The 55,092-nt window shown below is 73.4% G+C and carries 53 protein-coding genes and 1 pseudogene (2 of these 54 cut by a window edge); 24 read left to right on the forward strand and 30 right to left on the reverse strand.

Features of this window, described 5'->3' with window-relative positions; genetic code table 11:
• On the reverse strand, positions 1-73 hold the 5' end (the start) of the coding sequence (locus tag ACFWNV_RS04285) for a DEAD/DEAH box helicase (protein WP_383940246.1). It extends 2,957 nt beyond the left edge of the window; the window shows 73 of its 3,030 coding nt (coding positions 1-73); its start codon is at positions 71-73; its stop codon lies off the left edge, out of view.
• A 280-nt stretch (positions 74-353) separates the two neighbouring features.
• On the opposite strand from ACFWNV_RS04285, the gene ACFWNV_RS04290 reads away from it, so the two are divergent.
• Positions 354-536, forward strand: a complete 183-nt coding sequence (locus ACFWNV_RS04290) for a hypothetical protein (RefSeq protein ID WP_266875995.1) — start codon at positions 354-356, stop codon at positions 534-536.
• Between the two features lie 20 nt (positions 537-556).
• Positions 557-1,120 carry an MOSC domain-containing protein gene (locus tag ACFWNV_RS04295; protein WP_383940249.1) on the forward strand — a complete coding sequence of 188 codons (564 nt, stop codon included), beginning with the start codon at positions 557-559 and terminating at the stop codon, positions 1,118-1,120.
• A 45-nt stretch (positions 1,121-1,165) separates the two neighbouring features.
• On the opposite strand, the gene ACFWNV_RS04300 is transcribed toward ACFWNV_RS04295, so the two are convergent.
• The 4 genes and pseudogenes from ACFWNV_RS04300 to ACFWNV_RS04315 all read right to left on the reverse strand — a co-directional run.
• A complete protein-coding gene (locus ACFWNV_RS04300; RefSeq protein ID WP_383940251.1) occupies positions 1,166-1,552 on the reverse strand; it encodes a hypothetical protein in 387 nt (128 codons plus the stop codon).
• 143 nt (positions 1,553-1,695) lie between these two features.
• The gene (locus tag ACFWNV_RS04305; protein ID WP_383940254.1) at positions 1,696-2,175 is read right to left on the reverse strand and encodes an SAM-dependent methyltransferase; all 480 of its coding nucleotides are present in this window, start codon (positions 2,173-2,175) and stop codon (positions 1,696-1,698) included.
• A gap of 207 nt (positions 2,176-2,382) precedes the next feature.
• Positions 2,383-3,171, reverse strand: coding sequence for a hypothetical protein (locus tag ACFWNV_RS04310; RefSeq protein WP_383940257.1), 789 nt, complete (start codon positions 3,169-3,171; stop codon positions 2,383-2,385).
• A gap of 183 nt (positions 3,172-3,354) precedes the next feature.
• Positions 3,355-3,945 (reverse strand): annotated as a pseudogene (locus ACFWNV_RS04315) (methyltransferase domain-containing protein); the annotation flags it as partial.
• A 283-nt stretch (positions 3,946-4,228) separates the two neighbouring features.
• On the opposite strand from ACFWNV_RS04315, the gene ACFWNV_RS04320 reads away from it, so the two are divergent.
• The 5 genes from ACFWNV_RS04320 to ACFWNV_RS04340 all read left to right on the forward strand — a co-directional run bounded on the left by ACFWNV_RS04320 (position 4,229) and on the right by ACFWNV_RS04340 (position 9,314).
• Entirely contained in the window at positions 4,229-5,026 is a 798-nt protein-coding gene (locus tag ACFWNV_RS04320; RefSeq protein WP_383940260.1) for an MHYT domain-containing protein, read from the forward strand.
• Positions 5,027-5,144: 118 nt separating this feature from the next.
• On the forward strand, positions 5,145-7,826 hold the full coding sequence (locus tag ACFWNV_RS04325; protein ID WP_383940263.1) for a nitrate- and nitrite sensing domain-containing protein: 2,682 nt from the start codon (positions 5,145-5,147) through the stop codon (positions 7,824-7,826).
• Positions 7,826-8,269, forward strand: a complete 444-nt coding sequence (locus ACFWNV_RS04330; protein ID WP_112449851.1) for a roadblock/LC7 domain-containing protein — start codon at positions 7,826-7,828, stop codon at positions 8,267-8,269. The genes ACFWNV_RS04325 and ACFWNV_RS04330 overlap by 1 nt, the downstream gene beginning before the upstream one ends.
• An 11-nt stretch (positions 8,270-8,280) precedes the next feature.
• The gene (locus tag ACFWNV_RS04335; RefSeq protein ID WP_267757296.1) at positions 8,281-8,667 is read left to right on the forward strand and encodes a DUF742 domain-containing protein; all 387 of its coding nucleotides are present in this window, start codon (positions 8,281-8,283) and stop codon (positions 8,665-8,667) included.
• Entirely contained in the window at positions 8,667-9,314 is a 648-nt protein-coding gene (locus tag ACFWNV_RS04340; protein WP_383940268.1) for an ATP/GTP-binding protein, read from the forward strand. Before ACFWNV_RS04335 ends, ACFWNV_RS04340 begins: the two co-directional genes overlap by 1 nt.
• Before the next feature lie 59 nt (positions 9,315-9,373).
• On the opposite strand, the gene ACFWNV_RS04345 is transcribed toward ACFWNV_RS04340, so the two are convergent.
• Complete coding sequence (locus tag ACFWNV_RS04345; RefSeq protein WP_383940271.1) at positions 9,374-9,802, reverse strand: PPOX class F420-dependent oxidoreductase; 429 nt, start codon at positions 9,800-9,802, stop codon at positions 9,374-9,376.
• A 106-nt stretch (positions 9,803-9,908) separates the two neighbouring features.
• Between ACFWNV_RS04345 and ACFWNV_RS04350 the strand changes: the two genes are divergently transcribed.
• A complete protein-coding gene (locus tag ACFWNV_RS04350; protein ID WP_243340556.1) occupies positions 9,909-10,307 on the forward strand; it encodes a roadblock/LC7 domain-containing protein in 399 nt (132 codons plus the stop codon).
• A gap of 108 nt (positions 10,308-10,415) precedes the next feature.
• The gene (locus ACFWNV_RS04355; RefSeq protein ID WP_383940275.1) at positions 10,416-11,279 is read left to right on the forward strand and encodes a DUF6397 family protein; all 864 of its coding nucleotides are present in this window, start codon (positions 10,416-10,418) and stop codon (positions 11,277-11,279) included.
• Here ACFWNV_RS04355 and ACFWNV_RS04360 read toward each other — a convergent pair.
• From ACFWNV_RS04360 to ACFWNV_RS04370, 3 genes are all read right to left on the reverse strand, one after another.
• Positions 11,243-11,650 (reverse strand): YchJ family protein, encoded by a 408-nt coding sequence (locus tag ACFWNV_RS04360; protein WP_383940278.1) that lies wholly within the window; start codon positions 11,648-11,650, stop codon positions 11,243-11,245. The genes ACFWNV_RS04355 and ACFWNV_RS04360 overlap by 37 nt on opposite strands.
• A gap of 32 nt (positions 11,651-11,682) precedes the next feature.
• A complete protein-coding gene (locus ACFWNV_RS04365; protein ID WP_383940280.1) occupies positions 11,683-12,585 on the reverse strand; it encodes an acyl-CoA thioesterase in 903 nt (300 codons plus the stop codon).
• A gap of 106 nt (positions 12,586-12,691) precedes the next feature.
• Positions 12,692-15,214: a DEAD/DEAH box helicase gene (locus tag ACFWNV_RS04370; protein WP_383940282.1), complete on the reverse strand. Its 2,523-nt coding sequence runs from the start codon at positions 15,212-15,214 to the stop codon at positions 12,692-12,694.
• Between the two features lie 145 nt (positions 15,215-15,359).
• Here ACFWNV_RS04370 and ACFWNV_RS04375 point away from each other — a divergent pair, with 145 nt between their 5' ends.
• The gene (locus ACFWNV_RS04375) at positions 15,360-16,151 is read left to right on the forward strand and encodes a metal-dependent hydrolase (RefSeq protein WP_383940285.1); all 792 of its coding nucleotides are present in this window, start codon (positions 15,360-15,362) and stop codon (positions 16,149-16,151) included.
• Positions 16,152-16,239: 88 nt separating this feature from the next.
• Positions 16,240-16,935, forward strand: a complete 696-nt coding sequence (locus ACFWNV_RS04380; protein ID WP_383940287.1) for a hypothetical protein — start codon at positions 16,240-16,242, stop codon at positions 16,933-16,935.
• Between the two features lie 29 nt (positions 16,936-16,964).
• Here the strand turns inward: ACFWNV_RS04380 and ACFWNV_RS04385 are convergent, their stop codons facing one another.
• Both ACFWNV_RS04385 and ACFWNV_RS04390 read right to left on the reverse strand, forming a co-directional pair.
• Entirely contained in the window at positions 16,965-18,746 is a 1,782-nt protein-coding gene (locus ACFWNV_RS04385; RefSeq protein WP_383940290.1) for an ABC transporter ATP-binding protein, read from the reverse strand.
• Positions 18,743-20,641: an ABC transporter transmembrane domain-containing protein gene (locus ACFWNV_RS04390; RefSeq protein WP_383940293.1), complete on the reverse strand. Its 1,899-nt coding sequence runs from the start codon at positions 20,639-20,641 to the stop codon at positions 18,743-18,745. The genes ACFWNV_RS04385 and ACFWNV_RS04390 overlap by 4 nt, the downstream gene beginning before the upstream one ends.
• Positions 20,642-20,882: 241 nt before the next feature.
• On the opposite strand from ACFWNV_RS04390, the gene ACFWNV_RS04395 reads away from it, so the two are divergent.
• Positions 20,883-22,193, forward strand: a complete 1,311-nt coding sequence (locus tag ACFWNV_RS04395) for a sulfite oxidase (RefSeq protein ID WP_383940296.1) — start codon at positions 20,883-20,885, stop codon at positions 22,191-22,193.
• A gap of 33 nt (positions 22,194-22,226) precedes the next feature.
• Here ACFWNV_RS04395 and ACFWNV_RS04400 read toward each other — a convergent pair whose 3' ends face one another.
• Together ACFWNV_RS04400 and ACFWNV_RS04405 are read right to left on the reverse strand one after the other, a co-directional pair.
• On the reverse strand, positions 22,227-25,163 hold the full coding sequence (locus tag ACFWNV_RS04400; protein WP_383940298.1) for an FAD-binding and (Fe-S)-binding domain-containing protein: 2,937 nt from the start codon (positions 25,161-25,163) through the stop codon (positions 22,227-22,229).
• Between the two features lie 84 nt (positions 25,164-25,247).
• On the reverse strand, positions 25,248-25,721 hold the full coding sequence (locus tag ACFWNV_RS04405) for a MarR family winged helix-turn-helix transcriptional regulator (protein WP_383940300.1): 474 nt from the start codon (positions 25,719-25,721) through the stop codon (positions 25,248-25,250).
• Between the two features lie 107 nt (positions 25,722-25,828).
• Here ACFWNV_RS04405 and ACFWNV_RS04410 point away from each other — a divergent pair, with 107 nt between their 5' ends.
• Entirely contained in the window at positions 25,829-27,781 is a 1,953-nt protein-coding gene (locus tag ACFWNV_RS04410) for an ABC transporter ATP-binding protein (protein WP_383940303.1), read from the forward strand.
• A 63-nt stretch (positions 27,782-27,844) separates the two neighbouring features.
• The gene (mltG, locus tag ACFWNV_RS04415) at positions 27,845-28,684 is read left to right on the forward strand and encodes an endolytic transglycosylase MltG (protein ID WP_383940306.1); all 840 of its coding nucleotides are present in this window, start codon (positions 27,845-27,847) and stop codon (positions 28,682-28,684) included.
• A gap of 56 nt (positions 28,685-28,740) precedes the next feature.
• Here the strand turns inward: mltG and ACFWNV_RS04420 are convergent, their stop codons facing one another.
• The 13 genes from ACFWNV_RS04420 to ACFWNV_RS04480 form a co-directional block, all read right to left on the reverse strand.
• On the reverse strand, positions 28,741-29,814 hold the full coding sequence (locus tag ACFWNV_RS04420) for an NAD(P)-binding domain-containing protein (protein ID WP_383940308.1): 1,074 nt from the start codon (positions 29,812-29,814) through the stop codon (positions 28,741-28,743).
• Positions 29,815-29,885: 71 nt separating this feature from the next.
• Complete coding sequence (locus ACFWNV_RS04425; RefSeq protein ID WP_383940310.1) at positions 29,886-30,980, reverse strand: LLM class flavin-dependent oxidoreductase; 1,095 nt, start codon at positions 30,978-30,980, stop codon at positions 29,886-29,888.
• Positions 30,980-32,032, reverse strand: coding sequence for an ABC transporter substrate-binding protein (locus ACFWNV_RS04430; RefSeq protein WP_383940312.1), 1,053 nt, complete (start codon positions 32,030-32,032; stop codon positions 30,980-30,982). The genes ACFWNV_RS04425 and ACFWNV_RS04430 overlap by 1 nt, the downstream gene beginning before the upstream one ends.
• 65 nt (positions 32,033-32,097) lie before the next feature.
• A complete protein-coding gene (locus ACFWNV_RS04435) occupies positions 32,098-32,877 on the reverse strand; it encodes an ABC transporter ATP-binding protein (RefSeq protein ID WP_383940315.1) in 780 nt (259 codons plus the stop codon).
• Positions 32,850-33,734 carry an ABC transporter permease gene (locus tag ACFWNV_RS04440; RefSeq protein WP_383940318.1) on the reverse strand — a complete coding sequence of 295 codons (885 nt, stop codon included), beginning with the start codon at positions 33,732-33,734 and terminating at the stop codon, positions 32,850-32,852. The genes ACFWNV_RS04435 and ACFWNV_RS04440 overlap by 28 nt, the downstream gene beginning before the upstream one ends.
• Positions 33,735-34,026: 292 nt before the next feature.
• Positions 34,027-34,128, reverse strand: a complete 102-nt coding sequence (locus ACFWNV_RS04445; protein WP_383940320.1) for a putative leader peptide — start codon at positions 34,126-34,128, stop codon at positions 34,027-34,029.
• Positions 34,129-34,231: 103 nt separating this feature from the next.
• Entirely contained in the window at positions 34,232-35,599 is a 1,368-nt protein-coding gene (locus ACFWNV_RS04450) for a cytochrome P450 (RefSeq protein WP_383940323.1), read from the reverse strand.
• A gap of 120 nt (positions 35,600-35,719) precedes the next feature.
• On the reverse strand, positions 35,720-36,397 hold the full coding sequence (locus tag ACFWNV_RS04455; protein WP_383940326.1) for an HAD family hydrolase: 678 nt from the start codon (positions 36,395-36,397) through the stop codon (positions 35,720-35,722).
• A gap of 52 nt (positions 36,398-36,449) precedes the next feature.
• Positions 36,450-36,929, reverse strand: a complete 480-nt coding sequence (locus tag ACFWNV_RS04460; protein ID WP_215034290.1) for an Lrp/AsnC family transcriptional regulator — start codon at positions 36,927-36,929, stop codon at positions 36,450-36,452.
• 37 nt (positions 36,930-36,966) lie between these two features.
• Positions 36,967-37,722, reverse strand: coding sequence for a DUF1295 domain-containing protein (locus ACFWNV_RS04465; protein WP_383940379.1), 756 nt, complete (start codon positions 37,720-37,722; stop codon positions 36,967-36,969).
• 56 nt (positions 37,723-37,778) lie between these two features.
• A complete protein-coding gene (locus ACFWNV_RS04470; RefSeq protein ID WP_383940330.1) occupies positions 37,779-39,032 on the reverse strand; it encodes a class I SAM-dependent methyltransferase in 1,254 nt (417 codons plus the stop codon).
• Entirely contained in the window at positions 39,029-39,826 is a 798-nt protein-coding gene (locus ACFWNV_RS04475; RefSeq protein ID WP_383940333.1) for a DUF1365 domain-containing protein, read from the reverse strand. The genes ACFWNV_RS04470 and ACFWNV_RS04475 overlap by 4 nt, the downstream gene beginning before the upstream one ends.
• Positions 39,823-41,142, reverse strand: coding sequence for an NAD(P)/FAD-dependent oxidoreductase (locus ACFWNV_RS04480; RefSeq protein ID WP_383940335.1), 1,320 nt, complete (start codon positions 41,140-41,142; stop codon positions 39,823-39,825). The genes ACFWNV_RS04475 and ACFWNV_RS04480 overlap by 4 nt, the downstream gene beginning before the upstream one ends.
• A gap of 177 nt (positions 41,143-41,319) precedes the next feature.
• Between ACFWNV_RS04480 and ACFWNV_RS04485 the strand changes: the two genes are divergently transcribed.
• Positions 41,320-42,825 (forward strand): SDR family oxidoreductase, encoded by a 1,506-nt coding sequence (locus ACFWNV_RS04485; protein WP_383940338.1) that lies wholly within the window; start codon positions 41,320-41,322, stop codon positions 42,823-42,825.
• Between the two features lie 16 nt (positions 42,826-42,841).
• Here ACFWNV_RS04485 and ACFWNV_RS04490 read toward each other — a convergent pair whose 3' ends face one another.
• Positions 42,842-43,441 carry a hypothetical protein gene (locus ACFWNV_RS04490; protein ID WP_383940341.1) on the reverse strand — a complete coding sequence of 200 codons (600 nt, stop codon included), beginning with the start codon at positions 43,439-43,441 and terminating at the stop codon, positions 42,842-42,844.
• A gap of 437 nt (positions 43,442-43,878) precedes the next feature.
• Here ACFWNV_RS04490 and ACFWNV_RS04495 point away from each other — a divergent pair, with 437 nt between their 5' ends.
• Positions 43,879-45,303 (forward strand): cryptochrome/photolyase family protein, encoded by a 1,425-nt coding sequence (locus ACFWNV_RS04495; RefSeq protein ID WP_383940343.1) that lies wholly within the window; start codon positions 43,879-43,881, stop codon positions 45,301-45,303.
• Positions 45,304-45,338: 35 nt separating this feature from the next.
• Entirely contained in the window at positions 45,339-46,331 is a 993-nt protein-coding gene (locus ACFWNV_RS04500) for a MerR family transcriptional regulator (protein WP_383940346.1), read from the forward strand.
• Here the strand turns inward: ACFWNV_RS04500 and ACFWNV_RS04505 are convergent.
• Both ACFWNV_RS04505 and ACFWNV_RS04510 read right to left on the reverse strand, forming a co-directional pair.
• Complete coding sequence (locus tag ACFWNV_RS04505; RefSeq protein ID WP_383940382.1) at positions 46,273-46,788, reverse strand: RNA polymerase sigma factor; 516 nt, start codon at positions 46,786-46,788, stop codon at positions 46,273-46,275. The two genes, ACFWNV_RS04500 and ACFWNV_RS04505, sit on opposite strands and share 59 nt — an antisense overlap.
• Positions 46,701-47,456 (reverse strand): DUF1275 family protein, encoded by a 756-nt coding sequence (locus ACFWNV_RS04510; protein WP_383940349.1) that lies wholly within the window; start codon positions 47,454-47,456, stop codon positions 46,701-46,703. Before ACFWNV_RS04510 ends, ACFWNV_RS04505 begins: the two co-directional genes overlap by 88 nt.
• A gap of 24 nt (positions 47,457-47,480) precedes the next feature.
• Here ACFWNV_RS04510 and ACFWNV_RS04515 point away from each other — a divergent pair, with 24 nt between their 5' ends.
• The 4 genes from ACFWNV_RS04515 to ACFWNV_RS04530 all read left to right on the forward strand — a co-directional run bounded on the left by ACFWNV_RS04515 (position 47,481) and on the right by ACFWNV_RS04530 (position 52,164).
• On the forward strand, positions 47,481-48,143 hold the full coding sequence (locus tag ACFWNV_RS04515; RefSeq protein ID WP_383940352.1) for a histidine phosphatase family protein: 663 nt from the start codon (positions 47,481-47,483) through the stop codon (positions 48,141-48,143).
• A 109-nt stretch (positions 48,144-48,252) separates the two neighbouring features.
• Positions 48,253-49,827 (forward strand): APC family permease, encoded by a 1,575-nt coding sequence (locus ACFWNV_RS04520; RefSeq protein WP_383940354.1) that lies wholly within the window; start codon positions 48,253-48,255, stop codon positions 49,825-49,827.
• 70 nt (positions 49,828-49,897) lie between these two features.
• Positions 49,898-50,317 (forward strand): universal stress protein, encoded by a 420-nt coding sequence (locus ACFWNV_RS04525; protein ID WP_383940357.1) that lies wholly within the window; start codon positions 49,898-49,900, stop codon positions 50,315-50,317.
• 314 nt (positions 50,318-50,631) lie between these two features.
• Positions 50,632-52,164, forward strand: coding sequence for an FUSC family protein (locus tag ACFWNV_RS04530; RefSeq protein ID WP_383940385.1), 1,533 nt, complete (start codon positions 50,632-50,634; stop codon positions 52,162-52,164).
• Here ACFWNV_RS04530 and ACFWNV_RS04535 read toward each other — a convergent pair.
• Positions 52,138-53,163: a LuxR C-terminal-related transcriptional regulator gene (locus tag ACFWNV_RS04535; RefSeq protein ID WP_383940360.1), complete on the reverse strand. Its 1,026-nt coding sequence runs from the start codon at positions 53,161-53,163 to the stop codon at positions 52,138-52,140. The two genes, ACFWNV_RS04530 and ACFWNV_RS04535, sit on opposite strands and share 27 nt — an antisense overlap.
• A 136-nt stretch (positions 53,164-53,299) precedes the next feature.
• Between ACFWNV_RS04535 and ACFWNV_RS04540 the strand changes: the two genes are divergently transcribed.
• From ACFWNV_RS04540 to ACFWNV_RS04550, 3 genes are all read left to right on the forward strand, one after another.
• The gene (locus ACFWNV_RS04540) at positions 53,300-53,623 is read left to right on the forward strand and encodes a hypothetical protein (RefSeq protein WP_383940363.1); all 324 of its coding nucleotides are present in this window, start codon (positions 53,300-53,302) and stop codon (positions 53,621-53,623) included.
• 64 nt (positions 53,624-53,687) lie between these two features.
• Positions 53,688-54,092, forward strand: coding sequence for a hypothetical protein (locus ACFWNV_RS04545; protein WP_383940365.1), 405 nt, complete (start codon positions 53,688-53,690; stop codon positions 54,090-54,092).
• 164 nt (positions 54,093-54,256) lie between these two features.
• On the forward strand, positions 54,257-55,092 hold the 5' portion of the coding sequence (locus ACFWNV_RS04550; protein ID WP_383940368.1) for a tetratricopeptide repeat protein. The gene runs 1,552 nt beyond the window's last position; only the first 836 of its 2,388 coding nucleotides appear in the window; the start codon lies at positions 54,257-54,259; the stop codon falls past the right edge of the window.

The following is a 55,092-nucleotide window of genomic DNA, read 5'->3' on the forward strand; positions in this document are numbered from 1 at the left end:
GGCCGTCGCGGGCCGGGTCGGCGGGGAGGAAGACGGCGGAGCAGGGGATGAGGCCGGAGATCGTTGGGAGCACGCATTCCTCAAACTTGACTACCGAATACGGAGTGGCCGAGAGTAACCCACCGGCGGCCGCCCCGGCCCGAGGCGACACCGTGACCCGGGTCACGTTCCCGGGCGTTGGTGCGCGCGGGGAACGTGCGCGCGGAACGGAACGGAACGGAGAGGAGAGGGGCGGAACGGAGAGGAGGGGAACGGAGCGGAACGGAAACGAGGAGGCGGGCGGAGGCGGGAACGCGGGGGCCGGAGCGCGCGTTGTGTGGGGTAGTGGCCGACGGAGAAAGTGGGTACCGCAGATGTCCACGAGCGGAAAGATCGCGGTTGCCGGTGTAGTGGCAGCCATCGTGCTGTTCTGGGCGGTCGGGTTCTGGGCCGGACTGCTGGTCCTGATCGGTGTCCCCGTGGCCGCCTACCTGCTGTTGGACTCCTCCCAGCGTCGTAGGCTGCGGGGTATATCCAGGAAGCAGATCGGCCGCTGACGGCGGCAGGGGGGTCAACCATGAGCACGGCGGGTACGGCGGGCGCGGCGCAGGTCGCGGCGGTCAGCAGCAACGGGGTCTATTCGTTCACCAAGCCCACGCGCGAGAGCATCAGGCTCCTCGAAGGGCTCGGGGTCGAGGGGGACGTCCACGCCGGGGTCACGGTCAAGCACCGTTCCCGTGTGGCCCAGGACCCGACGCAGCCGAACCTCCGGCAGGTGCACCTCATCCACCGGGAGCTCTTCGAGGAGGTGGCCGAGGCCGGCCACCGGGTCGAGCCGGGCCAGCTCGGGGAGAACGTCACCACCGAGGGCATAGACCTGCTCGCCCTGCCGACCGGTACGTTGCTGCGCCTCGGCGCGGACGCCGTCGTCGAGGTGACCGGGCTGCGCAACCCGTGCCTGCAGATCGACAACTTCCAGCACGGACTGCTCAAGCAGGTGGTGAGCCGGGACGACGAGGGCAACTTGCTCCGCAAGGCCGGAATCATGGGCGTGGTCCACCGGGGCGGCACCATCCAGCCGGGCGACACCATCGAGGTCACCCTCCCGCCGACTCCCCACATCCCCCTCGACCGGGTCTGACCCGTCGGGCCTCTCCGCCGGCCGCCGAGCCGACCGCTCGGCCGTTCAGCCGATCCATGCGCGAAGACGCTCGCTGAGCACCACGTCATGGGGCAGCCGCTCCAGCTCGCGGGCAGGTACGTCCACTCCCTGTTCCGCGAGGACACCGGCCAGGTGGCTCCAGTGTCCGGCGGCCATCTGCTGCCGCGTCATGCCGTCGAAGGGCTCGTCCGGCCCGACCACCGTCCGGGCCGTCTCCTCGATGTCCCCGGTGGAGGTCAGCGCGGCGATGCCGGACGGCCCGGAGGCGCTCCAGCCCCGATCGTCGAGCAGCACCACACTGCGGCCGTCCGCGAGGAGGGCCTCCAAGCGTGCCGACACCGACAGCTGCCGGGCGTTCGTGGCGCCGACGTCCAGATCGGTGTACGTGACCAAACGGGTCACCACGGTCATGCCGCTCTCCTGTCGGCTCGCCCAACGCCCGGCCCGGTTCCGCGAGCCTCCCGCTGCGGCCGGCCGGCCGCACGCACGCGCGTGCCTGCCGGCTCGCGGAACCTCGGACCCTACACGCGGCACCCGGCCCCACCCCGCGCGACTCAGTAGTAGTCGCGCATCAGCTCCGTAGCCCACTCCGGCTGGCGGTGCTCGCCGCGCGGGCCGAATTCCGTCATGTACGGCTTGAGGTCGAGCACGGGCGTGCCCGCGACCGCGTCCAGCCCCTCGACGTGCAACTCCGGGCCGTCCGCCGCCAGTACGTCCACCTTCAGCACGCGACAGCGCGAGAGGCCCAGCCGGTTGGGCCGGTTCTTGCCGCGCTGCGCGAAGATTCCGACGAGCGGCCAGTCCGGGTTGCCCCGGGGGCGCCGGGCGCCCGTCTCCACCTTGTCCTCCGGAACCCGGTCGAAGTGGAAGACCACCTCGACGTGCGAGAAGTCCTCCAGCCCGTACAGGGCTTCCGGGCCGAACCGCTCCCGGTCCAGCCGGATCACCGCGGTCTCCCGCCCCCAGTCGTCGTCGACGACCTCCGCGCGGCCTCCCACCACCATGCCCACCGGGACCACTTCCACCGGATCCATCAGCACGGCCTCCCCCGTCACGCCCGCTCGCCGGGCGAACACAACGCACGCGGCCCACCCGCGCACGGCACGGCACCCCGCGGCACGGCACCACGCGACACAGCACCACGCAGCGCCGCACCCACCCCGGCACTGCTCAGCACCGGGCACTGCTCAGCACCCGGCACCGCTCAGGCACCCCGGCACCCCTCAGGCACCCCGCACCGCTCAGGCAGGCCGCACGGCGACCCGGTCCAGCGCCGTCAGCAGCTCCGAGAGCTCCGGAAGCTCCCCCTGAGCCTCGTGCGGTACGGCCAGCACCTCGCTCGGCTCCTCGTCGAGCAGGACGAAGGCGGCCCCGCCGGTGCGGGCCACCAGCGACCACCCCGGCCCGTCGACGCGCAGCGTCCGCGCCTCGTCGCCCGCGAAGGACGACCGCACCCTGCCGGGCGGCGGCGGGCTCTGCGTGTACTCCAGGGCCTCCTCCAGGGCCCGCGCCAGACCCGGGTGCGCGGCAGCCGCGGCCCCGCCGTCCGTGGCCACGCGCTCGCTCCAGTCGGCCCACTCCCGGGCGATCTGGTCGGCCCCCATCCGCCGCTGCACCGGACCCCAGGCCTCGGCCGAGGGCGGGGCCAGCGGCACCCGCCCCGTGCCGTCCGCGCCCTGCTCGGGGTCGTGCGGCTCGGGTATCCCGGCCGTGGCCACCGCGAGCGCCAGCGGCCAGCCCGCCAGCGAGACCACGATGGACCGTTCGTCGGGGGACAGGTCGTACTCCATCCCGCAGTCCCACGAGGCGATGGCCATGGCCACGAGCGAGACGTCGTCGACCACGACCGACCAGCGCGCGCCCTCCTCGTCCTGCCCCAGCACCAGGCCGTACCCGGCGGCCGCCGGCGGCACGCCCAGCAGCGAGCAGGCCTCGGGGTAGTCGTCACCCAGGATGCTCGGGAACTGCGCGGGGGTCAGCAGCACGGCGGTCAGCACGTACAGCGAACCGCCGTCCTCCTCTTCGGACACGTGGCCTCCCGGTCGTTCTCTCGTCGGCGCACCCTAACCAGCGAGTAACCACCGCGTCGAGAGCTGGCGGGAGCCGATTTCCGAGCCCGCCACCTGCACCGAGGGTCTGCCGCCCGCCACGGGAACGGCTCGGCGCCGCCACCGCCGGGCACGTGGCCGGCGTAGCGGATTCGCCGGTCGTGGTCAGGGCGTGCGCACCGCCAGCGCGAGGAACCGGGAGTCCTCGTCGGCGTACGAGGTCATCCGCCAGCCCGAACCGGCCAGCAGCGGGCCGAGGTTGTGCTCGGCGCGCATGTCGTCCGGGGTCAGTTCGCGGCCGTGGCGCGCTGCGAGGGCCGCCCGCCCGATGGGGTGGAACAGCGCGAGCCGGCCGCCCGGGCGCACGACCCGGGCGAGCTCGCGCAAGTTGGCCCCGGGATCGGGCAGATGGGCGACGAGGCCGGCGGCGAACACGGCGTCCAGCACCCCGTCGCGCAGCGGCAGGCGGGCCACGTCCGCCAGCAGCAGGGCGCCCTCCGCGTCCCGGCCGGCCTGCTGCGCGGCGGTCAGCATCTGCGGGGTGACGTCGGCACCGAGCACCGTTCCCGACGGTCCGACGGCGGTGCGGAGCGCGGTCAGGGCCCGGCCGGTGCCGCAGCCCGCGTCGAGCACCCGGTCCCCGGGGCGCAGCCCGAACTCGCCGACGGCGGTCGTGAAGGCGGGCCCGTCGCCGGGGAACTTGCGGTCCCATTCGGCCGCGCGCGCCCCGAAGAACTCCTGGACGTGGCCCCGGTCCCGCGTCTGGTCCCGGGGCCGTTCCCGGGCACGGTCCCGAGCAGGCCCTGGGCCGGCTCCTCGGCCGGGTCCTGCGACCCGTTCGGGGTGTGGTCCTGTGTGCGGTCTTCGCTCATGTGCCCATGATCCCCCACCGGCGCCCCGGCACATGCCTGCGGAACGTGTGCAAGGTGGTACGTGGTGTGATCGAAGAAGAACGTATCTCTGTCATATTCCAGCAGTTCCAGTGGCTTTCGAAATGCGGCCCGTGTTCGCTCCCTCACCCGGACTAGCTTCCGTGGCCATGGGACACCTGGACCACGCCGCCTACGGCTGGCTTACCCCCGCGCTGTCATACGTGATGGCTTGTATCGGCGCCGCCCTCGGCCTGCGCTGCACCGTTCGCGCGCTCGCCGCGACGACCGGAACCTCCCGCCGCAACTGGCTCCTCACGGCGGCCTCGGCCATCGGCACCGGGATCTGGACGATGCACTTCGTCGCCATGCTCGGCTTCCACGTCACCGGGACCGAGATCCGCTTCAACGTGCCACTGACCATCCTCGGCCTGCTCGTCGCCGTCGTCGTGGTCGGCGCCGGGGTCTTCGCCGTCGGCTACGGCAAGGACCGCGGCCGGGCCCTCGTCCTCGGCGGCCTCACCACCGGCCTCGGCGTCGCGAGCATGCACTACCTCGGCATGGCGGCGCTGCGCCTGCACGGCTCGGTCTCCTACGACCCGCTGATGGTCGGACTCTCGATCGCCATCGCGGTGGTCGCCGCCACCGCCGCCCTGTGGGCGGCGCTCAACATCAAGTCCCCGGTGGCCGTCGCCGTCGCCTCACTCATCATGGGCGCCGCCGTCACGAGCATGCACTACACCGGCATGCTCGCCGTCGCCGTGAACGTCGTCCCCTCGGACGCGGCCCTGCCGGGCGCCACCGCCATGCAGTTCATCTTCCCGCTCGCCGTCGGCCTCGGCTCCTACCTCTTCATCACCTCGGCGTTCGTCGCCCTCTCGCCGACCGCCGAGGAACGGGAGGCCTCCGCGATGGCCTCCGCCGACCTGCGCCTGGGAGAACGCGCCGCCACCGCCCCCACCGGCTGAGACCCCGCCCCACCCGGCCGCCGCCGATGCCCGCCGCCCCGCCACAGCCACCGCGACCGCCACAGCCACCGCCCCCGCGACCGTCACGTCCGTACGCACCGCCCGGAACGAGGAGCCCATGCGCAGACCCCGCAGATCACCGGAAGCAGCGGCGTCGCGGCCGCCCGCGCCCGCGCCGGCGGGTGGCCGCGGCAAGGGGCCGGGCCGCCGGGCGCACGCCGGACCGCCCGCCCAGGAGTCCGCGGTGCGCGCGACCTCCGACGTGCTCGGGGCGATACCCGGCGGGGGCGGTGCGCGCGGTCCGCGGCTGCGGCTGCGTCCCGCCACCGTCCGGGCGAAGATCGTCTCGCTGCTGATGGTACCGGTGGTCTCGCTGCTCGCCCTCTGGGCCTTCGCGACCGTCGACGCGGCCCAGGACGTCGCCCGCCTCAGCCGTGTCCAGCGCGTCGACCGCGAGCTCCGGGCGCCGGTCGAGGCCGCCGTCACCGCCCTGCAGGCCGAACGGCGCACGGCCGTACGCCTGCTGGCCGACCCCACCGACGGTCAGGCGGCCGCAGCCCAGACCCCAGGCCAGACGGCCGCCCTGGACGAACAGGCGCGCCGCACCGACGGGGCCGTACGGGCACTGCGGCTCGGCGACCGCAACACCGTGGCCGACTCCGGCGACTACCGCACCGACATCGTCGTCCGGCTGCGCGCGTTCGTGGCCGCTGCCGAGGGGCTGGGCCCGGCGCGCAAGGACATCGCCGGGCACCGGGCCACCCCGGAAGCCGCCTACGAGACGTACACGCGGGTGATCGACTCGGCGCTGGAGGTCGGCGGAGCCCTCTCCGGAGGGGGCGAGGACGCCGAACTGGGCGGCGACGCCCGCGTCCTGCTGGAGTTCGCACGGGCCGGGGAACACCTGTCGCGGGAGGACGCCCTGCTGACGGCGCCGGGGCAGCGCACCGCCGAAACGCTTCGCCGGCTGACCGGCGCGGTCGAGACACGCCGGGCCCTGACCGCGGCCGCGGCCCGGGACCTGCCCGCCGCCCAGCAGGACGCCTGGCAGTCCGTGGCCAAGAGCGCCGCCTACGCCGACCTCACCGGCGCCGAGGACCGGGCGCTCGCTGCCGAGGCCGGTGCGGGGGCCGCGGGCGCGCCCCCCGGCTGGGAGGCCGCGTACACCTCCGTCGCCGGCTCGATGCGGGAGATCGCGGACGCCGCCCACACGGCCGCCGCCGACCGCGCTGACCCGTTCGGCGCCGGCGCGCTGAGCCCCGCCGGAGCCGCCGTCGTCCTGGGCCTGGCCGCCGTGGCCGCCTCGCTCGTGATCTCCGTCCGCATCGGCCGCGCCCTCGTCGTCGAACTGGTCTCGCTGCGCAACACCGCGCTGGAGATCGCGCACCGCAAACTCCCGCACGCCATGGACCGGTTGCGGGCCGGCCAGGACATCGACGTGGCCGCCGAGACCCCGCGGGGACCGGCCGCCGACGACGAGATCGCCCAGGTCGGCGAGGCGCTGGCCACCGTCCACCGGGCCGCGCTCAGCGCCGCCGTCGAACGCGCCGAACTGGCCAGCGGCGTGAGCGGGGTCTTCGTCAACCTCGCCCGCCGCAGCCAGGTTCTGGTGCACAAGCAGCTCACCCTGCTCGACTCGATGGAGCGGCGCGCCGACGACCCCAACGAACTCGGCGACCTCTTCCGCCTCGACCACCTCACCACCCGGATGCGGCGGCACGCGGAAAGCCTGATCATCCTCTCGGGCGCCGCCCCCGGCCGCGCCTGGCGGATGCCGATCCCCCTGACGAACGTCGTACGGGCCGCCGTTTCCGAGATCGAGGACTACCCGCGCGTCGAGGTCCGTCAGCTCGCCGAGGCCGCCGTGGTCGGCGGAGCCGTCGCCGACCTTACCCATCTGCTGGCCGAACTCATTGAGAACGCAACCCAGTTCTCCCCGCCCCACACCAAGGTCCGGGTCAGCGGAGAACCCGTCGGTGCCGGCTACGTCCTGGAGGTGGAGGACCGGGGCCTCGGCATGGGCCGCGAATCCCTCCAGGAAGCCAACCGGCGCATCGAGCAGTCCGAGGCCCTCGACCTCTTCGACAGCGACCGGCTCGGGCTCTTCGTGGTCAGCCGCCTCTCGGCCCGCCACGGCGTGAAGGTACACCTGCGCATGTCACCGTACGGCGGCACCACCGCGGTGGTACTGCTCCCCAACTCCCTGCTCCAGGGCGCCCTGACGGCCGGTTCCCCGCAGCCCGAAGAGGAGCGCACCCCGGCTCCGGCTCCGACCCCCGCTCCGGTTCCGGAGCCCGTCACCGAACCGGTCCGGGAGCGGCTGCGGGAGCCGTCCCAGACCATCAGCGTCGTACGGGACGACGCGCGCGGGGTCCCGGTCCCGGACCGCAGCCCCGTACGGGAGGAGCCCAGGCCCTCCCCGGTGGCCCCGCTGCGGCCGCGCGGCTCGGCCGGCGCGGCTCCCCGTACCACCGCCACGGCGGTCACGGCGGCTCCCGCGGCCCCCTCGGGCCCGGCCGCCTCGGTCACCGAACTGCCGCGCCGGGTCCGGCAGGCGAGCCTCGTCCCGCAGCTGCGCGAAGCCCCCGCTCCCAAGGCCCCGGCCGGGGTCCGGGGAGCGGAGGCGCCGCCCGGCCGCAGCCCCGAGCAGGCGCGCGAGCGGATGGCGGCGTACCGGGCGGGCTGGGTACGGGGCACCCAGGCGAGCGGCGAAGCCGGGGCGGACGGCCCGGGCACTGCGGGCGGAGCGGGCGCCACAGGCGGCACAGGCAGTACTGGCGAAGGCGAAGGAGCACGGTGATGATCGAACATCAGAGGATCGACCTCGACGGCGTCCGAAGGTCGGGCGAGCTCGACTGGCTCCTGGACGACCTCGTGGTCCGGGTGCGCGAGGTCCGGCACGCCGTGGTCCTGTCCAACGACGGCCTGGCGGTGGGTGCTTCGAGCGCGCTCAGCCGGGAGGACGCCGAACACCTGGCGGCCGTGGCCTCCGGCTTCCACAGCCTGGCCAAGGGTGCGGGACGGCACTTCCACGCCGGTGGCGTGCGCCAGACGATGGTGGAGATGGACGAGGGCTACCTCTTCGTGGCGGCCGCCGGAGACGGCTCCTGCCTGGCCGTGCTCAGCGGGGCCGGCGCCGACATGGGGCTCATCGCCTACGAGATGGCCCGGCTGGTCAAGCGGGTCGGCGAACACCTCTACACCCCGGCCCGGTTCGCGGCGCGGCCGCCGGCCGCCGGTTGAGGGCGGCGGCCTTGAGTACGAACGGCCGGTGGTACGACGCCGACGCGGGCCCGCTCGTCCGTCCGTACGCCATGACGGGCGGGCGCACGAAGCCGGGACCCCACGGGGTCCGGTTCGACCTGATCGCGCTGGTGGTCGTGGACCCGGCGGGCACCGACGAGGCGGCCGAGTCGCTGCTGGGACCGGAGCACCGGGCGCTGCTCGGCCTGTGCCGGGACGAGACCCAGTCGGTGGCCGAACTCGCGGCGGACGCGGACCTGCCCGTGGGCGTGGTGCGCGTCCTGCTCGGGGACCTGCTGGAGGCCGGGCACGTCAAGGTCAGCCGGCCGGTGCCGCCCGCACAGCTGCCGGACGAGCGGATTCTGCGTGAAGTCATCGAGGGATTGCGAGCGCTGTGATGGGACTGCACGACAACGGGCCGGCGCAGGCCGCAGAGGGCGGCGAGGAACTGGCCGCGCTCGCGCTGAAGATACTCGTGGCGGGCGGTTTCGGAGTCGGGAAGACGACCCTGGTCGGCTCGGTCAGCGAGATCCGGCCGCTGCGCACGGAGGAACTCCTCAGCGAGGCCGGGGAACTGGTCGACGACACGGGAGGGGTCGACCAGAAGACCACCACCACCGTGGCCATGGACTTCGGGCGGATCACGATCAGGTCGGGGCTGTCGCTGTACCTGTTCGGGACCCCTGGGCAGGACCGGTTCTGGTTCCTGTGGGACGAGCTGTCGCAAGGGGCGCTGGGCGCCGTGGTCCTCGCCGACACGCGGCGGCTGGAGGACTGCTTCCCGGCGGTCGACTACTTCGAGCACCGCAAGATCCCGTTCGTGGTGGCCGTCAACTGCTTCGCGAACGCACGCCGGTACGCCTCGAACGAGGTCGCGCGGGCCCTGGACCTCGATCAGGGGACGCCGGTGGTGCTGTGCGACGCACGGGACAAGGACTCGGGGAAGGAAGTGCTGATCCGGCTGGTGGAGTACGCGGGCCGGGTGCACACGGCACGGTTGCTGGAGTCGGTGGAGTCGGTGGAGCCGCGGGCCGATTCGCTGTGAACCGGCCCGCGGCGAAAAGCTGGTGCGGGAGCCCTGCGGCGTCCGCGCGGGCGCTGCCGTCAGTCGGCCACGCCGGCGGCCGAGATCACCTTGTCGATGGTGACGCGCACGAGGAGCTCGCCGGGGACGGCGTTGCGGCGGCCGAAGGCCTCGCCGTTCTCCGCTCCCATGTAGCGGGCGCCGATCCTGGTCGACCAGGGGAGCATCGCGTCCAGGTCCTCGCTGATCTCCGCCCGGCCCTGGAGGACGACGTAGGAGAAGGGCGGCCGGTCGTCGTCCACGCAGAGGGCGACGCGGCCGTCGCGGGCCAGATTGCGCCCCTTGACGGTGTCCTTCCCGGTGTTGAACACGAAGGAGTCGCCGTCGAGAACGAACCAGATGGGAGCGATGTGAGGGCTTCCGTCCTGGCGGACGGTGGACAGTTTCCCGGTGCGGGTGGAGCGGGAGACGAACTCCCGCCATTCCTCTTCAGTCATCTTCTTCACCATGGGTCCATCCTCCTTGCCGGAAAGCCGCTGGTGGGGAAGGCTGGCGGCACGACTATGCGGGGTGGGGCGCGGCCGGTCGGGCCGCGTCGACGGGGAGGGACTGTATATGGCGCTGGACAAGCAGCTGGACTGGCTGCTGGACGACTTGACGCGGCGGGTGCAGCAGGTGCGGCACGCGGTGGTGCTCTCCAACGACGGCCTGGTGACGGGCGCGAGCGCGGGGCTGGCACGGGAGGACGCGGAGCACCTGGCGGCCGTCGCGGCGGGGCTGCAGAGCCTGGCGAAGGGCTCGGGGAGGCACTTCCGGGCGGGTGAGGTCCGCCAGACGATGGTCGAGTACGACGACGGGGTCCTCTTCGTCATGGCGGCGGGCGCGGGCAGCTGCCTGTGCGTGCTGAGCGCCTCCGAGGCGGACATCGGGCACGTGGCGTACGAGATGACGCTGCTGGTCAACCGGGTGGGGGAGCACCTGGGGGTCGCGGAGCGGCGGATCACCGGGGGCTGAACCAGGCGGCTGCTGCCCCGCTGTGCGGTTGTCCACAGGCCCTGCGGGGTGTCGTCGCTCTGAGTTACGTTCTTCACACACAGTAATCACTCTGGTGGGGAGAACGTGATGACGCAGACGGCACAGATGACGCAGATGACCGCGATCACGCAGATGACCGCGATCACGCAGACGGCAGAGAGGGCGCCGGCCGGGTGCGGGGAGGCCACCGCCGGGCTGTTGGGCGGCGCTCCGGCCGCCCGGGAACTGGGGCTGAGCCGCAGCGAGTTGGCCCGCGCCGTCCAGCTGGGCATCGTACGGACCGGACCCCAAGGGCCCGCCGGGGCCCCGCGGTACACCCGGACCGAGATCGACCGGGTCCGGTCGGCCGAGGGGTTCCCCGACGCGCTGCGGGTGCGAGTGGCGACCGTCGCGGGTACGGAGGCCGCGGCCGCCGTCCTGGGGGTGGGCCCGAGCCGGTTCACCCGGCTCGCACGCTGCGGCCACCTCCCTCCGGTGGGATACCGGATCAACCGCTACCGGGTGGTGGTGTGGGTCTATCTGACCGCGGAGCTACGGGACTTCGCGGCCCGCGAGCCCGGAATGCTGCGGGGCGGCGCGCCGCCGCCTGACCGGGAGCTGATGGCGGCCAGGGCCGACCTGCGCCCCCGGAAGTGGCGCGAACGGCACGTCGGGCTGTTGCTGAGACGGACCGCCGACCCCTGGGAGCGGGCTGCCGTGCTGGCCTCCGTGCTCCCCGAGGAAGACGTGCGTGCGATCGTGCCCGACGCGGCGGAGCGCATCGTGCTCTGGGCACTGGCCCCGGCTCCGCCCTACGGGCACCCACAGGTCCCGGCGGCCGCCGAGGTGGCGGCCCGGCTGCTGCGGGCGGGGTCACCGGACGAGATCGACTGGTACCGCACCAGCCTCGACTTCGCCCTCACCGGAGCGAGGGGTCAGTCGAAGTCGACGGGGGAGAGGGGGCCCACGTAGACCCAGGCCCCGTTCTCCCGGGCGAAGGAACTGTGCTCGTGCAGCGAGCCGGTGTGGCGCCCCTCGCGGTAGTGCGCCCGGAACTCCACCGAGCCCTCCGTCTCGAACATCCCCCCGCGCTCGGTGGCCAGGATCTCCAGCCTTTCCCAGCGCTGCCCGGGATCCAGGTCGAGCACGCCCGGCCGGGTCGACGCGTGCCAGGAGCGCAGGAGATAGGCGGTGTCGCCGACCGCGAAGGCGCTGAAGCGGGAGCGCATCAGCAGCTCGGCGGTGGGCGCCTGCCGTTCACCGGAGTGGAAGCGGCCGCAGCACTCCGGGTAGGCGGCGGGCAGCCCGCAGGGGCAGGGGATGGCGGGAGCCGGGGTGGGCATGGAAGCACTCAGTTCTTCGGGAAGGAGCGGGACTACTGCGGGGACACGGCCGGCTTCGACGCCTTGGCGCCGTACGGGCGGAAGAGCCCCTCCTGGACCACCGACACCAGCAGCCTGCCTTCGAGGTCGTAGATGCGGCCGCGGGCCAGGCCCCGGCCGCCGTGGGCGATGGGCGATTCCTGGTCGTACAGGAACCACTCGTCCGTCCGGAACGGCCGGTGGAACCACATGGCGTGGTCGAGGGAGGCCATGTCGAAACCGCGCATGCCCCACAGGGGCTCCACGGGGATGCGCACGGCGTCGAGGAGGGTCATGTCACTGGCGTAGGTGAGGGCGCAGGTGTGCACGAGCGGGTCGTCGCCCAGCGGGCCGACGGCGCGCATCCACACCGCGCTGCGCGGATCGGCGTCCTTGAGCTCCTCGGGAGTCCAGCGGAGCCGGTCCACGTAGCGGATGTCGAAGGGCTGGCGGCGGGCCATCCGCTCCAGTGCCTCCGGCAGCGTGCCCAGGTGCTCGCGGATCTCGTCCACGACCTTCGGGAGCGTGTCCGGGTGCGGGAAGTCGAGGCGGGGAGGCAGCTGGTGCTCGATGCTGCCCTCCTCCGGCTGATGGAAGGAGGCGGTCAGATTGAAGATGGTCTTGCCCTGCTGGACCGCGGTGACCCGGCGGGTGGTGAAGGAGCGCCCGTCGCGCACCCGCTCCACCTGGTACACGATCGGCACGCCGGGGATGCCGGGGCGCAGGAAGTACGAATGGAGGGAATGGACGGGCCGGTCGCCCTCGGTGGTGCGGCCCGCCGCGACCAGCGCCTGGCCGGCGACCTGGCCGCCGAAGACGCGCTGGAGGGACTCCTGGGGACTGACGCCCCGGAAGATGTTGACCTCGATCTGCTCCAGGTCGAGCAGATCGACCAGCCTCTCGGCGGGGTTCGTCATCAGAGGATCTCCACTGTCGGGCCCGGCCGCCGTGAGGGCGCCGGTCGGTTGCGGGTCGGGGGTCGGGCGGAGGGCGCGTACCGGCCCGGGCGGGGCCGGGAGGCGGTCAGAGCTGGCCGAGTTCGCCGACCGAGGTGACGCGCAGGACCGCCCGGCCCTCCTCGTCGGAGGCGGCGAGGTCCACCTCGGCGCTGATGCCCCAGCCATGGTCGCCGTTGGGGTCGGCGAAGGTCTGCCGGACGCGCCACAGGCCGTGCGCCGCGTCCTCCTCGATCTGGAGCAGCTTGGGGCCGCGGGCGTCGGGCCCCGTGCCCAGGTCGTCGTACTCGTCCCAGTAGCCGTCCATGGCCTCGCCCCAGGCGTCGGCGTCCCAGCCGGAGTCGCCGTCGAGCTCGCCCAGCACGTTGACGTGGTCCAGGGCCGCCAGCTCCACCCGGCGGAACATGGCGTTGCGGACCAGGACGCGGAAGGCACGGGAGTTCGCGGTGACCGGCTTGACCTGGTCGGCCTTCTCCTGAGCCTGCTCCGCCGTCTCCACCTCCGGGTTCGCCAGCTGCTCCCACTCGTCGAGCAGGCTGGAGTCGACCTGGCGGACCAGCTCGCCGAGCCACTCGATCAGGTCCTGGAGGTCCTCGGACTTGAGGTCGTCGGGGATGGTGTGGTCCAGGGCCTTGAAGGCGCTCGCCAGGTAGCGCAGCACGATGCCCTCGGTGCGCGCCAGCTCGTAGTACGAGGTGAACTCGCTGAAGGTCATCGCGCGTTCGTACATGTCGCGGATGATCGACTTCGGCGAGACCGGGTGGTCTCGGACCCACGGGTGGCTCTTGCTGTACACGTCGTAGGCGTGCAGGAGCAGCTCTTCAAGGGGCTTGGGATAGGTGATCTCCTGGAGCCGCTCCATCCGCTCCTCGTACTCGACCCCGTCGGCCTTCATCGCGCCCACGGCCATGCCGCGTTCCTTGTTCTGCTGGGCGGCGAGGATCTGGCGCGGGTCGTCCAGGGTGGACTCCACCACCGAGACCATGTCCAGCGCGTAGGAAGGGGACTCCGGGTCCAGCAGGTCGAAGGAGGCCAGCGCGAAGGTGGACAGCGGCTGGTTCAGCGCGAAGTCCTGCTGGAGGTCGACGGTCAGCCGGATCGAGCGGCCCTCGGCGTCCGGGGTGTCGAGCCTCTCGACGACGCCCCCGTCCAGCAGCGAGCGGTAGATGGCGATGGCCCGGCGGATGTGGCGCAGCTGGGCCTTGCGCGGCTCGTGGTTGTCCTCGAGCAGGTGGCGCATCGCCTTGAAGGCGTCGCCGGGCCGGGCGATGACCGACAGGAGCATGATGTTGGTGACCTTGAAGCGCGAGGTCAGCGCTTCGGGGTCGGCGCCGATGAGCTTCTCGAAGGTGGTGTCCGACCAGGCCACGAAACCCTCGGGGGCCTTCTTGCGGACCACCTTGCGGCGCTTCTTCGGATCGTCGCCCGCCTTGGCGAGGGCCTTCTCGTTCTCGATGACGTGCTCGGGCGCCTGGGCCACCACGTAACCGGCGGTGTCGAAGCCGGCCCGGCCGGCGCGGCCGGCGATCTGGTGGAACTCGCGGGCGCGCAGCGTGCGGACCCGGGTGCCGTCGTACTTGGTCAGCGCCGTGAACAGCACCGTGCGGATCGGGACGTTGACCCCGACGCCGAGGGTGTCGGTGCCGCAGATGACCTTCAGCAGACCGGCCTGGGCCAGCTTCTCCACCAGGCGGCGGTACTTGGGCAGCATGCCCGCGTGGTGCACGCCGATGCCGTGGCGGACGTAACGCGAGAGGTTCTGGCCGAACTTCGTGGTGAAGCGGAAATTGCCGATCAGCTCGGCGATCTTGTCCTTCTCCTCGCGGGTACACATGTTGATGCTCATCAGCGACTGTGCCCGCTCGACCGCCTGGGCCTGCGTGAAGTGCACGATGTACACCGGGGCCTGCCGGGTCTCCAGCAGCAGGGTGATGGTGTCGGTGATGGGCGTCGTGACGTACTCGTAGGACAGCGGCACGGGCCGGGTCGCGGAGCGCACCATCGAGGTGGGCCGGCCCGTGCGCCGGGTCAGGTCCTCCTCGAACCGCTTCATGTCGCCGAGCGTCGCCGACATGAGCACGAACTGCGCCTGCGGCAGCTCCAGGATCGGGATCTGCCAGGCCCAGCCGCGGTCCGGCTCCGCATAGAAGTGGAACTCGTCCATCACGACCTGGCCGATGTCGGCGTACTTGCCGTCGCGCAGGGCGATCGAGGCCAGCACCTCGGCGGTGCAGCAGATCACCGGCGCGTCCGAGTTCACGGAGGCGTCGCCGGTCAGCATGCCGACGTTCTCGGTGCCGAAGAGCTTGCACAGGTCGAAGAACTTCTCCGACACCAGCGCCTTGATCGGCGCGGTGTAGAAGGTGACCTTGTCCTGCGCCAGGGCCGTGAAGTGCGCGCCCGCCGCCACCAGGCTCTTGCCGGAGCCGGTCGGGGTGGACAGGATCACGTTCGCGCCCGAGACGACCTCGATCAGCGCTTCCTCCTGGGCCGGGTACAGGGTGATGCCCTGGTCTTCCGCCCACGAGGAGAAAGCCTCGAAGAGGGCATCGGGGTCGGCGTTCGGCGGGAGCTGATCAATGAGGGTCACACCCCCCATCTTGCCTGCCTTCCCCCCGGATCAGGGAACCGGCGGACAGAAGGAAGATCATCGACGGTACGCTGTGCCGTCGATGAGGCCCGAACGACACCGTCGACAGGGCCCGACCAGCACACCACCGGGGCGGGGAACGACCATGATGGGTCCGGCGCACTCACTGTCCGGGGCAGCGGCCTGGCTGGGGGTGGGCGCCGCGGCCGCGGCCGCCGGGCATCCGATGCCCTGGCCGGTCCTCGTCGTCGGCGCGCTCATCTGCGCCGGAGCCGCCCTCGCCCCCGACCTGGACCACAAGTCGGCGACGATCTCCCGCGCCTTCGGTCCGCTCTCCCGGGTCCTGTGCGAGGTGGTCGACAAGATCTCCTACGGGGTCTACAAAGCCACCCGGGCCCCGCGCGACGCCCGCCGCACCGGGGGCCACCGCACCCTGACGCACACCTGGGTCTGGGCCGTCCTGATCGGCGCCGGCTCCTCCGCGATCGCCGTCACCGCGGACCGGTGGGGCGTCCTCGCCCTCCTCTTCGTCCACCTGGTCCTCGCCGTCGAAGGCCTGCTGTGGCGGGCCGCCCGCATGTCCAGCGACGTTCTGGTCTGGCTGCTCGGCGCGACGAGCGCCTGGATACTGGCGGGCGTCCTCGACCAGCCCGGCAACGGCTCAGGCTGGCTCTTCACCGACCCCGGCCAGGAATACCTGTGGCTCGGCCTGCCGATCGTGCTCGGCGCCCTGGTCCACGACATCGGCGACGCGCTGACCGTCTCCGGCTGCCCGATCCTGTGGCCCCTGCCCATCGCGGGCAAGCGCTGGTATCCGATCGGCCCGCCGAAGATGATGCGCTTCCGCGCCGGCAGCTGGGTGGAGCTCAAGGTCCTGATGCCGGTGTTCATGCTCCTGGGCGGAGTCGGCGGAGCCTCCGCCCTCGGCTTCTTCTGACGGACGGACGGGCTGACCGCCTGACCGCCTGACCGCCTGACCCGGTCGTCAATGGGGCGGCCCGCGGCCGGCGCCGTAGCCTTGCCGGATGCCCGACGACATCCTTGCCCTGTGGCCGCTCGCGTCCCCCACCGAGACGGACTGGCTCGCGGAGCTCACCCAGGACGACGGGCTCACCGGCTACGAGGCCCCCGGCCGGCCGGACGCCGCCTGGGTGCTCGGCGGCATGTACGAGCGCGGAGCAAACGCTGCGGATTCCGTCAACCACAGCCAGAGCCGGGACGAGCACCCGGGCCCGGGCTGGGAACGGCTGCGCTGGGCAGACCTGGCCGTCCGCCTCGGAGATCCGGTCGTGCCCCAGGGGATCTACCCCGGCCACGGCTGCTTCCCCTCCGCGAAAGAGGCGGGCCTCTGCGCCGGTTCCGTGGAGTGGCCCGCCGAGGGCAGTCTCGACAGGCCCACGTGGAACCAATTGGTCCGGTTCCTCGCCGCGAACAGCCCCCGGGGAGCGGACACCCCCTGCACGGCGTACTACAGCCCGATGGCCGCGTGGGACTTCGACAGGAAGCACGTCCGTTCCGGGAGGCTGGGCGACGCGCAGGCCCTCTTCGACAACCCGGACATCTGGTACACCCCCTCCAACCTGTGGCCCGAGGACCGCTCCTGGATCGTGTACACGGACTACGACCTCTGGGCCACCAAGGTCTCCGGACCGGAGCGTCTGATCGAAGCGCTGCTCCGCGACCCCGAGATCGAGGCCGTCCGCCTGCCCTGGACCACGTAGGCGGTCCGGGGCGGGCGGTGCGGCGGCGGTCAGCCGTGCCAGGAGCGCCACAGGGCGGCGTACGCGCCGTCGGCCGCAACCAGGGCGTCGTGCGAGCCGAGCTCGGTGATGCGGCCGCCCTCGACCACCGCGATCACGTCCGCGTCGTGCGCGGTGTGCAGCCGGTGCGCGATCGCGATCACCGTGCGGCCGTCCAGCACCCGGGCCAGCGAGCGCTCCAGATGCCGCGCCGCACGCGGGTCCAGCAGCGAGGTGGCCTCGTCCAGCACCAGCGTGTGCGGATCGGCCAGCACCAGCCGGGCCAGCGCGATCTGCTGCGCCTGTGCCGGTGTCAGGGCCGCGGCGCCGGAGCCGACCTCGGTGTCCAGACCGGCGTCCAGCGCCCGCGCCCAGTCCTCCGCGTCGACGGCGCCGAGCGCCGCCCACAGCTCGGTGTCACCGGCCCCCGTACGGGCGAGCCGCAGGTTGTCCCGGAGCGAGCCCACGAACACGTGGTGCTCCTGGTTGACCAGGGCCACGTGCTCGCGCACCCGCTCGGCCGGCATCTGCGACAGCCGCGCCCCGCCGAGGGTGATCTCGCCGGTCCGCGGTGCGTAGATGCCCGCCAGGAGCCGGCCCAGCGTGGACTTGCCTGCGCCCGAGGGCCCGACCAGGGCCATCCGGGTGCCCGGCGGCACCGACATGGACACCTGGTGCAGTACGTCGACTCCCTCGCGGTACCCGAAGTGCACCTGGTCCGCCCGGACGTCCCGGCCGTCCGGGGAGACGGCCGCGTCGCCCGCGTCGGGCTCGATCTCCCGCACGCCCACCAGCCGGGCCAGCGAGACCTGCGCGATCTGCAGCTCGTCGTACCAGCGCAGGATCAGACCGATCGGGTCGACCATCATCTGCGCCAGCAGGGCGCCCGTGGTCAGCTGCCCCACCGACATCCAGCCCTGGATCACGCAGTACCCGCCGATCATCAGCACCGAGCCGAGGATCGTCACGTAGGTGACGTTGACGACGGGGAAGAGGACCGTCCGCAGGAACAGGGTGTACCGCTCCCACGCCGTCCACTCCTTGATCCGCCGCTCCGACAGCTCGATCCGGCGCCCGCCGAGGCGGTGCGCCTCGATGGTGCGGCCCGCGTCCACCGTCTCGGTGAGCACGGCCGCGACCGCCGCGTACCCGGCCGCCTCCGAACGGTAGGCGCGGGGGGCCCGCTTGAAGTACCAGCGGCAGCCGATCACCAGCACCGGCAGCGCCACCAGCGCGGCGAGTGCCAGCGGCGGCGCGGTCACCGCGAGCGCCCCGTAGAGCAGTCCCGCCCACACCACGCCGATGGCGAGCTGCGGCACGGCCTCGCGCATCGCGTTGGCCAGCCGGTCGATGTCCGTGGTGATCCGCGACAGGAGGTCGCCGGTGCCCGCGCGCTCCAGCACGCCCGGCGGCAGGCCCACCGACCGCACGAGGAAGTCCTCGCGCAGGTCGGCCAGCATCTCCTCGCCGAGCATCGCCCCGCGCAGCCGGACCAGTCGCACGAACACGGTCTGGACGCCGAGCGCCAGCGCGAACAGCAGCCCCACCCGGCCCAGATGGAGTTCGCGGGCCCCTTCGGAGAGCCGGTCCACGACCTGGCCCAGCAGGTACGGGCCGACCATGGAGGCGATCACCGCGACCGTGTTGACCCCCACCAGGACCAGGAAGGCCCGCCGGTGGCGGCGGAACAGGCCGCGCACGTAGCCCCGTACGGTCGCCGAGCTGCCCACGGGCAGGGTCGCGGCCGTTTCCGGGGCGGCCGGATCGTACTCCGGCGGCGCCACGCCGATCATGCGGATTCCTCGATCTCTGTCCGTACGGATTCCAGCCGCGGGAGCCGCTGTTCTTCGTCGGCCCGCTGCTCTTCCGCGGTCCGCTGTTCTACCTCGGTCCGCTGTTCTTCCTCTGTCTCGCGCGTGACGACGGCCCGGTAGCGCGGATCGCCGTGCAGCAGCTCGCGGTGCGTGCCGCTCGCCGCCGCCTTGCCCTCGTGGATCAGGACGACCCGGTCGGCGCGGTCCAGCAGCAGCGGCGAGGAGGCCAGTACCACCGTCGTGCGCCCGGTGCGCAGGGCCGAGATCCCGTCCGCGATCCTGGCCTCGGTGTGCGAGTCCACCGCCGAGGTCGGCTCGTCCAGCACCAGTACCTCGGGGTCGGTCACCAGGGACCGCGCCAGGGCCAGCCGCTGGCGCTGCCCGCCGGACAGCGAGCGGCCGCGCTCGGTGATCCGCGCGTCCATCGGGTCGTCCACCCCGTCCGGGGCGGACTGCAGCAGGGCATCCAGCACGTCCGCGCACTGGGCCGCCGCGAGCGCCGCCGGCGCTTCGACCGCTCCGGACGCGGGTACGTCGAACAGCTCGCGCAGGGTCCCCGACAGCAGCACCGGATCCTTGTCCTGTACGAGGACCAGGGTGCGCGCGGTGTCGAGCGCCAGCTCGTCCAGCGCGACCCCGCCCAGGAGGACGGAGGGCCCGGCCGCAGCGTCCATCGGGTGCCCTCCCAGGCGTTCGGCGAGCCGGCCCGCCAGGTCGGGGTCCCCGCACACCACGGCGGTGAACCGGCCCGCCGGGACCAGCATCCCGGTCTCGGGGTCGTACAGGTCCCCGCCGGGGGACGGGGTCCGCGGCACCTCGGTGACGACGACCGGCTCCGTACCGGCCTCCGCCTCCGTACCGGACTCCGCCTGCGGGTCGGTCCGGGTCAGCGACAGCACCCGGGCGGCCCGTTTGGCGGAGGGACGGGAGAAGGAGTACGCCATCGCGATCTCCTCGAAGTGGCGCAGCGGGTAGAGCATGGTCGCCACCGCGCTGAAGGCGGCGACGAGTTCGCCGACGTCCAGCCGGCCGTCCAGGACGAGCGCCGATCCGTACCAGACCACGGTGACCAGCAGCGCGCCGGGCAGCAGCACCTGGATGGCGGAGATCAGCGCCCACATCCGGGCACTGTGCACCGCTGCTTCGCGGACCTGCTGCGAGGCCTCGCGGTAGCGGCCGAGGAACAGTTCCTCGCCGCCGATGCCGCGCAGCACCCGCAGTCCCGCCACGGTGTCGGAGGCCAGTTCGGTGGCCTTGCCGGCCTTCTCCCGCTGGACGTCCGCACGTCGGGTGGCGCGCGGCAGCAGCGGCAGCACGGCCAGGGCGAGCACGGGCATGCCGATGGCCACGACCACGCCGATCGTGGGCGCGTAGAAGAGCAGGGCCACACAGCCGAGGACCAGGGTCAGGGCGGCGGCCAGGAAGCGGGAGACCGCCTCGACGAACCAGCCGATCTTCTCCACGTCGCCCGTGGAGACGGCCACCACCTCGCCCGCCGCGACCCGCCGGGTCAGGGCGGAGCCCAGCTCGGCGGTCCTGCGGGCGAGCAGCTGCTGGACCCGCGCGGCGGCGGTGATCCAGTTGGTGACGGCCGTGCGGTGCAGCATCGCGTCGCCGACCGAGATCGCGACGCCGAGCAGCGCGATCAGGCCGCCGACCCACAGCAGCCGGGCGCCGTCGCGGTCGACGACCGCGTCGATGCCCAGGCCCACGGTGTACGGCAGCCCCGCGATGCCGCCGAAGTGCAGGAGCCCCCAGCACAGGCTTTTGGCCTGTCCGCCGAGTTGGCCCCGCCCCAGCCACCAGAGGAAGCGGGGGCCGGATCGAGCGTCCGGTACCCCTGGGTCCGGATACGGAAGATCGCTGATCTGCATGACGCCCCATGACTGGTCGAGTGTTCCAAACCGTGCAAGGTTCGCGTTCCGGACTGGTCCGGGGCAATCGATTTTCCGTTGGCCGGAGCGCTTCGCCGCAGGGTCTGCTCACCCGGCGAGCGCGAACCATCCCTCATTGCAGCCGTGTTGCAGGTTCGTGGCCATCCGGGCGAGGAGGTTCCCGCAGGTGGGGGCCGCCTTCTACGGTCCGTCGGGAATCACGACCAAGGAGTGTCCCGCCATGCCCCTCGACCTGTCGGACGAGAGCCAGTACGACCGTGCGCGCCTGCGGCAGTGGGCGCGCGGCCGCGCCCGCTCCTCCGGGGTGGACCGCCGCGACCTGCTGAAGCTGTTCGCCGCGGGGACCGCCGCCGGCTCTCTGGGCCTGGGCGCCGCCGGAACCGCCGAAGCCTCCGCAACGGGCCCGACCGGGAACGGAGCCGCCGGTGGCGCCACGACGACCGCCGCCGCCGCGCCCGGGACCGTGAAGCCGCTTCCGCCGGAGCTGTTCACCATCCGGGGCACCAACGCCGAGACGAACTTCGCCGCCCTGCGCGGCACGGGCCCCCTGACCCCCATCGACCGGTTCTTCGTACGCAACCACACCGTGACCCCGCGCCTCGACGCGCACGACTGGCGGCTGAAGGTGTGGGGCGACGCCCTGACCGGCGGGCCGGTCGAATTCTCCTACGACCGGCTGCGCTCGCTGCCGGCGGTCGAGCGGACCCTGTTCATCGAGTGCGCGGGCAACGGCCGCAGCTTCTACACCACCCAGCAGGGCCAGCAGGTGACCGGGACCGCGTGGACCCTCGGCGCGATCGGCGTGGCCCACTGGCGCGGCGCCCGGCTGTCCGACGTCCTGAGGCGGGCGGGCCTGACCCGCACGGCCGTGGACGTACTGCCCCGCGGGCTGGACGACGAGGTCGTCACGAACGGGGTGAACCTGGGCCGGGTGCGGCGCCCGCTGCCCGTCTCCAAGGCCCTCGACGACGTGATCCTCGCGTACGAGATGAACGGCGAGCCGCTGCCGCCCGACCACGGCGGTCCGGTCCGGGTGGTCGTGCCGAACTGGATCGGGATCTCCTCGATCAAGTGGGTCGGGGACATCGAGGTGAGCGGGCAGCCCCTCTACACACCGTGGAACACCGACCTGTACCGGCTGTTCGGGCCCGACCAGCCCCCGCAGGGCAGTGCCCCGCTGACCCGCCAGACCCTCAAGAGCGCCTTCGAGCTGGAGCACGGCGCGACCGTTCCCGCCCACCGGACGCGGCTGCTGACCGGGCGCTCGTGGTCGGGCGCGGCGGCCGTGCACCGGGTGGAGGTCAGTACCGACGGCGGGGGCCGCTGGCAGCGGGCCCGGCTGCACGACGCCCCGCGCCGGGGCGGCTGGGTGCGCTGGTCACTGCCGTGGACCCCGCGGGCCACCGGTCCGACCGCGCTGCTCGCGCGGGCCACCGACACCACCGGACGGACCCAGCCGGCGACCACGCCCCACAACACGCAGGGCTACCTGTTCGACGCGGTGGTGCACCACCAGGTGACCGTGGTCTGACCGGAACGGCCGAGCGGGCCGCGCCACCCGCCCCTACGGGCGGGTGGCGCGTTCCAGTTCCAGCAGCGCCGAGTAGTAGCTGCGGCCCGTGGCCCGGTCCATGCCCACCTCGCACATCCGGTTCGCCGACAGGTGCGCGTCGAACTCCCGCGCCGTCACCTCGGCGGCCTCGCGCGCCGTCGCCGACTCCGTCAGCTCCGGATGCAGCATGCCGCGGTCGCCCGCGAAGGCGCAGCACCCCGCGTCGTACGGGACCACCACCTCGTCGGCGCAGGCCTCGGCCACCGCCCGCAGCTGCGCCTCGTCGTCCAGGTGCCGCATCGAACAGGTGGGGTGGAGCACCGCCGAGCCCACCGTGCGCCGGACCTCCAGGTGCGGCAGCAGTTCCTCGGCCGCCCAGACGATGGAGTCGACGATCCGCAGCTCGGCGTGGAGTGCCCGGTTGTCGTCCGTCAGGTACGGGACCACCTCGTGCGCGATGCCCAGGGTGCAGGAGGACGCGTCGACCACGAGGGGCAGCCGTCCGCCGGCCGTCCAGCCCCAGGCGGCTTCCACGATCCGGTTGGCCATCACCCGGTTGCCGGCGTCGTACCCCTTGGAGTGCCAGATCGTCGCGCAGCAGGTGCCCCGGACGTCCCCGGGGATCCACACCGGCCGGCCCGCCCGCTCCGACACGGCCACCACGGCCTCGGGCAGGGAGGGCCCGGACGCGCCGTCGGGTCCGCCGAAGATCCGGTTGACGCAGGCCGGGTAGTAGACCGCGGCGGCGCCCACGCGCCGGGTGGCGGGCAGCTTGCGGGCCGCGGCGCCGGGGATCTGCGGCAGCCACTCGGGGACCAGGTCGGGGCGTACGGCCTTGCGCGCGGCCCCCGTCACGGCCTGCAGGATCCGGTCCCCGACGGTGTCGGTGATCTTGTCGGCGGCGGCCACGGCCAGCCGGGCGGCGACTTCGACGGCGCCGAACCGCAGGGCTGCGAGCTCGGCCGTGCGCTCCTCGCGCGGGCTGTGCCGGCGGTGGCGGAAGTCCTTCATCAGGGCGCCGGTGTCGATGCCGACGGGGCAGGCGAGCTTGCAGGTGGAGTCCCCGGCGCAGGTGTCCACGGCGTCGTACCCGTAGGCGCCGAGCAGTCCGTCGAGCACGGGGGAGCCGGGCTGCTGGCGCATCATCTCGCGGCGCAGCACGATCCGCTGGCGCGGGGTGGTCGTCAGGTCCTCGCTGGGGCAGGTCGGTTCGCAGAACCCGCACTCGATGCAGGGGTCGGCGACGGCCTCCACCTGCGGGATGGTCTTGAGGCCGCGCAGGTGGGCCCTCGGATCGCGGTCCAGGAGGATCCGCGGGGCCAGCACCAGGTCGGGGTCGACGACCCGCTTGGTGCGCCACATCATCTCGGTGGCCCGGGGTCCCCACTCCAGTTCCAGGAAGGGGGCCATGTTGCGGCCGGTGGAGTGCTCGGCCTTCAGGGAGCCGTCGAAGCGCTCCACGGTGAGCCGGCAGAAGGCGTCCATGAACGCGGCGTACCGCTCCACGTCCGCGGGCCGGGCGGCGTCGAAGGCGAGCAGGAAGTGCAGGTTGCCGTGGGCGGCGTGGCCGGCGACGGCGGCGTCGAAGCCGTGCTCCGCCTGGAGTTCGAGGAGGGCCTCGCAGGCCTCGGCCAGCCGCGACGGGGGGACCGCGAAGTCCTCGGTGATCAGGGTGGTGCCGGAGGCGCGGGCGCCGCCGACGGCGGTGACGAAGGCCTTGCGTGCCTTCCAGTAGCCGGAGATGGTCTTGGGGTCGCGGGTGAAGGCATTGGTCACCGAGGCCACCGGGGTCACCAGGTCCAGCCCGGCCAGCACCTCGGCGGCCCGCCGCTCGTACTCCGTGCGGCCGGCCTCGTCGGGGGCCCGGAACTCGACCAGCAGCGCGGTGGTGTCCTTGGGCAGGGCGGCCCAGTCGGCGGGGACGCCCGCGACGCTCACCGAGGCGCGCAGGGTGTTTCCGTCCATGAGCTCGACGGCCAGCGCCCCCGCCTCGTTGAAGAGCGGTACGGCGGCGGCCGCGGTGGGCAGCGAGGGGAAGAAGAGCAGGGCGCTGGTGAGCTCGCGGTCCAGCGGCAGCGTGTCGAAGACGACCTCGGCGATGAAGCCGAGCGTGCCCTCGGAGCCGACCATCAGCCCGCGCAGGATCTCCACCGGGGTGGCGCCGTCGAGGTAGGCGTCGAGGCGGTAGCCGGTGGTGTTCTTGATCTCGTACTTGGCCCGGATGCGGGCGACGAGCTCCGGATCGGCCTCGATCTCCTTCTTGATCTCCATCAGGCCGTGGCACAGGGCGGGCTCGGCGTGCGCCAGCTCCTCGTCGGCGAGCGGATCGGCCGTGTCCACGACGGTGCCGCTCGGCAGGACGAAGGTGAGGGAGGACAGGGTGCGGTACGAGTTCCTCGTGGTGCCCGCCGTCATGCCGGAGGCGTTGTTCGCGACGACTCCGCCGAGGGTGCAGGCGATGGCGCTGGCCGGGTCCGGGCCGAGGACGCGGCCGTGCCGGGCGAGCGCGGCGTTGGCGCGGACGACGGTGGTGCCGGGCCGGATCCGGGCCCGCAGGCCCTCGTCGAGCACCTCGACCCCGGCCCAGTGGCGGCGGACGTCGACGAGGATGTCCTCGCCCTGGGCCTGACCGTTGAGGGAGGTCCCGGCAGCCCGGAAGACCACCTCGCGCTGTTTGCCGTGGGCGTAGGACAGGACGGCGGAGACGTCGTCGATGTCCTCGGCGACCACGACGACCTGCGGCAGGAAGCGGTACGGGGAGGCGTCGGAGGCGTACCGGACCAGGTCGGAGATGCCCGAGAGCACCTTGTCGGCGCCCAGCAGCTCGGCCAGCTCGCTCCGCAGCGGCTCGGGGGTGCCCGTCGCGGCGCGGTCGGGCAACCGGTCGGGGGCGGGGCCGCTGATGGTGCGCGGGCGCAGGGCCCCCGGCTTCGGTTCCAGCAGTGGCATCTGAAGCCCCTCAACTCGCGCCGTGTCGGTCGTTCTCACTCGTTCGGCGCAGCCCCGGCCCGGTCCCGGCCGGACCGTCGCCCGTCAGCAGCCGTGCTCCGCCGGAGCGTCCGTCAGAGCGTTCAGCAGGCCGCCGAGCACCTCGCGCTGATCGGCGGTCAATGGAGCCAGGATCTCCTCTGCGGCTCCGGTTCGCGCGTTGCGCAGGCGGCGCAGCGTGGCGCGGCCGGTGTCGGTGAGCTCGATCCTTATGACACGGCGGTTCGCCGGGTCGGGCACGCGGCGGACGCAGTCGGCGCTCTCCAGGCCGTCGACCAGTGTGGTCACGGCACGGGGCACCACCTCCAGGCGGGCGGCGAGATCCGCCATCCGGGGCGGCTGCACCGCGGAGAGGTGCGCGACGGTGCGCAGCAGCCGGGACTGGGCCGGGGTGATGCCGAGAGGCTCCAGATGGCGCTTCTGGATGCGGTGGAGGCGCCGGGTCAGGCGCAGCAGCTGCTCGGCGAGCACGCTGTCCGTGGTGTCGGTGCCGTCGGTGGTCTCGGGAGCGGTGCTCATGCTGCGGTCCTCATAATGGGAACGATATCAGGACCAGATTCATTGTGAGTATAGGTAACAATGAGCTATGCTCATTCGAGTCTCGTCACCTGTCATGAAGGAGGCCCATGCGCCCCAAAGAACCCGAGTGGGAACCCTCGAAAGAATCTCTCGACCCCAGTGGTCCCGCCCCGGACGAGCGGCCGCGCGAGCTGCGCCGCATCGTCGGCCTCTTCCGGCCCTACCGGGGACGTCTCGCGGTCGTCGGCGTCCTGGTCGCCGCCTCCTCCCTGGTCGGAGTCGCCACCCCCTTCCTGCTGAAGGAGGTCCTCGACGTCGCGATCCCGCAGGGCCGTACCGGGCTGCTCAGCCTGCTCGCCCTCGGCATGATCGCGACTGCGGTCGTCACCAGCATCTTCGGCGTGCTCCAGACCCTGATATCCACCACCGTCGGCCAGCGCGTCATGCACGATCTGCGCACCGCCGTCTACGCACAGCTCCAGCGGATGCCGCTGGCCTTCTTCACCCGTACGCGCACCGGCGAGGTGCAGTCCCGCATCGCCAATGACATCGGCGGCATGCAGGCCACGGTCACCTCCACGGCGACCTCCCTCGTCTCGAACGCGACGGCCGTCATCGCCTCCGTCGTCGCGATGCTCGCGCTCGACTGGCGGCTCACGCTCGTCTCGCTCGCCCTGCTGCCCGTCTTCGTGTGGATCAGCCGCCGCGTCGGCGGCGAGCGCAAGAAGATCACCGCGCAGCGCCAGAAGCAGATGGCCGCGATGGCCGCGACGGTCACCGAGTCCCTGTCGGTCAGCGGCATCCTCCTCGGCCGCACCATGGGCCGCGCCGATTCGCTCACCACCTCCTTCGCGGAGGAGTCCGAGAAGCTCGTCGACCTCGAAGTGCGCTCCAGCATGGCCGGACGCTGGCGGATGTCCACCATCGGCATCGTCATGGCCGCCATGCCCGCGCTCATCTACTGGGCGGCCGGCATAGCCCTGCAGACCGGAGCCCCCTCGCTCTCGGTCGGCACCCTCGTCGCCTTCGTCACCCTCCAGCAGGGCCTGTTCCGGCCCGCCGTGAGCCTGCTGTCGACCGGCGTCCAGATCCAGACCTCCCTGGCGCTCTTCGCCCGCATCTTCGAGTACCTCGACCTGCCGGTGGACATCACCGAGCGCGAGGAACCCGTCCGCCTCGACCGCGCCAAGGGCGAGGTCCGCCTGGAGGACGTCCACTTCGCCTACGACGCCAAGAGCGGCCCCACCCTGACGGGCATCGACATCACGGTCCCGGCCGGCGGTTCCCTCGCGGTGGTCGGCCCGACCGGCTCCGGCAAGAGCACGCTGAGCTACCTCGTGCCCCGGCTCTACGACGTCACCGGCGGCCGGGTCGCCCTCGACGGCGTCGACGTGCGCGACCTCGACTTCGACTCCCTGGCCCGCTCCATCGGCGTGGTCTCCCAGGAGACCTACCTCTTCCACGCCTCCGTCGCCGACAACCTGCGCTTCGCCAAGCCGGACGCCACCGACGAGGAGATAGCCGAGGCGGCCCGCGCGGCCCAGATCCACGACCACATCGAGTCCCTGCCCGACGGGTACGACACCCTGGTCGGCGAGCGCGGCTACCGGTTCTCCGGCGGGGAGAAGCAGCGCCTGGCCATCGCGCGCACCATCCTGCGCGACCCGCCGGTGCTGATCCTCGACGAGGCCACCAGCGCCCTGGACACCCGCACCGAGCACGCCGTGCAGCGCGCCATCGACAACCTCTCCCAGGGCCGCACCACCATCACCATCGCCCACCGGCTCTCCACCGTCCGCGACGCCGACCAGATCGTGGTGCTCGACGGAGGCCGGATAGCGGAGCGCGGCACCCACGAGGAACTGCTGAAGGCCGACGGCCGGTATGCCGCCCTCGTCCGCCGCGACCAGGAGAGCGTGCTCAAGCCGGAGACCGCGGCCTCCGGCGGGCTCCTGTCCGGGGCCCTGGCATCCGAGATCCGCACGGCGGGTCTGCTGAAGCCCGGGACGTTCAAGCCGGACACCCTGCGCGGTACCGAGCCGATCCCGGTGAACGTGTGATCGTATGACCGGCACACGGGTCGGATGTCGGGAATCTGGCGGTTCGCGGGTTAGCGTGCCCGCATGCGTCATGAGAACCGGCCGCCGTCACCGCGCCGTTCCCGGCTCACCCGCCGGGGCAGGCTGGCGCTCTTCCTCGGAACCGTCCTCGGGCTCGGGGCAGCCTTCCTGATCCCCCTGCTGCCCGGGGAGCAGGCGCCCGAGAAGTCGCGCCAGTTGCTGATCCCGGAGGGCTGGCGGGCCCCACAGGTCTACGCCGCCATCGACCGCGAACTGAAGCTCCCGGCCGGCTCCGCCAAGGCCGCGGCCGCCACGGCCGCCCTGCCCCTGCCCGCCGAGGCGAAGGGCAACCCGGAGGGGTACCTCTTCCCGGCCACCTACCCGGTGACCTCGAAGTCCACCCCGGCCGCACTGCTCACGTACATGGTCGAGACGGCCAACAAGAGCCTCGCCACCAAAGCCGTCGCGGACGGCGGCAAGGCGCACGGGATGACCCCGTACCAGACGGCCACCCTCGCGAGCATCATCGAGGCGGAGGCCGAGACCCGCGGGGACATGGGCAAGGTCGCCCGGGTGGTGCACAACCGGCTGGCGAAATCGATGCCGCTCCAGATGGACTCCACCATCAACTACGCGCTGAACCGCTCGACGGTGGACACCAAGCTGAGCGAGACGAAGATCGACAGCCCCTTCAACACGTACGAGCGCCAGGGCCTGCCGCCCACCCCCATCGACAGTCCCGGCCTGCAGGCCATGGCGGCCGCGGTGGCCCCGACCCCCGGAGACTGGCTCTTCTTCGTCACCGTCAAGCAGGGCGACACCCGCTTCTCGGCGACCTACGAGGAGCACAAACGGCACGTGGCCGAGTTCAACCGGCTCCGAGCGGCCTCGCACGCAACCTGAACCGGCCCGGGCCTGACCCGCACGGCGCGGGCCGGCACGAGCCGAAAGGAGCCAGCCTAGCGGATGCCGGCCCCCGTGCGGGTGAGCAGGCGGTGGATCTCACGCACCGCAGCGCCGCCGGCGCGGTTGGCGCCGATGGTCGATGCCGACGGGCCGTAGCCGATCAGGTGGATCCGCTCGTCGCGGACCGCGCGGGTGCCGTCGAGGCGGATGCCGCCGCCCGGCTCGCGCAGGCGGAGCGGCGCCAGGTGGTCGATGGCGGGGCGGAAGCCGGTGGCCCGCAGGATCACGTCCGCCTCCACCCGGGTGCCGTCCGGCCAGGCGGCCCCCGTCCTGGTGAGGTGACCGAACATCGGGCGGCGGTCCAGGACGCCCGACTCCAGCCCGCCCCGGACCGCCTCGTTCAACGGCAGCCCGGTGACGCTGACCACGCTCCGGGGCGGCAGCCCCTGCCGCACCCGTTCCTCCACCAGGGCCACCGCCGCGCGGCCCTGCTCCTCGCCGAAGCTCCCGTCGCGGAACACCGGGGGCCGGCGGGTGACCCAGGTGGTTTCCGCCGCCACCTCGGCGATTTCCAGCAGGTGCTGCACCGCCGAGGTGCCGCCGCCCACCACGATGACCCGGGCTCCGGCGAACTCGCCGGGACCCGGGTAGTTCGCCGTGTGCAGCTGGCGGCCCCGGAAGAGCTCCTGGCCCGGGTAGCGCGGCCAGAACGGCCGGTCCCAGGTGCCGGTGGCGTTGATCAGCGCCCGCGCCGACCAGGTCCCGGACCGGGATTCCACCAGCAGCCGGCCGTCCGCCCCGTCGCGCACGGCGGTGACGTCCACCGGCCGCTGCACGCGCAGGCCGAAGCGGTCCTCGTAGGCGGCGAAGTACTCCGCGATCACCTCCGAGGAGGGTCGCAGCGGGTCGGCGCCGGTGAGTTCCATCCCGGGCAGCGCATGCATGCCGTGGACCTTGCCGTAGGTGAGCGAGGGCCAGCGGAACTGCCAGGCGCCGCCCGGGCGCGGCGCGTGGTCCAGGACCACGTGGCCGATGCCCGCCCGCGCCAGGTGGTAGGCGCCGGACAGTCCCGCCTGCCCCGCGCCCACGACGACCACGTCCACGTCCTGCACCGCGAAATCGTTCACGGTTCTACCAACTGGGGGTGGCGTCGAGATCTTCCCGGGACGGGGACCGGGACCGGGACCAGGCCCCCGGCTCAGCGCGCGAGCAGGCCGCGCGCCGCGAGCTCCGGGGTCACCCCCTCGCCGAACCAGTACGCCTCCTCCAGGTGCGGATAGCCCGACAGCACGAAGTTCTCGATCCCGAGCGCGTGGTACTCCTCGATCCGGTCCGCCACGTCCCCGTGGCTCCCGACCAGGGCCGTACCGGCACCCCCGCGCACCAGGCCGACCCCGGCCCACAGGTTCGGGGAGATCTCCAGCTTGTCGCGCGAGCCGCCGTGCAGGGCGAGCATCCGCTGCTGGCCGACCGACTCGCTCGCGCCCAGCGCCGTCTGCGCCGCGGCGATGGACGCGTCGTCCAGGTCGCCGAGCAGCCGGTCCGCCGCCGTCCAGGCCTCCTTCGCCGAATCCCGGGAGATGGTGTGCAGCCGGATGCCGAACTTCACCGTCCGGCCCCGCTCCTCGGCCAGCGAACGGATCCAGTCGATCTTCTCCTTCACCTCCTGCGGCCGCTCGCCCCAGGTCAGGTACACGTCCGCGTGCTCGGCGGCCACCGGACCAGCCGCGGCCGAGGACCCGCCGAAGAAGATCTCCGGCAGCGGGTCCGGCGGCACCGCGGTCAGCCCGCCCTCGACCCGGTAGTGCTCGCCGTGGAAGTCGAAGGGCTGCCCGCCCCAGACGCCCCGTACGACCGAGAGGAACTCGGCGGTGCGCTCGTAGCGCAGATCGTGGCCGAGGTGGTCGCCGAACCGCCGCTGCTCCGCCGAGTCGCCGCCCGTCACCACGTTCAGCAGCAATCGTCCGCGCGTGATCCGCTGGTAGGTCGCCGCCATCTGTGCGGCCAGCGTCGGCGAGATCACCCCCGGCCGGAAGGCCACCAGGAACTTCAGCCGCTCGGTGTGCTGCGCGAGGGCCACCGTCGTCAGCCAGGCGTCCTCGCACCAGGTACCGGTCGGGGTCAGCACCGCCTCGAAGCCGAGCCGCTCGGCCGCCTTCGCGATCTGCGCGAGGTACTCGATGTCGGGCTCGCGCACCCCGGCGGCCGTGTGGTTGTTGGCGTAGGCGTGCCGGTCGACCAGGGTGCGGCCGTCGCCGCCGGTCGGCAGGAACCAGTGCAGGCGTACCGTCATCAGGAGTCCTTCCCGTACGTGCGCGCGGGGGTGGTGGAGGGCGGCAGGTCCTTGTTGAAGCGGGTGTCGACGAAGTCCTTGAAGACGACCTTGCCGGGGATCAGCTTCAGCTCGGTGAAGGTGTCGGCGATCTTCTGCTCGGAGGCCACGGCCGCATCGTCCACGGCCACCGGCACCCGGGTCCCGTTGCTCCGCTTCACCGCGTCGAAGGCCACCTCGTACGGCAGCCCCGTCTCCTTCGACCAGACCTTGGCCCACTCCTCCGGGTGCTTGAACACCCAGTCCTGGGCCCGCTGGAGGCGCTGGAGGAAGTCCCCGATGGCCTTCCCCTTGCCCTCGTCCGCCAGCGCGCCGGGCGCCGCCACCTGGAAGGAGAGCCCGTTGACGACCCCCTCGCCGCTGGTCAGGATGCGGGCGCCGGTGCGCAGCACCTGGGAGGTGTACGGGTCCCAGACCGCCCAGGCGTCGACCTTGCCGCTGTTGAAGGCGGCCAGCGCGTCGGCGGGCTGGAGCAGGGTGATCTGTACGTCGGCCGGGGTCAGGCCGGCCTGCTGGAGGCTCGCGATCAGCTGGAAGTGGGCCGAACTGCCCTGCGCCACCGCGATCTTCTTGCCGCGCAGCTCGGCGGGGGTCTGGAGGGTGGAACCCTTGGGCACGAGGATCGCCTCGCCGGCGGAGGAGCCGTGGGAGGCGCCCACCACCGTGATCTTCGACTTGGCCGCGGCGGCGAACACCGGCGGGGTGTTGCCGACGCCGCCGATGTCGACGGCCTTGGCGTTGACGGCCTCCAGCAGCGGGGGACCGGAGGTGAAGGTGGACCACTTGATCTCGTAGTCGATCTTCTCCAGTTCGCCGGCGGCCCGCAGCAGCGACTCGTAACCGCCCTTCTGGTCACCCACGTTGAGGGTGACCTTGGCGCCGCTCTTGGCTCCGTCCTTCGCTCCGTCCTTCGCTCCGGAACCGGTGTCGGCGGCCGAACTTCCGCCGCAGGCGGTCAGGACCAGCGACAGCGGGAGCAGGGCGGCGAGCAGGGGCAGGGTGTGACGTCTCATGTCGCTTCTCTTCGATCTCTCGTACGGGAATCAGGGCAGGGGATGCGGAGGGGGCCGGTCGCGGCTCAGCCGACGCCGAGCTCGGCCAGCAGCCGGGCACGCAGCGCGGCGAAGCCGGGGTCGCCGACCGAGCGCGGCCGCTCCAGAGGCACTTCGATGTCGTGGGCGATGCGGCCCTCGTCCATCACGAGCACGCGGTCGGCCAGCAGCACCGCCTCGTCGACGTCGTGGGTGACCAGCAGCACCGCGCAGCCGCGCCGCTGCCACAGCTCGGCGACCAGCCGCTGGGCGTTGATCCGCGTCAGCGCGTCGAGCGCGCCGAACGGCTCGTCCAGCAGCAGCAGATCGGGCTCGCGGACCAGGGCGCGGGCGAGCGAAGCCCGCTGTGCCTCGCCGCCGGACAGGGTCTTCGGCCAGGCGTCGGTGCGGTGTTCCAGCCCGACCTCGGCCAATGCCCGCTCCGCGCGCTCTCGTTCGGGGCGCCCGGGCAGGCCGAGCAGCACATTGCGCCAGACCTTCTTCCAGGGCATCAGCCGGGGGGCCTGGAAGGCCACCGCGCGGCGTTCGGGCACCAGGACCTCGCCCTCGATTTCCCGGTCCAGGCCGGCGAGCACCCGCAGCAGCGTCGACTTCCCGCAGCCGCTGCGGCCGAGGAGCACGGTGAACTGCCCGGCCCGCAGGGTGAGGTCGAGTCCGTCGATGACGGCCCGGCCGTCGAAGGAGCGGGTCAGCCCCCGGACCCGTACGGCGGTATCAGCGGTATCTGCCGCGTCGGCCGGGGCCGCCGGGTCCGCCGTGACGGTGGTGGCGGCAGCGGTCACTGGCCGGTGAAGGTCGGTCGCCATTGCAGCAGCAGCCTTTCGAGAGCACGGACGATGAGGTCGGCGGTGAGGCCGAGGAAGGCGTAGACGACGAGGCAGACGACGATGACGTCGGTGCGGAAGAACTCGCGGGCCTGGTTCATCAGGAACCCGATCCCGGCGTCCGCGTTGATGGACTCCCCGAACACCAGGGCCAGCCAGGCCGTGGCGAGGGAGTACCGAAGTCCCGTCATGAACCCGGGCAGCGCGCCCGGCAGCACCACGTGCCGCACCAGCCCCCAGCGGCCCAGCCCCAAGGCGCCGCCCGCTTCGATGAGTTGCTCGTCGACCCCGCGGATCCCCGCGTACACGTTGAGGTACAGGTGGAAGGCCGTGCCGAGGGCGATGAGCGCCACCTTCGGCGCCTCCCCGATGCCCATCCAGATGATGAACAGCGGAATGAGGCCCACCCAGGGCACCGTGCGCAGCATCTGCACGCTCGCGTCGATCAGGTCCTCGCCCAGCCGGGAGAGACCCGAGAGCAGTGCCAGCACCGTCCCCACCGTGCCGCCGAGGATGAGGCCGATCGCCACGCGCTGGAGCGACACCCCCATCGCGGCGGGCAGGGTGCCGTCCTCGATCAGGCCGGCGGCGGCGCTCGCGATGGTCGAGGGCGGAGCGAGGGTATCGGCGGGCAACCAGCCGAAGCTGCTGGCCAGTTGCCAGGCCGCGAGCAGCAGGAGCGGCCCGCTGGTGCGCCGTACCCAGCGGGGCGGGGAGCGCCGTTTCGCCGAGGCGGGTACGACGGGCACGAGCGCGGGGGCGTTGCCCACTGACTGCACGGATGTGGTTTTAGGCGACTTAACCGATATATCCGGCCGTGCAGGGCTGGTGAGGGTCATGGGTGCTCCACGGAAGGGGAGAAGGAGGGGAGGAGGCGGGGCAGGGGAGGCGCACGCCCGTCGGGCCCCACCCGCCCGCCGGTGCGGAGGCGGAGTGCGGGGCTGTGGAGCTCGGAGACACCCCGGCCGCGGGGAACCCGGGACGAGGGAAACCAGGCCGTGGGAATCCTGGGCCGCGGGAAGCCCGGGCCGCGGAGGACCGGGGCTCGGGGGATCAGCAGCTCAGGGAATCAGCGGCTCAGGGGGTGCGAGAGGTGAGCGCGGAGCGCTCGTGCCGCACGCGAAAAGGGCGTCAGTGACCGCGACAACAGGCGGCGGAGGCCACCCGCAGCAGGTCGATGTGACCGCGCGTGGTGAGCATGACTGAACGCAACATGCGGCGAAACTTAGCCATTCGCCCGCGCCGGGTCAATGGCGTCTCGATCCCTGGGATCCCGGTCTCCCCCGTCGGGACGCGAGCGGTTCAGGAGCGGCGCGCACTCAGGGGCGGCGCGCGCTCAGGCGCGGCGCGCGCTCAGCGTGGCCATGACCGGGTCCCTCGGCTGGAGGGTGAGCCCCGGGAGGACCCTCGCGCGGGTCGGACCGCTGTCCACGTGGAAGCGCTGGGCCACGACGGCCAGCACGAGGGCCGCCTCGACCAGGGCGAAGCGGGCGCCCAGGCAGGCGCGCGGACCGCCGCCGAAGGGGAACCAGGCGTGCTCCGGGATCCGGTGGGCATCGGCCGCGTCCTCGGACCACCGCTCGGGGCGGAAGGCCTCCGGCTCCGGGAACCAGCGCTCGTCCCGGTGCATCGACCACGGGCTGATCCACACCGACAGGCCGGCCGGGACCGGACGCCCGCCGAGCGTGGCCCCTTCCCTGGCCACCGCGGAGATCAGCCAGATCGGCGGGTAGATCCGCAGGGCTTCCTTGACCACCTGCCGGGTCCAGGGCAGCCGTGCGTAGTCCTCGTACGTCGGCAGCCGGCCGCCGAGCACCCGGTCCAGTTCCTCGGTCAGCCGTTCCCGTGCCTCCGGTGCGCCCGAGAGCAGCTGCCAGGCCCAGGTCAGGGTGGTCGAGGTGGTCTCGTGGCCGCCGATGTACAGGGTGATCGCCTCGTCCCGCAGCTCCGTGCGCGACAGCGGCCCGCCCTCCTCGTCGCGGGCGGAGAGGAGCCGGCTGAGCAGGTCGTCCCGCTCCTCCCCGGCCGCCGAGGCCGCCTCGTGCTCCCGTATGACGTGCTCGATCTCTCGGTCGAGCACGGCCACGGCCGCCCGCATCCGGCGCCGTCCCGGAGTCTGCACCCAGGGCGGAAGGAACAGCGTCACCCCCCGGAACTCGGCGCTGAGTTCGCGCTGCGCGGTGGCCATGGCCGCGCTGATGGGTGCCTCCCGGCCGGCGGCGTCGCTCCCGAACAGGGTGCGCACCGCGATGCGTTGGGTGAGCCCGGCCATCTCCCGGTGCACGTCGATCCGCTCGCCGCCGCGCCAGCCCGAGACCAGCGCGTCGGCGCACTCCACCATCGTCCCCGCGTACGAGCGCACTTGGCGCGGGCGCACCGAGGGCTGGACCAGCGCCCGCTTGCGCCGCCAGTCCTCGCCGGTGGCCACGACCACCCCGTTGCCCAGCAACTGCCGGAAAGCCCAGCCGAGTTCGGTCGGGCTGAAGGTGGACTCCACGGCGCCGAGCAGCTCACCCGCGTGCTCCGGCCGGGAGACCAGTACGTTGCGCTGCGGGCCGAGCGCCCAGGGCACCCAGTCCCCGTACTCGTCGCGCAGCGACTCGAAGAAGGCCAGCGGATCGCGGGCGAAGGCGGGCAGGTTCCCCACCAGGGGCCAGCGGCGCGGTCCGCGCTCGGAGCCCGGGGGCGTCAGGGTGGCGGTCACCCCGGCATGGTGACAGCGCGGCCCCCAGGAAGCCAGGGCCTGGAACCCGGTCTGCCCGGGCACACCGGAACCCCGGGCCGCCGCACAATGGAGGCGTCGGGCCCGGGGCGTCCGGACGGCTCAGGCCGCCTGCGCGGCGGTGAGCCAGGTGTAGGCGCTCTCCGCGCTGAACTCCGTCTGCCCGGAGGGGAAGAGCAGTCCGGCCGCCGCGAAGGCGGGGTCGCCGGCGGTGGCCGCCACGTACGGGACCGCCACGCACCGCATGCCCGCCGCGTGCGCGGCCAGGGCGCCCGGCGCCGCGTCCTCGACGACCACGCAGTCGGCGGGGTCCGCGCCCAGCCTGCGCGCCGCCTCCAGGAACACGTCGGGGGCGGGCTTGCCCTGGGGGACCTCCTCGGCGGAGACCACCGTGGTCAGCAGCGTGTCCAGCCCGGTGCCCGCCAGGACCGCGTCGATCGCCTCGCGGGAGGAGCCCGAGGCCACCGCCATCGGAACGCCCTCGGAGTGCAGCCGCCGCACGAACGCGCGCATCTCGGGGTAGGCCTCGGTGTGGGTGCGGGCGAGCTCCAGGTAGGCGGCGTTCTGCTCGGCGAGGAGCTGCTCCACCGGGGTGGTGATCCCGTACTCGTCCCGGAGGATCTCCAGGGTTTCCAGGGTGCCGATGCCGATGTACCGGGAGTGCTGCTCCCAGGTGAAATCGGGTACCCCGTGACGTGCCAGGGTGCGCCGCCCCGACTCGTAGTAGTTCGGCTCGCTGTCCACGAGCGTGCCGTCGAGATCGAATATGACGGAGATCATCCGTTGTGCCCGTCCTGCCGGTGCCTGCCTTGTTCCTGTCCCTACCATCTTGTCAGGATTTGCGCGCCGCTCGTCCCACGGACTCGACCAGGGGGAGGAGCCGGTGCGCCACCCGCTCGCGCAGCGCGACCTCGGTCCGGGTGCGCACCACGCCGGGCAGCCGGATCAGCCGCTGGATGACGTCCTCCAGATGCGCGTTGTCCCGCGCGGCCACCCGGGTCAGCAGGTCCCCGCCGCCCGTGATGGAGAAGGCCTCGATGATTTCCGGCACGGAGGCCAGCGCGTCGCCGACCTCGTCCAGGTGCCCCTGGGTGACCTCGATGTGCACGAAGGCCAGGACGGGATGCCCGAGCGCCGCGGGGGAGAGCACGGGGCCGGTTCCGGTGATCACCCCGGTGCGTTCCAGCCGGTCGAGCCGGGCCTGGAGGGTGCCGCGCGCGACGCCGAGGATCCGGGCGTACTCCCGGACGCTGGTGCGCGGCTGCTCGATCAGCAGGCGCAGGATCCGTGTGTCGAGCTCGTCCACCGCCATGCCGCGACTGTACCAACGCGGGACCCTGCGCCCCGGGTCAAACCCCCTGTGACCTGCGATGGCGCGGCGAACGACCGGGCTGACGGGGCGGCCACGGCAGGAATCCGCTGGTGCGGGCCCGGTAGGCGGCGTAGCCGGGCCGGTCCGCCATGTGCCGCTCCAGCAGCCGCTTCCCGCTGCCCCCGATCAGCAGGTACGACATCACGAGCGGGGAGACCACCGACACGGCCACCGCGCCGCCCGAGGTCCAGGCGGTCAGGGACAGCCCCCACCACACGCAGAAGTCGCCGAAGTAGTTCGGGTGCCGGGTCCAGGACCACAGGCCCCGGTCCATGATCCGCCCCCGGTTCGCGGGATCGGCCCTGAACCGGGCCAGCTGGTGGTCGCCGACCGCCTCGAAGAGCAGCCCGCACAGCCACAGCGCCGTGCCCGCCACGGCGAGGGCCCCGGGGCGCCCGGTCGCGTACGCCGCCGCCTGCACGGGCAGCGAGATCAGCCAGACCAGGCCCGCCTGGAGCAGGTAGACCGTGCGCAGCGCGTACCAGGTGCGGTTGCCCGGAGCCCGGGAGAGCAGCCGCTCGTAGCGCGGGTCCTCGCCGTGCCCGCGGCCCCGCCACGCGATGTGCCCGGCCAGCCGCAGGCCCCACACCACGGCCAGGACCGCCGGCAGCGGGTGCCGGCCGCCCGACTGTGCGTACGTGGCGACCGCGACGGCGACGAAGCCCAGGCCCCAGGCCACGTCCACCCCGCGGTGCCGGCGCAGGCGGACCCCGACGGCGAAGGCGGCGAGCATGACGGCGAGGGCCGCCCCCGCCGAGACGGCCAGGTTGAGCCCGAAGGCGCCCCAGTTCACCGGGAACCACCGCCCGCCGCGAGCCCCTCGGGGGCCGTGCGCGTCAGCAGGAACTGGTGCACGTCCAGGTAGCCCGAGGCGAAGCCCGCCTCGCAGTAGGCCAGGTAGAAGGTCCACATCCGCCGGAAGGTGGAGTCGAAGCCCAGCTCCGCCACCCGGTCGGCCCGCTCGGCGAAGCGCTCCCGCCACAGCCGCAGCGTCTGCGCGTAGTGGGCCCCGTAGGCCTCGGAGCGGGTCACGCGCAGCCCGGTGTGCGTGCGCGCCGTCTCCTCCACCACCCGGACGGACGGCAGCATGCCGCCGGGGAAGATGTACTTGTGGATCCAGGTGTACGTGTCCCTGGTGGCGAGCATCCGCTCGTGCGGCATGGTGATCGCCTGGAGCGCGACCCGCCCGCCGGGCGCCAGCAGCCGGTCCAGCGTGGCGAAGTACACCGGCCAGTACTCGGCGCCGACCGCCTCGATCATCTCGACGCTCACGATGGCGTCGTAGCTCCCCTCGGCCTCCCGGTAGTCGCACAGCCGCACCTCGACGCGGTCGGACAGCCCGGCGGCCGCGATCCGGCGCAGGGCCAGCTCCCGCTGCTCCCGCGACAGGGTCAGGGTGACCACGTGCGCACCGCGCCGGGCCGCCCGGACGGCCAGTTCGCCCCAGCCGGTGCCGATCTCCAGCAGCCGGGTGCCGGGGCCGGTCCCGGCCAGGTCCAGCAGCATGTCGATCTTGCGGTGCTGGGCCTCGGCGAGCTCCTCCGGGGCGGCGGGCAGGGAGCGGAACACGGCCGAGGAGTAGGTCATGGTCGGATCGAGGAACTCGGCGAAGAGCTCGTTCGACAGGTCGTAGTGGCGTTGGATGTTCGTCCGCGAGCCGTCCGGGGTGTTGCGGTCCCCGGCCGGGTGGCGGGAGGCCCACAGGCCGCGCAGCCGCTGGAGCGGAGCGGGGACCAGCCCCGTCACGTGCCCGGCCAGCACGGTCAGGACGGCGACCGGGTCGCGTGCGTCCCACTCCCCGGCCAGGTACGACTCGCCGAAGCCGATCAGGCCCTCGGCCGCGATCCGGCGTTCGAAGGCGTCCGGGTCGTACACCGCCATCGCGGGGCCGCCCCGCCCCAGGGTGCCGTCTGGGCCCATCCGGACCTGGAGCGGCAGCCGGTCCAGGGCCCGGCGGATCAGCAGCCGCCCGACGGCGGCCCTGGCCCGGGAGCAGGGCGGCACGGCCGGGGCGGTGGCGGTGGTGGTGGTCGACGTGCTCACTTCAGACCCTCCTGGGGTACGTGTGGGGGACGCGGCCGGACCGGCAGCCCGCGCAGCCACAGCCGGACGCCGTGGAAGCGGATGCCGGCGCTGACGGCCGCGGTGGACCAGGGCCGGCGCAGTGCGGCGCGCAGCAGGCCGTGGGCGCCGGCCGGGCGGCGTGCGCCGCGGACGGTCGCGGTCAGGCGGGCACCGTCCGTGCCGCCGGCCAGCCGGACGGTCAGCGCGAGGCGTTCGGCGGGCTCGGGCAGCTGCATGCGGTAGGCGCCCTCCACCCTGAGGAAGGGGGAGACGTAGAACTCCTTGGGAACCGGCGCGACATCGAGGTCTCCGCGGTCCCCCAGGGCCACGTCCGGAGGGAGCAGGTAGCAGTGCCGTTCGCCGTACGTGTTGTGCACCTCGGCGACCACCTGGCGCAGGGAGCCGTCCGGCCCGTGACACCAGTACACGGTCAGCGGGTTGAAGACGTGGCCGAACACCCGGGCGTGCGCCAGCATCAACACCTTGGAACCCGGCGGGAGTCCGGCGCCGCGCGCCGCGAGGAAGGCGTCCAGCCCGGCCCGGATCGAGGGGGCGCCGCCGCCGAAGTGGTCGCGCGCCTCGAACCGGGCGAGCGGCCGCAACGGCCGGGGGAGGCGGGGCAGTCGGTCGAGGTCCACCAGCCACAGATAGGTGCGGTGCCGAAGCCGGTAGCCGTTTCTGCCTCCGGCCCCGCCGTTGCTTCCGCTCGGGCCCGACCGGACGTGCCGGACGTCGGCCAGGTAGAGACGGGGCTCCGCGGGGCCGGGGCTCACCACGTCACCCCCAGCGCGGCGGCGGCCTCCACGCCCGAGCGGCAGCCGTCCTCGTGGAACCCCCACCCGTGATAGGCGCCGGCGAAGGCCGTCACCGGCCCCGACAGGGCCGGCAGGAGCCGCTGGGCCGCCACCGACTCCGTGGTGTAGACGGGGTGTTCGTACTCCATCTCCGCCAGGACGGCCTCCGGCCGCACCGCGCCGTCCGCGTTCAGCGTGACCACGTACGGCTCCGGCCCGTCCAGCCCCTGGAGCCGGTTCATGTCGTAGCTGACCCGTACGTGCGCATCGGCCGGCCGGCACCCCGACAGCCGGTAGTTCCAGCAGCCCCGCGCGCCGGGCGTGCGCGGCAGCACGGAGGTGTCGGTGTGCAGCACGGTGCGGTTGCGGGAGTAGCGGAAGGCGCCGAGCGCGGTGCGTTCCGCGTCCGTCGGATCGGCCAGCAGGCGCAGCGCCTGATCGGCGTGGACGGCGACGACCACCGCGTCGTAGAGGTCGGTGGCCCCGCCGGCGGTGGTGACCGACACGCCCTGGGGGGTGCGGGCGAGCGCCCGTACCGGAGCGGCGAGGTACACGGCGTCCAGCCGTTCGCGGAGCCGCTCCACGTAGCGCGCCGAGCCGCCCTCGACCGTGCGCCAGCTCGGCGAGCCGCCCACCGACAGCATGCCGTGGTGCTCCAGGAACCGGAACAGGTACCGGGCCGGGTACCCGAGCGCCGTGTCCGGCGGGCAGGACCACACCGAGGCGACCAGCGGGATCGCGAAGTGCGCGGTGAAGTAGGCCCCGAAGCGGCCCCGTTCCAGGAACTCGGCCAGGGTGATCTCGGAGGCACCGGTGCCCGGGCCGGTGCCGGTGCCCAGCTCGGCGGAGGTGGCGGCATCGGCCAGCAGCCGCCTCGCTGCCCGGTGGAACTCCGGGATCCGTGCCAGCATCCGCAGGTACTGCGGGTTCACGGCGGACCGCCGCCGGGCGAAGAGCCCGCGAGGCCCGCGCGCACCCGCGTACTCCAGCCCGCACCCCTCGCAGTGGACCGACAGGCTCATCGTCGTCGGCCGGGTGGCCACCCCCAGCTCGTCGAAGAGCCGCAACAGGTGCGGGTAGGTACGGTCGTTGTGCACGATGAACCCCGAATCCACCGCGCGCACCACCCCGTCCGGCCCCTTGATCTCGTGCGTGTGCGCGTGCCCGCCCAGCCGGTCGTCCGCCTCGTAGAGGGTCACCTCGTGCGAGCGCGCCAGGACGTACGCCGCCGTCAGGCCCGACACGCCCCCGCCGATCACGGCCGTCCGCGGGCGCGCCGCCCCTCGCTCCGTCATCGTGTTCCTCCCTCGTCACCCCGTCACCCGGCGCATCCCGGCACCCCTTCTTCGGAGCCGAGGGGGGTCTTGGATGTGCCGTTCGGGGGAATCCCGCATCCGATCCGGCGCGCCGCGGCGAATCCGAAGCAGGGAACAGAGGTACGCAAGAGCAGGGCGCGAAGAGCGGAGACAGCCATGACGGGCAAGAACTGCCTGGTCACCGGGGCCACCGGCTATATCGGCGGACGCCTCGTACCCGACCTCCTGGACGCCGGGCACCAGGTCCGCTGCCTGGCCCGCACCCCGGAAAAACTGCGCGACCACCCCTGGGCCGGGGACGCCGAGATCGTCCGCGGAGACGTCACCGACCCCGCGTCCCTCGCCGGGGCGATGACCGGCATCGACGTCGCCTACTACCTCGTGCACTCCCTCGGCACCGGATCCGGCTTCGAGGAACGCGACCGGGACGCCGCCAGGGCGTTCGCGGACGCGGCCCGCGCCGCCGGGGTCCGCCGCATCGTCTACCTCGGCGGCCTCACCCCCGCGGACATCCCCGTCCGCGACCTCTCACCACACCTGCGCTCCCGCGCCGAGGTCGGCGAGATCTTCCTCGCCGGATCCGTCCCGGCCACGGTGCTGCGCGCCGCCGTGGTCATCGGGTCCGGGTCCGCCTCCTTCGAGATGCTGCGCTACCTGACCGAACGGCTGCCCGTCATGGTCACCCCCAGCTGGGTCGGCACCCGCTGCCAGCCCATCGCCGTCCGCGACGTGCTGCGCTACCTCGTCGGCAGCGCGGGCATGCCGCCCGAGGTCAACCGGGCCTTCGACGTCGGCGGCCCCGACGTGCTCACGTACGAGGAGATGATGCGCCGCTACGCCACCGTCGCGAGGCTCCCCGCCCGGCTCATCCTGCGCGTCCCGATGCTCACCCCGCGGCTGTCCAGCCACTGGATCGGCCTGGTCACCCCCGTGCCGAGGGCGCTGGCCCGGCCGCTCGCCGAATCCCTGCGGCACGAGGTGGTGTGCGCGGAGCACGACATCGCCGTCCACGTCCCGGACCCGCCGGGCACGCCCATCGGCTTCGACGAGGCCCTCGCACTGGCCCTCCGGCGGATCCGCGAGGCCCGGGTGACCACCCGCTGGTCCTCCGCCGCCGTGCCGGGCGCGCCGAGCGACCCGCTGCCCACCGACCCCGACTGGGCCGGCGGCAGCCTCTACACCGACTGCCGAGAGCTGACCGTCGGCGCTCCCGCCCCGGCGCTGTGGCGGGTGGTGGAGGGCATCGGCGGGGAGAACGGCTGGTACTCCTTCCCGCTGGCCTGGGCGGTACGGGGCTGGCTGGACCGGCTCGCCGGCGGAGTCGGCATCCGGCGCGGCCGCCGGGACGCCGCGCGGCTGCGGGTCGGGGACTCCCTGGACTTCTGGCGGGTGGAGGAGATCGAACCGGGCCGACTGCTGCGGCTGCGCGCGGAGATGCGGCTTCCGGGGCTGGCCTGGCTGGAACTGCACGCCGATCCGCCGACCCCGGGGGAGACCGGATCCCGCTACCGCCAGCGGGCCCTGTTCCACCCGCACGGCCTGCTCGGCCACCTGTACTGGTGGAGCGTGTCACCGTTCCACGCCGTCGTCTTCGGCGGCATGGCGCGCAACATCGCCCGCGCGGCGGAGCGGGCGGGCGATGCCGGTGAGGGTGCGGAGTAGTCCCGCGGGCGCGGGGTCAGCGGCCGGCCGGTGCCGTCCGGCGGCGCTTGACGGAGAAGCCCAGACCGACGGCGGCCGCCGCGGCCAGCGCGCCGCCCGCCGCGATCAGCGCCGGGTCGGCGCCCTGCCCGTACTCGGCACCGGCGGCGACGCCGCCCTTGGGCACGTCCTTGGTCTGGCCCTTGCCCTTGCCGTAGTCGAAGGTGCAGCCCTTGGGGAGCTTGGGGAAGTCGGTGACGCCCGCCTTGTGGCCGCCGCCCTCCATGTTGGTGCGGAGCTTCGGGGCGGGGCCGTTCGGGTCGAGGATCTCGGCGAGGAATCCGGCGTTCGCGGGGAGCTTCGGGTGCGTGCGGTCGAGCCGCTGGGAGAGCGCCTTGCCGCTTCCCGCGTCCTTGAAGGAGACGGACGGCCCGGAGGGGGCGATGGTCATCACCGCGTCGGTACCGGCGCCGATCCAGGCTTCCTTGACCACCACGCACTTGGAAGGGGACGAGGTGCTGTCGGCGGAGGCGACTGCGGCCGGAATGAGTGCGCCTCCGGCGAGGGCGGTGAGGACCACGGCGGTACGGACGGCGGCGGTACGGACGGCGGTGCGGCGGGACGCGCGGAAGGACATGAAGGACTCCGTGGAGTGGGGCCGGCCTCGTGGGCCTGTCGGGAAGGGAAGGGCCGCGTGCCGCGTGCTCGGTGTGGGACCACGAGTCGGGGCGGGCTGCTGTGACGAATCTAGGAAGCGGATGGTATGGATGCGTCCGTTCCGTGTCACAGGTTTGTGACGGAATGTCATATTCCTTTCTGCTTGCGGCAGTTACCGGCCACTTGGTCGTCCGGCCCGGCTGTGCCCGCCGTCCCGGCCGGGCCGTCGGTCGGACCTTCGGGCGGGTCTCGGACAGCTTCCCGGGCGGCGCCCGGACGGGCTCCGGTCGGGCTCCGGTCGGGCTCCGGACGGGCTCACCCCCACGCGCGACAGCGCCCCCGCATCCGGGAGGGGCTCCGGCAGCGAAGTACCTCACGACACCCCGTCCCCCCACCCCCCCACCCGGAGCGAACCCCATGAACGTCGCGGTGGTCCTCTACACCTCCGATCTGCGGCTGCACGACCATCCGCCGCTGCGGGCCGCCCTGTCGTCCTCCGCGCAGGTCGTGCCGCTCTTCGTGCGCGATCCGGCGGTCGCCGCCCCGCCCAACCGGCTCGCCTTCCTCGCCGACTGCCTCGCCGGCCTCGACGAGGGGCTCCGCTCCCGGGGCGGCCGGCTCGTCGTCCGGTCCGGCGATCCGGTCGCCGCGACCATGGCCCTCGTACGGGAGGCCGACGCCGACGAGGTGCACATGGCCGCCGGGGTCAGCGCCTACGCCCACGCCCGCGAGGAGCGGCTGCGCGAGGCCCTCGAAGCCGAGGGGCGGCGGTTCCACGTCCACGACGCCGTGATCACCGCGGTCGCCCCGGGGGCCGTCACCCCCACCGGGGCGAACGGGTCCGGCCACTTCGCCGTCTTCACCCCGTACCACCGCCGCTGGTCGGAGCACCCCCTGCGGGCCGCCGCTACCGCGCCCCGGGCCGTCCCGGTGCCCGACGCGATCCGCTCCGAGCCCCTGCCCGAGCGCGCCGCCGTCACCGGCACCTCCCCGGGTCTCGCCCCCGGCGGCGAGCCCGAGGCGCGCCGGCTGCTGGCCCGGTGGCTGCGCTCCGGCATCGACCGCTACCCCGAGACCCACGACGACCTGGCCGGCGACGCCACCTCCCGGCTCTCCCCGCACCTGCACTTCGGCACGCTCTCGCCCACCGAGGCCGTCCACCGTGCCCGCGCCGCCGGCGGCCCCGGCGCGGAGGCCTTCGTACGGCAGCTGTGCTGGCGCGACTTCCACCACCAGGTGCTCGCGGCCCGGCCCCGAGCCGCCGCCGAGGACTACCGGGACCGCGGGGACCGCTGGCGCACCGGCCCCGCCGCCGAGGAGGAGACCCGGGCCTGGAAGGAGGGCCGCACCGGCTACCCCGTCGTGGACGCGGCGATGCGCCAACTGGCCCACGAGGGCTGGATGCACAACCGCGGCCGACTGCTGGTCGCGAGCTTCCTCACCAAGACCCTGTACGTCGACTGGCGCGTCGGAGCCCGCCACTTCATGGACCTCCTCGTCGACGGTGACCTCGCCAACAACCAGCTCAACTGGCAGTGGGTGGCGGGCACGGGCACCGACACCCGCCCCAACCGGGTCCTCAACCCGGTGCGCCAGGGCCTGCGGTACGACCCCGACGGCGGCTACGTCCACCGCTGGGTCCCGGAGCTCGCCGGACTCCCCGCACCCCGCGTGCACGAGCCCTGGCGGCTCCCCGGCCTGGAACGGGCCGCCTACGACTACCCCGACCCGCTGGTCGGCCTCGCCGACGGCCTCGACCGCTTCCGCCGGGGCCGCGAGACGGATCCCGGACCGGCGGACCGACCGGCGGACGGGCCCGAGGACGGGCCGGGATCCGGGTGAGCCCGCCCGGCATCGCCGCGCCGTACGGTGGAAGCGTGGAGCCCGAACCCCCGCAGCCCCCTTCCGCCGCCCTCGCCACCGGCGCCGTCGCCCGGCGCCTCGGTGTCTCGCCGACCACGCTGCGCTCCTGGGAGCGCCGCTACGCGATCGGCCCGTCCTCCCGCGAAGCCGGCCGGCACCGGCGCTGGACCCCGGCGGACATCGCCCGGCTGGAGCTGATGTGCCGCCTCACCGCCCAGGGCGCACCCCCGTCCGAGGCCGCCCGGGTGGCCAGGGGAGCCGCCCCCGACGCCCCGGCCGTGGCCGGGCCCCCCGCGACGACCCCCGGCGGGCCCCGCGCGCTGCGCCTGGGCGACGTCCGCCCGGAGTGCAGGGGGCTCGCGCGGGCCGCCGTACGACTGGACGCGCCGGCCGTGGAGGACCTGCTGGAGTCCGTGCTCGCGGAGCTGGGCCCGGTGACGGCGTGGGAGGAGGTCATCGCGCCGACCCTGCACGCCGTGGGCCGCAAGTGGGCTTCGGCGGGGGAGCGTTACATCGAGGTCGAGCACCTGCTGTCCTGGTACGTCTCCGCGGCCCTGCACCGGATCCGGCCCGCCCCGGAGCCGGTCCCGGCCCCGCCCGTGCTGCTGGCCTGCACGCCCGGGGAGCAACACAGCCTGCCGATGGAGGCGTTGGCCGCCGCCCTCGGTGAACGGGCTCTGCCCGTACGGATGTTCGGCGCGGCCCTGCCCGCCGACGCACTGTGCGAGGCCGTCCGGCGGACGGGTCCGCGGGCCGTCGTGCTGTGGGCGCAGTCCCGTACGACTGCGGACGCGGCGCTCGCCAAGTCGGTGGCGGGAATCGAGTGGGGACCGCGCGGCGCCCGCGGCCACTCCGCGCTGCTGCTCGCCGGGCCCGGCTGGGGCGCCGCGGCCGCGGCCCCGCCCGCCCGCGCCGAGCGGCTGTTCGGGCTCCGCTCGGGGCTGGCCGTCATCGAATCGCTTGTGGCACTCCGAGCTCCGGGCAACGCTCCAGGGACTGCCGCATGACGTGCAGCGCCCGCCGCATGTGGCTCTTGACGGTGCCCAGCGGGATCCCGGTGCGGTCCGCGATCTGCGACTGGGTCAGGTCCGCGTAGAAGGCGAGCCGCAGCACCCGCTGCTGCGCCGACGGCAGCCGGGCCAACTCGCCGAGCAGCACCACCCGCTCCACGGCCCGCTCCGGGCCGGGCACCGGTTCCGGCCGCGCCCGGGCGCAGACGCGCGCGGCCGCCTCGGCCACCCTGGCCCGCCGGGTGCGCGCCTCCAGGGCGTCGGCCACCTTGTGCCGGGTGATGCCGGTCAGCCAGGCCCCGAGGCCCCCCGGCCCGGGCCGGTACCCGCCGCGGCCCCGCCACGCGGCGAGGAAGACCTGCTGGGTCACGTCCTCGGCCTCCCGCTCGTCGCCGAGCGCTCGCCCGGCGAGCGCGTGCACCAGCGGCCGCCAGCGCCGGTAGACCGCCGCCACACACTCCTCGTCGCCCGCCGCGAACCCCGCCGCCAGCCGGGTGTCGTCCTGCTCGTCCATGCCCCGAGCCTCGGCGGAACGACAGCCCCGGCCAACTTGCAGCGTTTCCGCACCGTTTTCAGTCCCCACCGGCCAGCCGGTCCGTACGAGCAGCGCCCCGGCCAGTCCGCCCGCGAACATCGCGCGGACCGACCACGCCCGCCGCACCCAGGCGGCGGTCCCGTACCCGAAGGCCCGGTCCTGTCCTGTCCGATGAGCGAGCCGCCGAGGAAGGAGGTCATCGGGCGGGTCACCAGGGTGGTCGGCACCCCGGCCAGGTTCACCCGCAGGCTGGTCACGTTCCGGATCCCCATCGCCGGCGACAGGGCCGCCGAGACCAGCAGCTGCCGGGCGCCGGGATCTCCGAAACGGGGCGCCAGCCCCCATCCGGCGGCGGCCGTCAGGATCAGCACCGCCTCGGCCGACAGCCCGGTCACGAACCAGCGCCGGCCCCGGTCCTCCACGAAGGCCTCCAGCCGGGCCCCGCACACCGCCCCCGGGGCGAACGCGGACAGCGAGACGGCGGGCGCCAGCGCGGGCACCGGGCCCGTGGGGGCCACGCCGTACGGGAACCCGGGCTCACGGGCCTCGACACTGGCCGGTCCGGCCGGCTCGTCCGGCGCCGGCATGCCGCAGGGGCTAGGGTCCGGAGAGTGAGCGATCTGCTGCTGGTGAGGCACGGCGAGACCGCCTGGAGCGCGACCGGACGGCACACCGGGCGCACCGACGTCCCGCTGACCCCGCACGGGGTCGAAGAGGCCATCTCGCTCTTCCCGTACTTCCGGGACAAACATCCGGCCCTGGTGCTGACCAGCCCGCTCCGCCGGGCCGCCGCCACGGCCGAGCTCGCCGGCCTGAGCGGCGGCCTCACCGACCCCGACCTGTACGAGTGGGACTACGGCGGCTACGAGGGCGTCACCACCGCCGAGATCCAGCGCGAGCACCCCGCCTGGTCCCTGTGGACCGACGGGGTACCGCCCGGCGACGCGGAGCACCCCGGCGAGAACGCCGCCCAGGTCGGCGCCCGCGCGGACCGGGTGCTGGCCCGGGTGGCCGGGGTACTGGGCGAGGACCGGGGCAATGTCGTCCTGGTCGCCCACGGGCACCTGCTGCGCGTGCTGACTGCCCGCTACCTCGGTCTGCCGCCCGAGGCCGGACGGCTCTTCATGCTCCGTACGGGCACCTTCAGCGCGCTGTCCACGGAGCACGGCCTGCCGGTCATCGCGAGCTGGAACTCCCGCCCCTGGGGCGTGCGGCCCGCGGGCACACCGACCCCGGGAGCGCCCGTGCCCCAACCGGAACGCCCGCCCCAGTAGCGCCCCCCGCCCGGCCGCGCCTCCCGCGCCTCCCGCATCTGCCGCGCTCGCGGCACCCGCCTCGCGCCCCCGCCTCGCGCGCGGCCGCCGTCTGCGTGACGATGCGTACATGGCCCACGATGGCTCGGACGGCGTGCCCCCTGAGCCCCCGGAACCGGCACCGGAACCGGGAGCGAGGACCGCCACGGACCCCGCCGACACGGAACCGGGGCTCAAGGCCGACGCGATCGGCTTCCTCGACGCGCTCGTCATCGGCCTGAACTCGACCTCGCCCGCCTACTCCCTGGCGGCGGTCATCGGCCCGATCGTCGCGCTCGCCGGCATCTACGCGCCCGGGGTCATGCTGGCCTCCTTCGTCCCGATGCTCCTCATCGCCGCCGCCTTCTACTACCTCAACAAGGTCGACCAGGACTGCGGCACCACCTTCTCCTGGGTGACGCGCGCCATGGGCCCCTGGGCGGGCTGGCTCGGCGGCTGGGCCATCGCGATGACCGGCGTCCTCGTCATCGGCTCGCTGGCCGACGTGGCCGTCCACTTCGGACTGCTCGCCGCCGGCCTCGACGGCTGGGCGGCGAACGAGGCCCTGCGCCAGAGCCTGACCGTCGTCGTGATCCTGGCCATGACCGCCGTCTGCGTCATCGGCACCGAGATGTCGGCCCGGCTCCAGGACGTGCTGATCCTCGCCCAGGTCTTCTTCCTGCTGGTCTTCGCCGTGGTCGCCCTCTACCGCGTCTACGCCGGCACCAGCAGCCTCGACGGCACCAGACCGGCCATCGAGTGGCTCAACCCCTTCGGCGCCGGCGGCACCGCCCTCACCGGCGGACTGCTGCTCGGCGTGTTCATCTACTGGGGCTGGGAGTCGGCGGTCAACCTCACCGAGGAGGTCGAGAACTCGGCCACCGCACCCGGCAAGGCAGGCATCTGGTCCACCGTCGTCCTGCTGGTGACGTACCTGTCCGTCGGCTTCGCGGTCGTCGGCTACGCCGGGACGACGTTCCTCGCGGAGAACGCCGGCGAGGAGGAGGCCGTCTTCGCGGTCCTCGCGCACGAGGTCATGGGCGGCTGGGACTGGATCGTCCTGCTCGCCGTCTGCACCTCCGCCCTCGCCTCCACCCAGACCACGATCATCCCCGCCTCCCGCACCGCCCTGTCGATGGCCCGCCGGCACGCGCTGCCGCCGCACCTCTCGCACATCCACCCCCGGTTCCGTACCCCGGACGTCAGCACCTGGTGGGTGGCCGGCATCGCCATCGTCTGGTACCTCGCCGTCAACCAGATCAGCGAGAACGCCCTCCTGGACTCCCTGACCGCCCTCTCGCTGCTGATCTCCTTCTACTACGCGCTCACCGGCCTGGCCTGCGCCGTCTACTACCGCCGCCACCTGCTGGAGAGCGTGCACAACTTCCTGCTCATCGGCCTCGGCCCGGTGATCGGCGCCGGCCTGCTGGCCTGGCTGCTCGTGCAGTCGGTCGCCGACATGTCCGACCCGGAGAACTCGGCGAGCGGCGTCTCCTGGTTCGGGCTCGGCCCGCCGCTGGTCATCGGGATCGGCATCGCCGTCGTCGGCGTCCTCGTCATGTGCTTCTGGCGGATCAGGGACGGCCGGTTCTGGCAGGAGCGGCGCGGCGTCGCCGACCCGGCCCTCGTGCACGCGGGCAAGCAGCCCCGTAGCCCCGCGGCGTAGCCCCGCATTCCCCGTAGTCCCGCAGCCCCGTAGCCCCGCACCACCGGCCGGAAGCCGGAGAGGAGCCCCGATGTCCGTCGTCCTCGGGTACGACGAGTCGCCCGGCGCCGAGCGCGCCCTGCAGGTGGCCCTGGAGGTGGCCGCCGCCTTCGGCGAGCCGCTCGTCCTCGTCTACGGGGCCGCCGCCCCGGGCCCCACCGGCGAGGAGTACCGCGCGCACCAGGAGGCCGTCCGGGAGGCCGGCCGCAGCGCGCTCGCCCGGGCGGTGGAGGCCGCCGACGAGGCGGGAGTCCCGTCCACGGTCGAGGTGTCCGACGCGAAACCGGCGCAGGCGCTGCTCGATGCCGCCGAACGGTACGACGCCCGGGTGATCATCGTGGGGAGCTGGGGCGACAGCCCGATCCGCGGCGCCCTGCTCGGATCCACCCCGCACAAACTCCTGCACCTCTCCCCGGTCCCGGTCCTGTGCGTCCCGACGGAGCCCGCCTAGTACGCCTGGCACGCCTGGCACGCCTCCGGAGACCGATCCCGCCGGGCGGGTCCGTTGGTCTGCCCGTGGCCGAAGATCGCCGTTCCACCCTGTGCCAATGGCCCAGTAGGAGCGTGCGGAGTTGAGCCATTGCCCCTGCGGATGCTTATCTGTGTCCTATCCATGTATCTACGGCGCCACGCAGCGCCGGACGGCAACGAGGCCGCTCCGGACCGTGGCGCCTTCGCCGTGCCCGTGTACCGCCCACCACCCCCGGGCGGACGCGGGTCCGGCGTGCTTCATCGCAAGGGGGGCGGCACACCGCCGTGAAGAGGATGTTCGTGGCTCCGGATCCGGGGCGCGCAAGACTCAGGAACGCCTCGCGGGCCGTCATCGGCGTCGCCCTCGCGGTGGCCGTGGCCGAGCTCTGCGGGCTCTCGCTCGTCGCGTCGATCACCGGGGGACTGGCGGCCCTGCTCGCCCTCTTCACGGTGACCGATGCGACCGTGCGCGCCCAGCGGGTGACCACCGCCCTGCTGCCGGCCGCCGGTTTCCCCGTGCTGGCCCTGGCCACCACCCTGCACGGCGTACCGCTCGCCCGCGACGCGGTGTTCGTCGCCGTGGTGTTCGCCGGCGTCTACGCCCGCCGGTGGGGGGTGCGCGGCCACGCCCTCGGGATCTTCGCGTTCATGAACTTCTTCATCACGCAGTTCCTGCACGCCCGGCCCGGTCAGCTGCCCGAGCTCTACGCGGCCGTCGGACTGGCCCTGCTCGCGGCCGGCGCCGTGCGGTTCGTGCTGTGGCCGATCGAGCGCCGGGTGCCGCCCGCCGCCGTACCGCCCGCGGCCCCCGGGACCGGGCTGGCCCGGCCGACCACCCGCCAGGCCTTCCAGGCCACCGCCGCCTGCGCCGTCGCGCTCGGCATCGGCCAGGCCCTGTCGGAGGACCGCTGGTACTGGGCGGTCGGCACCGCCTGGTGGATCTTCGTCAACACCGCCTCGCGCGGCGAGACCCTGGTCCGCGGCTTCCGCCGGGTGCTCGGCACGGTGTTCGGGATCGGCGCGGGCCTGCTGATCGCCATCCCGCTGAACGGGGCGCCGGCGCCCACGGCCGTCCTGGTGGCGCTCTGCGTCTTCGGGATCTTCTACACCGCCGCCGTGTCCTACAGCTGGATGATGCTGGCCGTCACGGTGATGGCCGGCCTGCTGTACGGCCTCCTGGGCGTACTCCATCCGGGGCTGCTCGTCCTGCGCCTGGAACAGACGGCCGTCGGTGCGGTGTGCGCCGGGCTGGCCGTGATCCTGGTGCTCCCGGTGACCACGCACGCGACCAACGACATGTGGATCCAGCGCGCCCTGCGCTGCGTGCGCACCTGCACGGCCGAGGCCGCGGCCCGGCTCGCCGGCTCCCCGGTCGCCGACCCCGCGCCGCACGCCGCGCAGCTGGAACTGTTCCTGGGCCGGGTACGGCTCTCCCTGGCTCCGCTCGTCCACCCGCTGAGCCCCTACCGCGGCCGCAAGGCCAGGGCCCGCCGGGTGCTCGCGCTGCTCGACGAGTGCGCGGTGGAGGTCCGCGGGCTGGTCGCGGTGGCGGCGGACCCGGACGCGAGCCACGACGCCCGGCTCGCCGCGGCCTGCTGGCGCGTGGAGGCGGCGGTGGAGGCCCTGCTCACGCCGGAGGCCGCCCTGCTGACACCGGAGGCGGAACGCGCCGCGGAATCGGAGCCCCGGCCGACCGCGACGGCCGTGCACCCCGCGCGGGCCGCCTCGGGACCCGCGCTGGCGCACCTGCACGGGCTGGAGCGGCTGCTCGCCCAGCTTGACGGACCCCTGCGCAGTGCGTCACGTTCCCCGCTGGTCGGCGCCTGACCCGGGTGTCCCGGGCACGTCCCGGCCGGGGTCGAGGACTCCGGACTTCGCGAGGCTGAAGCCGAGTTCGGCCCTGCTCCGGCTTCCGAAGCGGGTCGAGGCGCGTTTGATGTGCGCGCCGATGGTGCGGGTGCTCAGACCGAGCCGTTTGGAAATGGCCTCGTCCGTATGCCCCCGCACCATGAGCTCGAGAATCGCGTGCTGGATTTCGTCGGTGAGCCGGGGAGGGCGTTGTCCCGTCGTGTCGAACTCGACGGGGACCGCCCGTTCCCACACGGCCTCGAAGGTTTTCGTGAGGTACTGGATCAGGCCGGGTTCGCGGATTTCCAGGGCGTACGCCTCCCTTCCGCTCTCGGTGAGCACCGCGATGAACGCGGCCGACCGGTCGCACACGATCAGCCGCTCGAAGCGCTCGCCCACCGTCCGCACCTCGGCGCCCTCCTGGGTGACCCGTTCGATGTGGGCGAGCGTCGGGCCGTGCCCGCGGACCGTGTGCCCGTAGACCGTGCGCTGGCGGACTCCCCGGCCGGCCAGGGCGAGGTCGCGGGGCAGCGCGTCGGCCAGTGCGCCGGAGGGGCGGCCGCCCTCGGGGTGTGCGCTGAGCAGCTCCTCCGAGCAGGTCTCCAGGGCTCCCTGGACGGCGGTGTCGATGACCTCGCGGCCGATCAGCGGCTGTACGTGGGCCTTGTGCCGCTGGCGTTCGTGCCGGTAGACGGCGTCCAGCGGGGAGAGGGAGGCGATCAGCGCGTCGAGCGCGGCCCGCTGGTCCAGGATGGCCCGTCTGATCGGCCGCGCGAGGGTGATCGCGGCGACCGAGGGCGGTACCGGGAGGTGCTCGGCGGAGCCCTCCACTTTCCGCAGCAGCCCGAAAGCGATCAGGCAGCCCGGAACGTCCCCCGATAAGCCGCCCTCCCGTAAGGCCCTGCGGTAACCGGCCGCGCAGTCGCCGCAGATCGACGTGCAGCCGTCAATGTCGGGATGTGCGGTGTTGGTGTTCATCTGGACCCCCTTCTTGTTCCGGCAATGCAAGATCAGGATGCCCCGGCCCGTTGGCCCCGGGGGAGGGGAACGGCAGGATCCTTCCTGCCTGGTGATCGCGAAATGACCCACATGACCGGTGGCGGGAGTGGCGACGGTGAAGCGAGACATTCGTTCCGAACGCGGGATCGCGCCGGCGGGGCTGACCGGGGCGCTGGACTTGCTGGCGCAGGCGCGCAAGGCGCTGGACGAGGCGTACGGATCCGACGAGCAACTCGCCCGGGTCGCGCTGCACTTGATCGACTGCGCCGCCGACGCCTCGGCCCTGCTCTCCCGTGAAGGCGGCCTGGAGGCGGCCCGCGAGGCACTGGGCTCCGCCCGTTCCGCGGTGGTCGCCGCCACCGCGGCGGTCCGCGTGATCCATGACGGGGCGCGTGCAGAGGTCGTCGGCCTTGTACCCGGCTCGGCGGATCGACTATGAGGAGCAGGCCCCTTCTGGTCCAAACCCCGTGTTTCGATCATGGGTTGTACGTGACCATGGGTGCATGACGGGATGGGCGAGAGCGTGCTGGTGGGGTCTGTCGGTTATCGGGATCGTCACGGCGGCGGGCCTGGTGGTGTGGGTGTCCGTCGGGCATCCGGAGGGGGCGGATCAGGGCTGGGGCATCGCCGGGGCGATCGCCGGGATCGCCGCACTGGGGATCGGACTGTGGCAGCTCAGGCTCACCGCGGGGGCCGCCGCGGCGACCCCGGCGTCCGCACCGGTGGCCGTGACGGCGCAGGGCGGGTCGGTCGCGGCGGGCGGCAGCGTCCGCAACGCGCGAGCGCGTGACACCGGGCCCGGTACGGGCACCGGCGCGGCGACGGGTGGCCCGGGCATCTCCGCGAGCGGCGGATCGGTAGCGGCGGGCGGCGACGTCGACGGATCCGAAGCCCACCAGGGCCCGTGAAGCCCCGCTGGTGGCGGCGCGCGGGCGATTCCGCGGGCGCTCCCACCGACGCCGTCCCGGCAACCCCGAAGCCGACGGGCCTCCCGGGGCCGACGGGTCACCCCGGGCCGACGGCCTCCCAGGGGTCGATCGCGGCGAGCCGGGACGTAGTCAACTCGGTCGCGGTGTACGCGGAGCGGGCCCTGCCGCCCGAGGCGTACGCGCCGATCCCCGCGGACGCCGCGGACCACGGGGTGTCCAACGTTCCGGCGGCGGCCGGGTTCGTCGGCCGCGGCGCGGCGCTGGACGCGTTGGACACGGCATTCACCGGCGGTACGGGCGGCGTGGTGCTGCACGCCGTGCACGGGCTGGGCGGCGTGGGGAAGTCCGCGCTGGCCGCGCACTGGGCTGCGCACCGGGCGACCGGCCGGGTGCGGTGGTGGATCACCGCCGACGGACCGGACGCGGTCGCGGCCGGGCTGGCTTCCCTGGCACGTGCGCTCCAGCCGGGGCTGGAGGAACTGTCCACCGAGCTCCAGACGGAGCGCGCGCTGCAATGGCTGGCCGCGCACGGCGACTGGCTGGTCGTCCTGGACAACGTGGACCGGGCCGAGGACATCGGCGTGGTCCTCGCCAGGGTCGCGGACCGGGGCCGGCTCCTGGTCACCACCCGGCGCGCGACCGGATGGCACCGCCACGCCGCCACCGTCAGCCTGGACGTCTTCGAACCGGCCGAATCGCTCGCCCTGTTCACCCGGATCCTGACCCACCACGGTACGCGCGACACCGACGGCGCCGACGCGCTGTGCGCGGAGCTGGGGCACCTGGCCCTCGCCGTCGAGCAGGCCGCCGCCTACTGCGCGGAGACTGGCACGAGCGCCCGAACCTACCTCGACATGCTGGCCCGTTGGCCCGCCACGATGTTCGCCGCGACCGCCGAGGGCGGAGACTCCGAGCGCACCGTCGCGAGGATCTGGCGCCTGACCCTCGACCGGCTGGCCGACACGCCCCTCGCCGGGAA

The organism is Streptomyces sp. NPDC058401 (genome assembly GCF_042722885.1).
In the GTDB taxonomy this organism is placed as follows: Bacteria; Actinomycetota; Actinomycetes; order Streptomycetales; family Streptomycetaceae; genus Streptomyces.

Excerpts from the sequence above, each read along its gene's own strand:
- ACFWNV_RS04290 (WP_266875995.1), top strand. The coding sequence starts at position 354 with ATGTCCACGAGCGGAAAGATCGCGGTTGCCGGTGTAGTGGCAGCCATC.
- ACFWNV_RS04295 (WP_383940249.1), top strand. The coding sequence starts at position 557 with ATGAGCACGGCGGGTACGGCGGGCGCGGCGCAGGTCGCGGCGGTCAGC.
- ACFWNV_RS04300 (WP_383940251.1), bottom strand. The coding sequence starts at position 1,552 with ATGACCGTGGTGACCCGTTTGGTCACGTACACCGATCTGGACGTCGGC.
- ACFWNV_RS04305 (WP_383940254.1), bottom strand. The coding sequence starts at position 2,175 with ATGGATCCGGTGGAAGTGGTCCCGGTGGGCATGGTGGTGGGAGGCCGC.
- ACFWNV_RS04320 (WP_383940260.1), top strand. The coding sequence starts at position 4,229 with ATGGGACACCTGGACCACGCCGCCTACGGCTGGCTTACCCCCGCGCTG.
- ACFWNV_RS04325 (WP_383940263.1), top strand. The coding sequence starts at position 5,145 with ATGCGCAGACCCCGCAGATCACCGGAAGCAGCGGCGTCGCGGCCGCCC.
- ACFWNV_RS04330 (WP_112449851.1), top strand. The coding sequence starts at position 7,826 with ATGATCGAACATCAGAGGATCGACCTCGACGGCGTCCGAAGGTCGGGC.
- ACFWNV_RS04340 (WP_383940268.1), top strand. The coding sequence starts at position 8,667 with ATGGGACTGCACGACAACGGGCCGGCGCAGGCCGCAGAGGGCGGCGAG.
- ACFWNV_RS04345 (WP_383940271.1), bottom strand. The coding sequence starts at position 9,802 with ATGGTGAAGAAGATGACTGAAGAGGAATGGCGGGAGTTCGTCTCCCGC.
- ACFWNV_RS04350 (WP_243340556.1), top strand. The coding sequence starts at position 9,909 with ATGGCGCTGGACAAGCAGCTGGACTGGCTGCTGGACGACTTGACGCGG.
- ACFWNV_RS04355 (WP_383940275.1), top strand. The coding sequence starts at position 10,416 with ATGACGCAGACGGCACAGATGACGCAGATGACCGCGATCACGCAGATG.
- ACFWNV_RS04360 (WP_383940278.1), bottom strand. The coding sequence starts at position 11,650 with ATGCCCACCCCGGCTCCCGCCATCCCCTGCCCCTGCGGGCTGCCCGCC.
- ACFWNV_RS04365 (WP_383940280.1), bottom strand. The coding sequence starts at position 12,585 with ATGACGAACCCCGCCGAGAGGCTGGTCGATCTGCTCGACCTGGAGCAG.
- ACFWNV_RS04375 (WP_383940285.1), top strand. The coding sequence starts at position 15,360 with ATGATGGGTCCGGCGCACTCACTGTCCGGGGCAGCGGCCTGGCTGGGG.
- ACFWNV_RS04380 (WP_383940287.1), top strand. The coding sequence starts at position 16,240 with ATGCCCGACGACATCCTTGCCCTGTGGCCGCTCGCGTCCCCCACCGAG.
- ACFWNV_RS04385 (WP_383940290.1), bottom strand. The coding sequence starts at position 18,746 with ATGATCGGCGTGGCGCCGCCGGAGTACGATCCGGCCGCCCCGGAAACG.
- ACFWNV_RS04390 (WP_383940293.1), bottom strand. The coding sequence starts at position 20,641 with ATGCAGATCAGCGATCTTCCGTATCCGGACCCAGGGGTACCGGACGCT.
- ACFWNV_RS04395 (WP_383940296.1), top strand. The coding sequence starts at position 20,883 with ATGCCCCTCGACCTGTCGGACGAGAGCCAGTACGACCGTGCGCGCCTG.
- ACFWNV_RS04400 (WP_383940298.1), bottom strand. The coding sequence starts at position 25,163 with ATGCCACTGCTGGAACCGAAGCCGGGGGCCCTGCGCCCGCGCACCATC.
- ACFWNV_RS04405 (WP_383940300.1), bottom strand. The coding sequence starts at position 25,721 with ATGAGCACCGCTCCCGAGACCACCGACGGCACCGACACCACGGACAGC.
- ACFWNV_RS04410 (WP_383940303.1), top strand. The coding sequence starts at position 25,829 with ATGCGCCCCAAAGAACCCGAGTGGGAACCCTCGAAAGAATCTCTCGAC.
- mltG (WP_383940306.1), top strand. The coding sequence starts at position 27,845 with ATGCGTCATGAGAACCGGCCGCCGTCACCGCGCCGTTCCCGGCTCACC.
- ACFWNV_RS04425 (WP_383940310.1), bottom strand. The coding sequence starts at position 30,980 with ATGACGGTACGCCTGCACTGGTTCCTGCCGACCGGCGGCGACGGCCGC.
- ACFWNV_RS04430 (WP_383940312.1), bottom strand. The coding sequence starts at position 32,032 with ATGAGACGTCACACCCTGCCCCTGCTCGCCGCCCTGCTCCCGCTGTCG.
- ACFWNV_RS04435 (WP_383940315.1), bottom strand. The coding sequence starts at position 32,877 with ATGGCGACCGACCTTCACCGGCCAGTGACCGCTGCCGCCACCACCGTC.
- ACFWNV_RS04440 (WP_383940318.1), bottom strand. The coding sequence starts at position 33,734 with ATGACCCTCACCAGCCCTGCACGGCCGGATATATCGGTTAAGTCGCCT.
- ACFWNV_RS04445 (WP_383940320.1), bottom strand. The coding sequence starts at position 34,128 with ATGGCTAAGTTTCGCCGCATGTTGCGTTCAGTCATGCTCACCACGCGC.
- ACFWNV_RS04455 (WP_383940326.1), bottom strand. The coding sequence starts at position 36,397 with ATGATCTCCGTCATATTCGATCTCGACGGCACGCTCGTGGACAGCGAG.
- ACFWNV_RS04460 (WP_215034290.1), bottom strand. The coding sequence starts at position 36,929 with ATGGCGGTGGACGAGCTCGACACACGGATCCTGCGCCTGCTGATCGAG.
- ACFWNV_RS04465 (WP_383940379.1), bottom strand. The coding sequence starts at position 37,722 with ATGCTCGCCGCCTTCGCCGTCGGGGTCCGCCTGCGCCGGCACCGCGGG.
- ACFWNV_RS04480 (WP_383940335.1), bottom strand. The coding sequence starts at position 41,142 with ATGACGGAGCGAGGGGCGGCGCGCCCGCGGACGGCCGTGATCGGCGGG.
- ACFWNV_RS04485 (WP_383940338.1), top strand. The coding sequence starts at position 41,320 with ATGACGGGCAAGAACTGCCTGGTCACCGGGGCCACCGGCTATATCGGC.
- ACFWNV_RS04490 (WP_383940341.1), bottom strand. The coding sequence starts at position 43,441 with ATGTCCTTCCGCGCGTCCCGCCGCACCGCCGTCCGTACCGCCGCCGTC.
- ACFWNV_RS04495 (WP_383940343.1), top strand. The coding sequence starts at position 43,879 with ATGAACGTCGCGGTGGTCCTCTACACCTCCGATCTGCGGCTGCACGAC.
- ACFWNV_RS04510 (WP_383940349.1), bottom strand. The coding sequence starts at position 47,456 with ATGCCGGCGCCGGACGAGCCGGCCGGACCGGCCAGTGTCGAGGCCCGT.
- ACFWNV_RS04520 (WP_383940354.1), top strand. The coding sequence starts at position 48,253 with ATGGCCCACGATGGCTCGGACGGCGTGCCCCCTGAGCCCCCGGAACCG.
- ACFWNV_RS04525 (WP_383940357.1), top strand. The coding sequence starts at position 49,898 with ATGTCCGTCGTCCTCGGGTACGACGAGTCGCCCGGCGCCGAGCGCGCC.
- ACFWNV_RS04530 (WP_383940385.1), top strand. The coding sequence starts at position 50,632 with ATGTTCGTGGCTCCGGATCCGGGGCGCGCAAGACTCAGGAACGCCTCG.
- ACFWNV_RS04535 (WP_383940360.1), bottom strand. The coding sequence starts at position 53,163 with ATGAACACCAACACCGCACATCCCGACATTGACGGCTGCACGTCGATC.
- ACFWNV_RS04545 (WP_383940365.1), top strand. The coding sequence starts at position 53,688 with ATGACGGGATGGGCGAGAGCGTGCTGGTGGGGTCTGTCGGTTATCGGG.